65 protein-coding genes, 7 tRNA genes, 2 pseudogenes and 1 riboswitch (1 of these 75 cut by a window edge) are annotated in these 56,113 nt (G+C 37.2%); of the genes and pseudogenes, 22 read left to right on the top strand and 52 right to left on the bottom strand.

Annotation, left to right across the window (positions count from 1 at the left end):
- Nucleotides 1-181 precede the first annotated feature (181 nt).
- Nucleotides 182-388 (top strand): hypothetical protein, encoded by a 207-nt coding sequence (locus M5A78_RS06665; protein ID WP_248734513.1) that lies wholly within the window; start codon nucleotides 182-184, stop codon nucleotides 386-388.
- A gap of 110 nt (nucleotides 389-498) precedes the next feature.
- On the opposite strand, the gene M5A78_RS06670 is transcribed toward M5A78_RS06665, so the two are convergent.
- Nucleotides 499-1,014 carry a GNAT family N-acetyltransferase gene (locus M5A78_RS06670; protein WP_248734514.1) on the bottom strand — a complete coding sequence of 172 codons (516 nt, stop codon included), beginning with the start codon at nucleotides 1,012-1,014 and terminating at the stop codon, nucleotides 499-501.
- 249 nt (nucleotides 1,015-1,263) lie between these two features.
- On the opposite strand from M5A78_RS06670, the gene M5A78_RS24680 reads away from it, so the two are divergent.
- The gene (locus M5A78_RS24680; RefSeq protein WP_264760438.1) at nucleotides 1,264-1,389 is read left to right on the top strand and encodes a hypothetical protein; all 126 of its coding nucleotides are present in this window, start codon (nucleotides 1,264-1,266) and stop codon (nucleotides 1,387-1,389) included.
- Between the two features lie 318 nt (nucleotides 1,390-1,707).
- On the top strand, nucleotides 1,708-1,776 hold the full coding sequence (locus M5A78_RS06675) for an SEC-C metal-binding domain-containing protein (protein WP_406603675.1): 69 nt from the start codon (nucleotides 1,708-1,710) through the stop codon (nucleotides 1,774-1,776).
- Between the two features lie 31 nt (nucleotides 1,777-1,807).
- On the opposite strand, the gene M5A78_RS06680 is transcribed toward M5A78_RS06675, so the two are convergent.
- From M5A78_RS06680 to M5A78_RS06710, 7 genes are all read right to left on the bottom strand, one after another.
- Nucleotides 1,808-2,836 carry a hypothetical protein gene (locus M5A78_RS06680; RefSeq protein WP_248734515.1) on the bottom strand — a complete coding sequence of 343 codons (1,029 nt, stop codon included), beginning with the start codon at nucleotides 2,834-2,836 and terminating at the stop codon, nucleotides 1,808-1,810.
- A 216-nt stretch (nucleotides 2,837-3,052) separates the two neighbouring features.
- A complete protein-coding gene (locus M5A78_RS06685) occupies nucleotides 3,053-3,202 on the bottom strand; it encodes a hypothetical protein (RefSeq protein WP_248734516.1) in 150 nt (49 codons plus the stop codon).
- A gap of 270 nt (nucleotides 3,203-3,472) precedes the next feature.
- Nucleotides 3,473-4,651 (bottom strand): DNA-processing protein DprA, encoded by a 1,179-nt coding sequence (locus tag M5A78_RS06690; protein WP_248734517.1) that lies wholly within the window; start codon nucleotides 4,649-4,651, stop codon nucleotides 3,473-3,475.
- Between the two features lie 5 nt (nucleotides 4,652-4,656).
- A complete protein-coding gene (locus M5A78_RS06695; RefSeq protein WP_248734518.1) occupies nucleotides 4,657-6,711 on the bottom strand; it encodes a RecQ family ATP-dependent DNA helicase in 2,055 nt (684 codons plus the stop codon).
- A gap of 142 nt (nucleotides 6,712-6,853) precedes the next feature.
- On the bottom strand, nucleotides 6,854-8,866 hold the full coding sequence (locus tag M5A78_RS06700; protein WP_248734519.1) for a coiled-coil domain-containing protein: 2,013 nt from the start codon (nucleotides 8,864-8,866) through the stop codon (nucleotides 6,854-6,856).
- A 1-nt stretch (nucleotide 8,867) separates the two neighbouring features.
- Complete coding sequence (locus M5A78_RS06705; RefSeq protein WP_248734520.1) at nucleotides 8,868-9,341, bottom strand: hypothetical protein; 474 nt, start codon at nucleotides 9,339-9,341, stop codon at nucleotides 8,868-8,870.
- Between the two features lie 2 nt (nucleotides 9,342-9,343).
- The gene (locus M5A78_RS06710) at nucleotides 9,344-10,288 is read right to left on the bottom strand and encodes a hypothetical protein (RefSeq protein WP_248734521.1); all 945 of its coding nucleotides are present in this window, start codon (nucleotides 10,286-10,288) and stop codon (nucleotides 9,344-9,346) included.
- Nucleotides 10,289-10,497: 209 nt separating this feature from the next.
- On the opposite strand from M5A78_RS06710, the gene M5A78_RS24685 reads away from it, so the two are divergent.
- Both M5A78_RS24685 and M5A78_RS06715 read left to right on the top strand, forming a co-directional pair.
- Nucleotides 10,498-10,626 (top strand): hypothetical protein, encoded by a 129-nt coding sequence (locus tag M5A78_RS24685; protein WP_264760439.1) that lies wholly within the window; start codon nucleotides 10,498-10,500, stop codon nucleotides 10,624-10,626.
- Complete coding sequence (locus M5A78_RS06715) at nucleotides 10,616-10,966, top strand: tyrosine-type recombinase/integrase (RefSeq protein WP_248734522.1); 351 nt, start codon at nucleotides 10,616-10,618, stop codon at nucleotides 10,964-10,966. Before M5A78_RS24685 ends, M5A78_RS06715 begins: the two co-directional genes overlap by 11 nt.
- Nucleotides 10,967-11,016: 50 nt before the next feature.
- Here the strand turns inward: M5A78_RS06715 and M5A78_RS06720 are convergent.
- The 7 genes from M5A78_RS06720 to M5A78_RS06750 all read right to left on the bottom strand — a co-directional run bounded on the left by M5A78_RS06720 (nucleotide 11,017) and on the right by M5A78_RS06750 (nucleotide 11,876).
- A tRNA-Leu gene (locus M5A78_RS06720) sits at nucleotides 11,017-11,098 on the bottom strand.
- Nucleotides 11,099-11,313: 215 nt separating this feature from the next.
- A tRNA-Trp gene (locus M5A78_RS06725) sits at nucleotides 11,314-11,384 on the bottom strand.
- A gap of 4 nt (nucleotides 11,385-11,388) precedes the next feature.
- A tRNA-Tyr gene (locus tag M5A78_RS06730) sits at nucleotides 11,389-11,473 on the bottom strand.
- Between the two features lie 22 nt (nucleotides 11,474-11,495).
- Nucleotides 11,496-11,585: transfer RNA gene (locus M5A78_RS06735), tRNA-Ser, on the bottom strand.
- Between the two features lie 30 nt (nucleotides 11,586-11,615).
- Nucleotides 11,616-11,692: transfer RNA gene (locus tag M5A78_RS06740), tRNA-Met, on the bottom strand.
- A gap of 10 nt (nucleotides 11,693-11,702) precedes the next feature.
- A tRNA-Pro gene (locus M5A78_RS06745) sits at nucleotides 11,703-11,779 on the bottom strand.
- Nucleotides 11,780-11,790: 11 nt separating this feature from the next.
- A tRNA-Leu gene (locus tag M5A78_RS06750) sits at nucleotides 11,791-11,876 on the bottom strand.
- A 361-nt stretch (nucleotides 11,877-12,237) separates the two neighbouring features.
- On the opposite strand from M5A78_RS06750, the gene M5A78_RS06755 reads away from it, so the two are divergent.
- Nucleotides 12,238-13,059 carry a YitT family protein gene (locus tag M5A78_RS06755; RefSeq protein ID WP_248734523.1) on the top strand — a complete coding sequence of 274 codons (822 nt, stop codon included), beginning with the start codon at nucleotides 12,238-12,240 and terminating at the stop codon, nucleotides 13,057-13,059.
- A gap of 72 nt (nucleotides 13,060-13,131) precedes the next feature.
- On the top strand, nucleotides 13,132-13,269 hold the full coding sequence (locus tag M5A78_RS06760) for a hypothetical protein (protein ID WP_248734524.1): 138 nt from the start codon (nucleotides 13,132-13,134) through the stop codon (nucleotides 13,267-13,269).
- 59 nt (nucleotides 13,270-13,328) lie between these two features.
- On the opposite strand, the gene M5A78_RS06765 is transcribed toward M5A78_RS06760, so the two are convergent.
- From M5A78_RS06765 to M5A78_RS06790, 6 genes are all read right to left on the bottom strand, one after another.
- Entirely contained in the window at nucleotides 13,329-14,099 is a 771-nt protein-coding gene (locus M5A78_RS06765) for a class I SAM-dependent methyltransferase (protein ID WP_248734525.1), read from the bottom strand.
- Nucleotides 14,100-14,211: 112 nt separating this feature from the next.
- Complete coding sequence (locus M5A78_RS06770) at nucleotides 14,212-14,964, bottom strand: exodeoxyribonuclease III (RefSeq protein ID WP_248734526.1); 753 nt, start codon at nucleotides 14,962-14,964, stop codon at nucleotides 14,212-14,214.
- A gap of 107 nt (nucleotides 14,965-15,071) precedes the next feature.
- On the bottom strand, nucleotides 15,072-15,860 hold the full coding sequence (locus tag M5A78_RS06775) for a divergent polysaccharide deacetylase family protein (RefSeq protein WP_248734527.1): 789 nt from the start codon (nucleotides 15,858-15,860) through the stop codon (nucleotides 15,072-15,074).
- Nucleotides 15,861-15,968: 108 nt separating this feature from the next.
- A complete protein-coding gene (locus M5A78_RS06780) occupies nucleotides 15,969-16,409 on the bottom strand; it encodes a peptidylprolyl isomerase (protein WP_248734528.1) in 441 nt (146 codons plus the stop codon).
- A gap of 222 nt (nucleotides 16,410-16,631) precedes the next feature.
- The gene (locus M5A78_RS06785) at nucleotides 16,632-17,084 is read right to left on the bottom strand and encodes a CBO0543 family protein (RefSeq protein ID WP_248734529.1); all 453 of its coding nucleotides are present in this window, start codon (nucleotides 17,082-17,084) and stop codon (nucleotides 16,632-16,634) included.
- Nucleotides 17,011-18,135, bottom strand: a complete 1,125-nt coding sequence (locus tag M5A78_RS06790; protein ID WP_248734666.1) for a DUF2515 domain-containing protein — start codon at nucleotides 18,133-18,135, stop codon at nucleotides 17,011-17,013. Before M5A78_RS06790 ends, M5A78_RS06785 begins: the two co-directional genes overlap by 74 nt.
- An 89-nt stretch (nucleotides 18,136-18,224) precedes the next feature.
- On the opposite strand from M5A78_RS06790, the gene shc reads away from it, so the two are divergent.
- Complete coding sequence (gene shc / locus M5A78_RS06795; RefSeq protein WP_248734530.1) at nucleotides 18,225-20,090, top strand: squalene--hopene cyclase; 1,866 nt, start codon at nucleotides 18,225-18,227, stop codon at nucleotides 20,088-20,090.
- A gap of 38 nt (nucleotides 20,091-20,128) precedes the next feature.
- Here shc and mug read toward each other — a convergent pair whose 3' ends face one another.
- Entirely contained in the window at nucleotides 20,129-20,635 is a 507-nt protein-coding gene (gene mug / locus M5A78_RS06800) for a G/U mismatch-specific DNA glycosylase (protein WP_248734531.1), read from the bottom strand.
- A gap of 139 nt (nucleotides 20,636-20,774) precedes the next feature.
- On the opposite strand from mug, the gene M5A78_RS06805 reads away from it, so the two are divergent.
- Genes M5A78_RS06805 through M5A78_RS06820 form a run of 4 tightly spaced genes read left to right on the top strand, consistent with a single transcriptional unit; the run spans nucleotide 20,775 to nucleotide 23,124 of the window.
- Complete coding sequence (locus M5A78_RS06805; RefSeq protein WP_248734532.1) at nucleotides 20,775-21,380, top strand: copper amine oxidase N-terminal domain-containing protein; 606 nt, start codon at nucleotides 20,775-20,777, stop codon at nucleotides 21,378-21,380.
- Nucleotides 21,381-21,391: 11 nt separating this feature from the next.
- Entirely contained in the window at nucleotides 21,392-21,643 is a 252-nt protein-coding gene (locus M5A78_RS06810; protein WP_248734533.1) for a hypothetical protein, read from the top strand.
- Nucleotides 21,618-22,541 (top strand): FAD:protein FMN transferase, encoded by a 924-nt coding sequence (locus M5A78_RS06815; protein WP_248734534.1) that lies wholly within the window; start codon nucleotides 21,618-21,620, stop codon nucleotides 22,539-22,541. Before M5A78_RS06810 ends, M5A78_RS06815 begins: the two co-directional genes overlap by 26 nt.
- Nucleotides 22,542-22,554: 13 nt before the next feature.
- Nucleotides 22,555-23,124 carry a ferric reductase-like transmembrane domain-containing protein gene (locus tag M5A78_RS06820; RefSeq protein ID WP_248734535.1) on the top strand — a complete coding sequence of 190 codons (570 nt, stop codon included), beginning with the start codon at nucleotides 22,555-22,557 and terminating at the stop codon, nucleotides 23,122-23,124.
- A gap of 32 nt (nucleotides 23,125-23,156) precedes the next feature.
- On the opposite strand, the gene M5A78_RS06825 is transcribed toward M5A78_RS06820, so the two are convergent.
- The 16 genes from M5A78_RS06825 to M5A78_RS06895 form a co-directional block, all read right to left on the bottom strand.
- A complete protein-coding gene (locus M5A78_RS06825; protein ID WP_248734536.1) occupies nucleotides 23,157-24,374 on the bottom strand; it encodes a sensor histidine kinase in 1,218 nt (405 codons plus the stop codon).
- A complete protein-coding gene (locus M5A78_RS06830) occupies nucleotides 24,367-25,044 on the bottom strand; it encodes a response regulator transcription factor (RefSeq protein WP_248734537.1) in 678 nt (225 codons plus the stop codon). The genes M5A78_RS06825 and M5A78_RS06830 overlap by 8 nt, the downstream gene beginning before the upstream one ends.
- A 336-nt stretch (nucleotides 25,045-25,380) precedes the next feature.
- A complete protein-coding gene (abc-f, locus tag M5A78_RS06835) occupies nucleotides 25,381-27,252 on the bottom strand; it encodes a ribosomal protection-like ABC-F family protein (RefSeq protein WP_248734538.1) in 1,872 nt (623 codons plus the stop codon).
- Nucleotides 27,253-27,412: 160 nt separating this feature from the next.
- A complete protein-coding gene (locus tag M5A78_RS24690) occupies nucleotides 27,413-27,547 on the bottom strand; it encodes an RAxF-45 family protein (protein WP_264760440.1) in 135 nt (44 codons plus the stop codon).
- Between the two features lie 160 nt (nucleotides 27,548-27,707).
- A complete protein-coding gene (locus M5A78_RS06840) occupies nucleotides 27,708-28,121 on the bottom strand; it encodes a hypothetical protein (protein ID WP_248734539.1) in 414 nt (137 codons plus the stop codon).
- A gap of 48 nt (nucleotides 28,122-28,169) precedes the next feature.
- Nucleotides 28,170-29,621 (bottom strand): S1C family serine protease, encoded by a 1,452-nt coding sequence (locus M5A78_RS06845; RefSeq protein ID WP_248734540.1) that lies wholly within the window; start codon nucleotides 29,619-29,621, stop codon nucleotides 28,170-28,172.
- A gap of 171 nt (nucleotides 29,622-29,792) precedes the next feature.
- Complete coding sequence (locus M5A78_RS06850) at nucleotides 29,793-31,217, bottom strand: sensor histidine kinase (protein ID WP_319942260.1); 1,425 nt, start codon at nucleotides 31,215-31,217, stop codon at nucleotides 29,793-29,795.
- A complete protein-coding gene (locus M5A78_RS06855; protein ID WP_248734541.1) occupies nucleotides 31,189-31,890 on the bottom strand; it encodes a response regulator transcription factor in 702 nt (233 codons plus the stop codon). The genes M5A78_RS06850 and M5A78_RS06855 overlap by 29 nt, the downstream gene beginning before the upstream one ends.
- Nucleotides 31,891-32,103: 213 nt before the next feature.
- Nucleotides 32,104-33,078, bottom strand: coding sequence for a quinone oxidoreductase family protein (locus M5A78_RS06860; RefSeq protein WP_248734542.1), 975 nt, complete (start codon nucleotides 33,076-33,078; stop codon nucleotides 32,104-32,106).
- 126 nt (nucleotides 33,079-33,204) lie between these two features.
- Nucleotides 33,205-33,942 carry a 2-phosphosulfolactate phosphatase gene (locus M5A78_RS06865; RefSeq protein WP_248734543.1) on the bottom strand — a complete coding sequence of 246 codons (738 nt, stop codon included), beginning with the start codon at nucleotides 33,940-33,942 and terminating at the stop codon, nucleotides 33,205-33,207.
- A 15-nt stretch (nucleotides 33,943-33,957) separates the two neighbouring features.
- Entirely contained in the window at nucleotides 33,958-35,034 is a 1,077-nt protein-coding gene (locus M5A78_RS06870; RefSeq protein WP_248734544.1) for a phosphotransferase family protein, read from the bottom strand.
- A gap of 154 nt (nucleotides 35,035-35,188) precedes the next feature.
- Nucleotides 35,189-35,755, bottom strand: coding sequence for a TetR/AcrR family transcriptional regulator (locus tag M5A78_RS06875; protein WP_248734545.1), 567 nt, complete (start codon nucleotides 35,753-35,755; stop codon nucleotides 35,189-35,191).
- A gap of 111 nt (nucleotides 35,756-35,866) precedes the next feature.
- Entirely contained in the window at nucleotides 35,867-36,619 is a 753-nt protein-coding gene (locus M5A78_RS06880) for an SDR family NAD(P)-dependent oxidoreductase (protein ID WP_248734546.1), read from the bottom strand.
- Nucleotides 36,620-36,916: 297 nt separating this feature from the next.
- Nucleotides 36,917-37,111, bottom strand: coding sequence for a hypothetical protein (locus M5A78_RS06885; protein ID WP_248734547.1), 195 nt, complete (start codon nucleotides 37,109-37,111; stop codon nucleotides 36,917-36,919).
- Nucleotides 37,112-37,244: 133 nt separating this feature from the next.
- Nucleotides 37,245-38,213 carry an alpha/beta hydrolase gene (locus tag M5A78_RS06890; protein ID WP_248734548.1) on the bottom strand — a complete coding sequence of 323 codons (969 nt, stop codon included), beginning with the start codon at nucleotides 38,211-38,213 and terminating at the stop codon, nucleotides 37,245-37,247.
- 14 nt (nucleotides 38,214-38,227) lie between these two features.
- The gene (locus M5A78_RS06895; RefSeq protein ID WP_248734549.1) at nucleotides 38,228-38,773 is read right to left on the bottom strand and encodes a helix-turn-helix domain-containing protein; all 546 of its coding nucleotides are present in this window, start codon (nucleotides 38,771-38,773) and stop codon (nucleotides 38,228-38,230) included.
- A gap of 166 nt (nucleotides 38,774-38,939) precedes the next feature.
- On the opposite strand from M5A78_RS06895, the gene M5A78_RS06900 reads away from it, so the two are divergent.
- Entirely contained in the window at nucleotides 38,940-39,818 is an 879-nt protein-coding gene (locus tag M5A78_RS06900) for a VanW family protein (RefSeq protein ID WP_248734550.1), read from the top strand.
- Between the two features lie 56 nt (nucleotides 39,819-39,874).
- Here the strand turns inward: M5A78_RS06900 and M5A78_RS06905 are convergent, their stop codons facing one another.
- A complete protein-coding gene (locus M5A78_RS06905) occupies nucleotides 39,875-40,150 on the bottom strand; it encodes a hypothetical protein (RefSeq protein WP_248734551.1) in 276 nt (91 codons plus the stop codon).
- Between the two features lie 105 nt (nucleotides 40,151-40,255).
- The gene (locus M5A78_RS24875; protein ID WP_406603673.1) at nucleotides 40,256-40,828 is read right to left on the bottom strand and encodes a YkoP family protein; all 573 of its coding nucleotides are present in this window, start codon (nucleotides 40,826-40,828) and stop codon (nucleotides 40,256-40,258) included.
- 264 nt (nucleotides 40,829-41,092) lie between these two features.
- Here M5A78_RS24875 and M5A78_RS06910 point away from each other — a divergent pair, with 264 nt between their 5' ends.
- Both M5A78_RS06910 and M5A78_RS06915 read left to right on the top strand, forming a co-directional pair.
- On the top strand, nucleotides 41,093-41,806 hold the full coding sequence (locus M5A78_RS06910; protein WP_248734552.1) for a class I SAM-dependent methyltransferase: 714 nt from the start codon (nucleotides 41,093-41,095) through the stop codon (nucleotides 41,804-41,806).
- Between the two features lie 235 nt (nucleotides 41,807-42,041).
- A complete protein-coding gene (locus M5A78_RS06915; protein WP_248734553.1) occupies nucleotides 42,042-42,293 on the top strand; it encodes a sigma-G-dependent sporulation-specific acid-soluble spore protein CsgA in 252 nt (83 codons plus the stop codon).
- Nucleotides 42,294-42,468: 175 nt separating this feature from the next.
- Here M5A78_RS06915 and M5A78_RS06920 read toward each other — a convergent pair whose 3' ends face one another.
- From M5A78_RS06920 to M5A78_RS06935, 4 genes are all read right to left on the bottom strand, one after another.
- Entirely contained in the window at nucleotides 42,469-42,651 is a 183-nt protein-coding gene (locus M5A78_RS06920) for a hypothetical protein (protein ID WP_248734554.1), read from the bottom strand.
- A 12-nt stretch (nucleotides 42,652-42,663) separates the two neighbouring features.
- A complete protein-coding gene (locus M5A78_RS06925) occupies nucleotides 42,664-43,530 on the bottom strand; it encodes an SPFH domain-containing protein (RefSeq protein WP_248734555.1) in 867 nt (288 codons plus the stop codon).
- 120 nt (nucleotides 43,531-43,650) lie between these two features.
- Entirely contained in the window at nucleotides 43,651-44,520 is an 870-nt protein-coding gene (locus M5A78_RS06930) for a YitT family protein (protein WP_406603676.1), read from the bottom strand.
- A gap of 895 nt (nucleotides 44,521-45,415) precedes the next feature.
- Nucleotides 45,416-46,021 (bottom strand): hypothetical protein, encoded by a 606-nt coding sequence (locus M5A78_RS06935; RefSeq protein WP_248734557.1) that lies wholly within the window; start codon nucleotides 46,019-46,021, stop codon nucleotides 45,416-45,418.
- Between the two features lie 275 nt (nucleotides 46,022-46,296).
- Here M5A78_RS06935 and M5A78_RS06940 point away from each other — a divergent pair, with 275 nt between their 5' ends.
- The 3 genes from M5A78_RS06940 to M5A78_RS06950 all read left to right on the top strand — a co-directional run bounded on the left by M5A78_RS06940 (nucleotide 46,297) and on the right by M5A78_RS06950 (nucleotide 47,674).
- Nucleotides 46,297-46,500, top strand: coding sequence for a DUF1657 domain-containing protein (locus tag M5A78_RS06940; RefSeq protein ID WP_248734558.1), 204 nt, complete (start codon nucleotides 46,297-46,299; stop codon nucleotides 46,498-46,500).
- Between the two features lie 87 nt (nucleotides 46,501-46,587).
- A complete protein-coding gene (locus M5A78_RS06945) occupies nucleotides 46,588-46,794 on the top strand; it encodes a DUF1657 domain-containing protein (RefSeq protein ID WP_248734559.1) in 207 nt (68 codons plus the stop codon).
- 19 nt (nucleotides 46,795-46,813) lie between these two features.
- The gene (locus M5A78_RS06950) at nucleotides 46,814-47,674 is read left to right on the top strand and encodes a DUF421 domain-containing protein (protein ID WP_248734560.1); all 861 of its coding nucleotides are present in this window, start codon (nucleotides 46,814-46,816) and stop codon (nucleotides 47,672-47,674) included.
- A gap of 44 nt (nucleotides 47,675-47,718) precedes the next feature.
- Here M5A78_RS06950 and M5A78_RS06955 read toward each other — a convergent pair whose 3' ends face one another.
- The 3 genes from M5A78_RS06955 to M5A78_RS06965 are packed head-to-tail and all read right to left on the bottom strand — an operon-like array spanning nucleotide 47,719 to nucleotide 50,273.
- Nucleotides 47,719-48,705 carry a DMT family transporter gene (locus M5A78_RS06955; protein WP_248734561.1) on the bottom strand — a complete coding sequence of 329 codons (987 nt, stop codon included), beginning with the start codon at nucleotides 48,703-48,705 and terminating at the stop codon, nucleotides 47,719-47,721.
- 15 nt (nucleotides 48,706-48,720) lie between these two features.
- A complete protein-coding gene (locus M5A78_RS06960) occupies nucleotides 48,721-49,023 on the bottom strand; it encodes a DUF2164 domain-containing protein (RefSeq protein ID WP_248734562.1) in 303 nt (100 codons plus the stop codon).
- A gap of 20 nt (nucleotides 49,024-49,043) precedes the next feature.
- Entirely contained in the window at nucleotides 49,044-50,273 is a 1,230-nt protein-coding gene (locus M5A78_RS06965) for an MFS transporter (RefSeq protein ID WP_248734563.1), read from the bottom strand.
- Nucleotides 50,274-50,746: 473 nt separating this feature from the next.
- Here M5A78_RS06965 and M5A78_RS06970 point away from each other — a divergent pair.
- Nucleotides 50,747-50,941 (top strand): annotated as a pseudogene (locus M5A78_RS06970) (IS5/IS1182 family transposase); the annotation flags it as partial.
- 4 nt (nucleotides 50,942-50,945) lie between these two features.
- Nucleotides 50,946-51,143 (top strand): annotated as a pseudogene (locus tag M5A78_RS24880) (transposase); the annotation flags it as partial.
- A 234-nt stretch (nucleotides 51,144-51,377) separates the two neighbouring features.
- On the opposite strand, the gene M5A78_RS06975 reads toward M5A78_RS24880, so the two are convergent.
- Nucleotides 51,378-52,010 (bottom strand): nitroreductase family protein, encoded by a 633-nt coding sequence (locus M5A78_RS06975; RefSeq protein ID WP_248734564.1) that lies wholly within the window; start codon nucleotides 52,008-52,010, stop codon nucleotides 51,378-51,380.
- A 139-nt stretch (nucleotides 52,011-52,149) separates the two neighbouring features.
- Between M5A78_RS06975 and M5A78_RS06980 the strand changes: the two genes are divergently transcribed.
- Nucleotides 52,150-52,494, top strand: coding sequence for a winged helix-turn-helix transcriptional regulator (locus M5A78_RS06980; protein ID WP_248734565.1), 345 nt, complete (start codon nucleotides 52,150-52,152; stop codon nucleotides 52,492-52,494).
- 57 nt (nucleotides 52,495-52,551) lie between these two features.
- On the opposite strand, the gene M5A78_RS06985 is transcribed toward M5A78_RS06980, so the two are convergent.
- Nucleotides 52,552-53,364, bottom strand: a complete 813-nt coding sequence (locus M5A78_RS06985) for a YitT family protein (RefSeq protein WP_248734566.1) — start codon at nucleotides 53,362-53,364, stop codon at nucleotides 52,552-52,554.
- Nucleotides 53,365-53,548: 184 nt separating this feature from the next.
- A riboswitch (Lysine riboswitch) is annotated at nucleotides 53,549-53,740 on the top strand.
- Between the two features lie 99 nt (nucleotides 53,741-53,839).
- Between M5A78_RS06985 and M5A78_RS06990 the strand changes: the two genes are divergently transcribed.
- Entirely contained in the window at nucleotides 53,840-55,321 is a 1,482-nt protein-coding gene (locus M5A78_RS06990) for an amino acid permease (RefSeq protein ID WP_248734567.1), read from the top strand.
- Nucleotides 55,322-55,400: 79 nt separating this feature from the next.
- Here the strand turns inward: M5A78_RS06990 and M5A78_RS06995 are convergent, their stop codons facing one another.
- The 3 genes in view from M5A78_RS06995 to M5A78_RS07005 are tightly spaced (at most 4 nt apart) and all read right to left on the bottom strand, a layout consistent with a single transcriptional unit that may run on beyond the window.
- A complete protein-coding gene (locus tag M5A78_RS06995) occupies nucleotides 55,401-55,670 on the bottom strand; it encodes a hypothetical protein (protein WP_248734568.1) in 270 nt (89 codons plus the stop codon).
- A 4-nt stretch (nucleotides 55,671-55,674) separates the two neighbouring features.
- Nucleotides 55,675-56,058 (bottom strand): SHOCT-like domain-containing protein, encoded by a 384-nt coding sequence (locus tag M5A78_RS07000; RefSeq protein WP_248734569.1) that lies wholly within the window; start codon nucleotides 56,056-56,058, stop codon nucleotides 55,675-55,677.
- A protein-coding gene (locus M5A78_RS07005; protein WP_248734570.1) for a DUF2089 domain-containing protein crosses the window boundary here: on the bottom strand, nucleotides 56,059-56,113 show its 3' portion. It continues 317 nt past the right edge of the window; the window shows 55 of its 372 coding nt (coding positions 318-372); its start codon lies beyond the right edge, outside the window — the gene reads right to left on this strand; the stop codon is at nucleotides 56,059-56,061.

Here is a 56,113-nt window from a genome sequence, read left to right on the forward strand (position 1 = left end):
TTTATAACTTTTAGATCCTGTTACATATTTCATTACAGCATTTAATTTAAATTCATTTGTATACCTTTGAAATTGTTGTCCTTTTTTAGCCATAGAAAAATCCCCTCCAAGTATTAGTGTAACACCCACGCTATACACATGGGTTTTTTACACTGTCTACTTAAAGGGGATAATATCAATTGTGGGCGTTTTAATATTTATTGTTGGTAGATTCATCGAGAAAATGATAATTGATCCAATACAACGCCAAAAATTTGTTATAGGTGAAATTGCAGAAAAACTGGTTATTTACTCCAATGTGTTTGCTAACAATCTTTATACTAGCCCTGCTCGTGATGCCTTTATTGTTGCATCGGATAATGAAGATGCAAAGCGAAAATTTTTTTAGGCTATAGGTATTAGACACCTCAATATATAAGTCGAGTGTTTCTCGGCTTTTTCTTTGTCCGTATAATACTTTTTGCTTTATTTAGTTTCATAATTTAATAAGTTAGCAAATTAACCCCATTCTTCTCTTAAAATTGCCATAATAACTTTATCATGAAATTTTCCATCCCTATAGAACCCTTGTCTCATAACTCCTTCGGTTTTAAAGTTAGCATTAGTATATGCTTTAATTGCTCCTATGTTTTTCTCTGAAACTGTAAGCATAATTCTATTAAGCCCCAATTCTTGAAAACCATTATTAATAATTTCTTTCGTGACAAATGTGCCAATACCTTTTCCATGATAAGATTTGTTACCAATGAAAATAAAATATTCTCCAGATAAATTTGTTTCACTAATTTGTGCTATTCCAGCATATCCAATTAACTTTTTCTCTGTGTCATCTACGATTGCTTTATTGTAAGAAGATTTTTCTAATAAAAGCATATCAAACCAATTTGATATTTCGTTATTATCCTTCATTTTCTGAAATATTGATAAAGAATATCTTATAACCTCTTTATCCTTTATCCATGAAAAGAAATGTTCTTTATCTGATAGCTGTAAATCTCTTAATTTAATTTTCATAAATTATCTTTAGTGAGAGAGTGTATTATAAGTACCAAATCCTCACTAAAATTCACCTCTTTTCTTTTTATACCTTTTTTTGAGTATAATACGTTAATAACTTTATTGATACTGAGGCTATTAGAGCGATTTATAACTTCAGCCAAGGGATTCCAAGAAAAATCAATACACTATGTAGTCAAATCCTATTAGATGCCTTCATACAAGGAATTAAGATTGTGGGAGAATCTCATATCCATCGGGTGATCAATGAACTGTAGAAGAGTAAGTACCGATTATTGTGAACAATTGGAGATTGGAATTGTCGAGATGGGAGCAACTGTTGAACGGTTAAGAACGGAAAGAAATGAGTTAAGGAAATTAAAAATGCATTGAATCAGCTTAATGGTTTTCTTAAAAGAGAGTCGAAGGAATTAATTGAGGGTTTGCCATTTTAAATCTTCGACAACTAAGATGACTTTTATAAAAGCCAGTGGCGTTGAGGGAGGCTGTTATTCGGTTGCCACGTCAACGCCACTGGCCATATAGCCGCCATCGAAGGTGGCTGCGGACAACACTCTACAAACTCTAGATTTTAATTTATTAACACACGCTGACATTCCTTCAGAAAAAGTTGATGAATTGAGTAAATTAGCAGATAAATATGCCGAATCAAGAATCATGAGTTATAAAAGACAGCATGGCATTAAAAAAATGGGTAGGAATGACCCTTGCCCCTGTAGGAGTGGAAAGAAATACAAAAAATGTCATGGGAATATATAAGAGAGCTGCTAAGAGCTCTCTTTTAATATTATCATTTAATTTTACTGAGTAGTTCAAGCTCAAGTTGAATTGCTATTTGGGTAATCTTCTCTGCTTGTCCTTCTATATCTCCTATAAAAGCTTGGCTCCTTGAAACAACAGAATTACGAATTTCACTTTGTATACCATCTAAGAAATTCATCGTTGTTATATTCAAGCCTTCATGATCAAATGAGACAATAGGCATTGGAGTATCATTAACTTCAATCAAACCATGAATTGATGAGTACATGGCGAGATTAATTAAAGCATCGTCGCGACTAACTAACTTTGGTTTTATAATCCCCCCCATATTATTCATAAAGCTTAATTGTAAGAAGCGTAGGAAAAACAAGTCCCAACATGATGTCAATATTGCCCCTAAAGGATCTTTAGAACCAAACTTCAGCAAGCTTTGAACATTGTCTGCCTTATTAGAATTTCCTAAAAAATAATCAACTGCAAGTGAGAACTCAACTGCATGAAATATCTTAATATCTTGATTCATAAAATCTGCAAACTCTCGAAATAATTTAAATTTATCCATCTTGCTTTTTTTAAAATTCAATAGATGTATTTTCAACATGATCACATAACTACCTAACAACATTGGATTAGATTTTAAATGAGGGATCATCGTTTCAGTAAAACTTACTTTTTCCCTCATAACAAAATCATTAAATGGTATACCATTAGATTTGCTATGGTTGATAATTTTATCTCTATCCCATGAATTCATATCGTTTAATGCTTTCTCTAATCTGTTAAACTGCGGACTATTAATAGAAGCCAGTGACCTATCCCAACATGACTCCTGCATCGCAAATCCGGGAACTTTATCTTTATTTATTGTTTCCAGCAAGAAGTCCGTTATAGCCACATTTACATCATTTTTTAATTTTTGTGGATTATAGTAAAACCTCTCCAACATTATAGCTGTTTGTGTATCCAATATTAAAGAAAAGGCCTTATAATCCTCATCTGAAAAAGCTCCGATATAGCAGAAATAATTATTATTATCATAATTAATGTTCTTGCTCATATTCACCCTCCTACTTCACATTTTCATTATTGCTAAAAAGCCTTATCAATTATATCGGCTTCACAATTATTGGATTATAGAGTGGTGGGGATTTTGAAACAATGATATAATTGGTTTTCAAAAAATCAAATCACCCAAGCCAACAAGATAGACCCTCTCGAATTCGCTAAATCTCACGGCTATATTCTGGATAGTAGTAGCCGCGGCGCGTTTCATTCAAAACATAACGGCGGCCTCTGCTTTTTTAAAGACAACAATATGTACTGCTATTTCTCCACCAGTACAAGCAGCGGAACTAAAGACTTTGTCATGCAGTCCTGGAACCTGGATTTCAAAGAAGCTATTACTATATTGCTCAATAGTCATGTATCTTCCTACATTTCCTCATCCGCACCCATTCAAAAGACCACTGGACAGCTCACCCTCCCAGAAAAAGCAACAATTTTCAGACAAGTTGCCTTGTATCTATTCAAACCCGAGGTATCAATCCCGAGATAGTATCGCACTTATACACTCAAAAAAAATAGCCCCCATCTAGCAGTCAGATGGGAGCGAGTGCATGGAATCCGGCAGCGAAATTGCCCACCGCATGGAAAGAATATCTTTCCATTGGACGAAACATTGTTTAAGAAGTTACTAGAATAAAGTGGTTTGTTCGAAAGGAGAATCATTATAAGTTGGTTTTATTTTGTTTCCTCGTTGCATCCATAAATCTAACTGATCGGGAAGTACATTAAATAACTCGCATAACTCCGAGGATGAATAACCTTGTTTTATATGAGCTTTAATAGTAGGCCAAACTAAGTAAAATAAATCCAGATCTTCTTTCTTAATTTGCTTACCTTTATTATTTGATTCACTTGGTGTCTTTTTTAATAATTCAACAATTGATTGATTGCTTTCATTCGAAAAAGGAATTACCAGTTGATTATAGGCATTCATTTCAAGTAATTTTCTATTTCCTTCAGGTACATTTTCACTAGTACGGACTATAATAGGCACCCAAGAATTTTTTAGATTTTCATTAGCACCTTCCCAAGTACCACCTTTAATATTTGAGGAAACTACAACTGTTCCTTTAGAATGTGTATATATATATTTGTTCCGTCCCATAGCATTAAATCCCGTAAATCGCGCAGACGGATGTACGGCAGATAATATCGTAAGTTTACCATCGACAATAGCTTTTCGGACCTCTTTTTTCCTAAGAAGCATTTCTAATTCCGAATGTACAAAAGAAACCACCCTTCCCCCATATGCTAAAGCTTCATTCTGAGATGTGAGATCAATACCTTTAGCTCCACCAGATACTATCGAAGCTCCTTCTTCTACTACTTTACGAACAATACGTTTTGTAAACTCTATACTGCTGGGATCAGCATCCCGAGAACCTACAAATCCAACAGCACTTGAACGCAAAAGCTCCCCATCCCCTGTACCATAAAAAAAAGGAGGTGATTGTTCCTTTAATAACTGTTTAACTCTCTGGGGGAAATTTTTATCCCCACGAGTTGCTATCCATATTCCCATTCCCATTAATTTTTCTATTTCAATGGCCATACTACCAGCATATTTCATTAAACTACAAACTTTGTTAGCCATTGATCTTGAAAGCAATAAATCCCTCATAAGATGTTCTTCATTTTTATCATAGAGGGTAGCAGGTGTAGAATAAGGTGAGTTCCTCAGTAAGGATGCAAATTTATTCCATTCACTATGTGTGAAAGGCTTCTGGTCTTTGTCCTTAGTTTTTCTATATAGAAGATCAGAAGTCATCAACAGAATGGCCAAGCTCTCATCCGAAATTTTTTCCAATGCAGTCACCCACTTTCTGATGTTGAAGATAATGCAAAAGGCAAAATGTGCCCATATCCTGATTCTCGAAGCAAATAACCTGCTACAGTAAAAGTCCATCTCGAATCAACCATGTCATCTATTAATATTACACTATATCCAACATAATTGCTTTTATTCACTTTAATTGAGTCGCGTACATTTTGTTCCTGCAAATGACTATTGTTCATCTTTTTTTGCTCTGGACGTGAGTCGATCTTAGTCAACAAATCAACATAGGGTAACCTTAATTGACTTGCAACTCTGTTTGCAAAATCACTTACTAGATGCGGACGCCGTAATGAAGGGATTGAAGAAATAATAAAGGACTCATCCTGATAATTGTCCGTGATCCAACTTCTCAGAGCGTCAGCAGAAGCAATAACCAACTGCTCAGCAAAGTAATTGTCCTGATATTTACCCTTACGTACTAACCGTCCCCAGCCACTATCACTATAACGGCTTAAAGCAAATCCAGGATCACACTGACGGTTTTCTGGAATTCGGGTTTTCGAAGCCCATTGCTTTCTTGAATCAAAATGAAAATAGCTACGTTGTAGAAAAATTTCAGCTTCAACCATAATTTCTTCTTGAACATCTGCACTTACAAATTCACCAGCACAGTTTGAACATACACCACAGTCTTTTAATGCAGGGTCATCTAACTCACGAATAACAAATCTCATTAGGCATTCCTTAGTGTATATGAAAGACTTCATACGTTCAAGTTCATGCTCTTTGTTAGCAAGAACATTAGAAATACGCGCATCATGCAACTGAATAGGATTAATTGTTCTTGAGTATTCGCTTCTCTTCTTTACCACTAAATTATCAATTTGTAATAACCTTAGACAGTCTTTTATTGTTGATTCGGTTAGGTTTAACTTAGAACAAATCTCATTAACTGTAAGACTATCCTCTGACTCTAATAGATCTATAATTATCGACATATCTTCTGAAGCGGGGAATGCATTACGAATAAAATATTGTTGAATAGACTCATCCTCTTCTCCATGTAGTAAAACTATGTAAGCATGATCCAACTTACGTCCTGCACGGCCAATTTGTTGATAATATGTTAAAAGAGAATTAGGCATTTGAAAGTGAATAACAAATCCAACATCCTCTTTATCAAAGCCCATTCCTAAAGCTATATTTGCAACAAGAACCTTTATATTATTTTGAAGTAAACTCTCTTCCCGACTAATTCTTTCGTCTTTTGATAACCGTCCTGTATAGTAGGTTGCCGATATTCCCTTCTCCGTCAGCCAACGAGCCACGAGTTCACAATCGCTAATTGTAGAACAATATACTATTCCGCTGCCCGGCATCTTATTAATATTACTTGATAGCCATGCTAATCTTTCTGCCTTTTTAGGCATTTCTATTGTTTGAATGTGAAGTGATTCCCTTGCTAAGGACCCACGAATAACTTCCATCGCACCTAATTGCTCTTGTATATCTTCAACAACTCGATTATTTGCTGTTGCTGTAGTTGCCAAAACTGGAACATGAGAAGGTAATCCTCGGACAATTCGTGAGATACGACGATAGTCTGGACGGAAATCGTGACCCCAGTCAGAAACACAATGGGCTTCGTCTATAACGAGCATTCCAATACCACCATAAATTAAAGGCAATGTTCTTTCCATAAAATGCTCATTTGCTAAACGTTCAGGAGAAACAAATAGAACATCTATGTTGCCTTGAGACAAGTCTTGCTCAATTTCTGCTATCTCCTGAGCATTAAGAGAACTGTCAATTGTTGCTGGTCGTAAACCAAGTCGATCAGCTGATTGCATTTGATTCCGCATTAGAGATAAGAGTGGGCTTATCACAATTGTTGGTCCTGCACCTGAATCCCGCAATATTCTTGTTGATAAGAAATACACTAAACTCTTTCCCCAACCTGTTTTTTGGACAACTAGTGTTCGTCCTCCTTGTAATACAGAATTTATTGCTTCCCACTGTCCTTCCTTAAAAGAAGCATTTCTATCAAACATTTTTTTCAAGTAATTATCTGCTGTAGATTTTAAGGTCATTTCAACTCCACCTCTCAATTGTCATAATTACATTAAGATTCATCTTGTCTTGCCACCGTAAAAAACTGGGCAAACCAAATGAGGATGAGCACATACTGCAACAATGGACCACACGTAATCAGAGATAATTCATAAAAATGCTTTAATTAGTTTGTGGCTTAATAATATATTCATCTCCTAAATCAATAATATTGACTTCAATTTTTTGTGTAATACTCTTTATTTCCTCCAAGGTCAGAGAAGAAGCAATTATACTCTGACTTTTGAGTTCGGATAATGAATAAAACAATTTCCCAGTACTGTTTATGTTCATCTGCTGTTGACCAGGTTCATCCATTATTACTAACCGTGGGTGATTCCCTCCATAATGATTTGTTGAGTAGTTTAAAGACAGGGCAAATGCCCATCTTAATCTAATAAAATCACTAGCCGAAGAATCAAATTTAATATCAAATCCACGTACTACAGGAGTAAATTTATCAAGTGAAATTGAAATATCATTTAAAGGAGTGCTGCTATAACCAAACTGTTCCAAGTAATATCGAAACCTTTTTTCGAATGTCTCTAGCTTGGTTTTATCAAGCTGAGAAAAAAACTCCTCTGGTATCTTTTTGGTACTTTTCAAGTACTGCTCCCATTGTTTTTTTAGGAGGTCGAGTTTTTTTCCAAATTCCTCAAAACTATTCTCGGCCTCCTGAAGCTCCTTTATCTTCCATTTTAAATTCAATGTTTCTTCAATGTCTAAATTAGACAGCATTCGTGGATCTTCTCTCAACTCTAATTTCAAGCTTCTTAACCTTCTTCTCTCTTCTTCTAACGCTTCTGTAACGGCCCTTAATCTTTTGTTTTTTTCAGCTACTACATTTGCAGATTGACTTAGGGCGAATTTCAAAGTAGCAAGTTGATCTTTTATATACTTGATATTTTCTTCAAGTGTCATAGGTTGAAATTCTATATCTTGAGGAAGCAAGGTTTCATGTATTTTTTGATTGCATGTAGGACAAATACCTTGTGCCACATACAAACTTTTATCTGATCCAAGATCAAGTAGTCTCTTAACATCTTGATTACTCTTTAAGTCTTGTTGCAACTGACTACGATTTGCATCTAAAGTATTTTGATTAATAATACTTGCATTAATATCTTGCCTAACTGAATTGGCCTCACTTTGAAGAGCCAAAACTTTATTTTCAATATTATTAATTCTTGCTTCGTGTTCCTTCTCGACATCTTTAATACTTCTTACTACCGTTGATCTCTCGTTAAATTCATACAGGATATTAGAAATTCTTTCCTTTAAACTAATTAACTTTTGATTTTTATCATACACATAAATTTCGTGATTAGATAAAAGCTCAGGTTTGTCAGATAATCCTTCAATTGTGGCTCCGATTATATTTGCTTTTTCTCTGATAGCATTTATAAGACTGGACCATTCTTGTGAAATTAACGCTTTTTCTATTCGAAGTTCCTCTTTTTGTTTGCTATTATTTAAAATATCAAGTCCAAGAATATATTCAATTGCTCTGGTTGGTAACTCTCTAATACCATAATTTGAAGTTGGTTGAGCATAAAATGAACTCCATCCTTTAATCTGCTCGATAAAAAATAAGGGAAATAAGGTTTGAATATATAATAGTCGCTCTTTATCCTCAAATGATGGAACTAGTGGTAGATCCCAACCTACAAATTCTGCTAAAAATGAATGAAAACCAGCATCATTTTGTGCTGAACCAGGAAGATGAACATAAAAATCTTGTTTCTTGAACTTTTTGTCTTCTGTTAGAGATGGTCCATATTCCACTTCAATTAGTTTTTCTTCTCTTGTAGAACTGGTAATCCACCTTCTTATGGAAATAGTATTTCCATTATTGTTTGATATCTGTATTTCTACGTTTGATTCTAAGACTTTATAAGAGTTACCTTGGTATGTTAGTTCTTCTCGCAATACAGGCTTCATTGTTTTACCATTTGTTCCACCCAGTAATTCTTCGACGCCTAAAGCATATAAAATAGAGTTAGTAAATGAACTTTTACCTGTAGAATTTTTAGCTCTTACGATATTGAGACCATTAGTAAAAGTAGAAAACGTTTCAAAGAGACCATGGTCAGTGACAACATTTAGTTTTAAAGCATTTATTTTTATTTGTGCCATATTATATTAGCCTCTCTTTAAATAGAATCGAAATAACTTTATCCGTTACTTTCAAACCAATTTTCGTTAATAGTTCCTTTTCTGCATTGAAAATATCAGTTTCTTTGATAATAGCTTGTGCAAACTCTTCCCCTTTAGATAATAACGTAAACTTCCCGGTAGATTCGCTAAATGAGATTAATTTGTCAGCAACTGCAAATTGTAATGCTCTGTTAACGCTAGGATCCATACTTATAAGTGGGGGAGTTATTAACGGATCTTGAATAATTAACAGTAATATCCTATCTCTCTCTCTTGATTTAAAAGCCCAGTTAAACAATTGAAACTTCAATAAATTAGCGCTTTTCCCCCTAGAAGCCATAGATAGAATTAAAACTATTTGTGCAATTTTAGTAAGAGGCCTATATTCTGGAGAGACAGGTATTTTTCTACGGGTAAAGGTTATCTTTTTCGCATGTTCATAAGGTAAGTCCATTACTAAGCCCCTTCCTCAAAGTCAAGTGGGCAACGAACTAACCAGTCTGCTTCAGCTTCTTTGATAACATCCTCCTGTAAAACAAATGAGATCATTCTACCAAAGGCTTCACTTTCTAAAGCAGATTTATATTTAGTTTGTATAACCCTATTAAATTCTTTAGGTTGAAGATTGGTTAGAAGTAATTCCTGTTCTATATGGGTTTCAATCCCGCTCTTTACTCGTACTAGTTTCTCTAGCAAAATTGGATGGTTATCTCTTAATTCATCCAGTACATTCTGGCCCTTGATCAAATTTCTTATAATAATATCTACATACTTGTTAGTATTAGCTTCAGCATTGCTGTTGCCATTGAATAGTTTTGATATCTTCCTAAACAATATTTGAACAGATTCAGCTTCGCATTCCTTCCAATTAATTATCTCTTCTAAACTTGGCGTAGCTACATTAACATCTATCTTTTCTTCAAGAATAGCTTTGACATATAGCATTTCTTCGACAAAAAATCCCTCATCTTGAACTAACACATCAAATTCATCATCTAAAAGTTCTTTCATTTCTAAATTATTTTTATACTCGATTGCTTTTTCTTGGCAATGAGATATCAGCTCTTTATTCCTAACAATAGGAGTTAAAAATATCCACTTCTTAATCTTCACACTCCCTATATATCTAATTAATTCTTTTTTGTTTTTTGATAATTTCCCTAAATCAGTAGTGACTTTATCACGTTGTAATTCATATAATTTCTTACTTTCGTATTCTTCGTCTGGGCAATAACATTGAAATACAATTCCGGTTCTTGTAAAGCCTTCAATTCCTAAATCTCCTTGAGTATGCGCAATCATTTCCTGATAACCTTCAGATTCATATCTTTTCTTTAAAAAAAGCTGACATGCTTCTTCCCAGCTATCTCCATTATATTGACTAAAACGAGTCTTTATCATATGTACACCTCCTGTATTTTAACTATATTTAGTTATTTATAACATAACAAAATATAGACCTATGAACTACATATATCTACATAATTCTACTATAATATGCCTAAAACCTCCCAAACATACGTTTCATTTCCTAAGACGTACGATCTACTAATTATGGCTTCTTTTAATACTGCTATAACAATATGGAATCCTAGAGTGGGGGTATAAAGTTGAGTAAGTATTTACTTTTTAACAAAGAACAAATAACTAATGCCAACAACATCAACCTAATCGAATTCGTCAAGTCCAATGGCTACATCCTTGAAAATGGTGGTCGCCGCGCGCTTCATGCGCCATAAAACACAGCAAGAGGTTAACCAAGTATTATGCAAGTGTTCCTATTGTACAGACTATCTGGACTACCTGAATGTCGATGCCATGGGAAACAGAATAAAACCTAACTATATCACGCAGCAATTCCCCCAACTCTTAGAGAAAAATAACTTACGACGAATTCGGTATCATGATCTTCTCCATAGCTGCGCTAGCCTTCTCTTGGCTAACGGGGGCAGTATGAAAGAAGTCCAAGAAAGGTTGGGACACAGTGATTACTCTACGACGGCTAATACGTATGCCCACCTGGAGTACAGTTCCAAAATATCATCCGCACAGGCAATGAATGAATGCCTGAAAATCTAAATTAAAAAAAGCTCATCAGGATATTCCCAATGAACTTAAAGTTATGATTTTGGTACCGGCGAGATGACTCGAACCTCCACGGTTTCCCATTCGATTTTGAGTCGAACGCGTCTGCCATTCCGCCACGCCGGCACATTATAAAGGTTTTGTCGCACCTCCGGAAAAGGGAGAGAACATACAAGAATCGGGTCTTACAAACTCTGTCATACCAAGGCTTTAGCGGTTATTTCTCTGACTTACGTACTCGATTTTGAGTCGTGCGCGTCTGCCAATTCCGCCACATCGGCAAAAAATAGAATAAATAAATCTATTATCTAAAACAGAAGTTGTCATTAAGGACGAATTAACAGGGGCAGTAGGAATCGAACCCACACTGAAGGTTTTGGAGACCTTAGTTCTACCTTTAAACTATGCCCCTAAAGTGGTGGAGGGGGACGGATTCGAACCGCCGAACCCGGAGGGAGCGGATTTACAGTCCGCCGCGTTTAGCCACTTCGCTACCCCTCCACATATGAACATAAAAAAATGAAGGAGGAAGAGGGATTCGAACCCCCGCGCGGTTTAACCCGCCTGTCGGTTTTCAAGACCGATCCCTTCAGCCAAACTTGGGTATTCCTCCATTATAAAAAAAGAATTACATAAATGAATTTGGTAGCGGCGGAGGGGATCGAACCCCCGACCTTACGGGTATGAACCGTACGCTCTAGCCAGCTGAGCTACACCGCCAAAATATTAATGGTCGGGAAGACAGGATTCGAACCTGCGACCCCTTGGTCCCAAACCAAGTGCTCTACCAAGCTGAGCTACTTCCCGAAATTGAACGATGCCGAGGACCGGAATCGAACCGGTACGGTAGTTACCTAGAGCAGGATTTTAAATCCTGTGCGTCTGCCAATTCCGCCACATCCGCATAATAGGTTAATAATACATTCATGACTCCAAACCATATATTACATGATTAATATTAATCGAAAGTTTTGTTTAGAAAAATAGAGCCTGGGAATGGTTCTGACCTTGTTATTTCATCTAATTTCACCATTTCGCAACAGCGACAATACATATAATACTATCCAATACTCGTTTCGTCAACCATTAATTTTCATTCTATTAAAGCCCTTTCATCCTTTCTTTTTTCACTATAAAAAACAAACTACCTTTTATTCTTTTGTCACAATTTCTTCTCTGGTCAATAGGATATTTAACTTATAAACTACAACATAGATATGTTACGATTCATCAAAACAAATGATACATAATGAGGTGCATTAAAAGTGAAACACACTTTAGTCCAAACCATAGCGGTAACTTTTTTCACAATAATCATGGCCTATGCATTAAATACCTTTCTTATTCCCCATAAAGTTTTAACAGGTGGAATTGCTGGTATCGCAATCATAATCAATAATTACCTCCCGCTAAATACAGGTTGGATAATCCTTGCTATTAATCTTCCTTTATTTGTTTTGGGCTATTTTCATTTAGGAAAAAAATTCATGTTCCTAACTGTTTATTCCGTCATTCTATTATCTGTATCAATGAAGTTGATTCCTATCCATGCTTTTAGCGACGACATCTTGTTATCGAGCGTATTTGGAGGAGTATTGTTCGGTTTAAGTGTTGGTGCAAATATTCGTGTAGGTGCTTCAGCTGGCGGGGTTGATATCATTAGTTTAATCTTAGCCAAAAAGAGGGATATTTCAGTTGGCTTTATCATAACATGTTTGAATTATGCTATTGTCATTATTTCAGCACTTGTATTTGGTGTTGACAAAACGCTTTATACACTGTTTGCGATCTTTGCATCTGGAAGAGCTGTTGATGCTGTTCATACGAATCATACAAAACTAACGGTCACGATTGTCACCGAGAAATGGAAGGAATTGAGTAATGCGTTACTTCAATTACATCCACGTGGGATTACGATGACCGATGCAGAGGGCGTTTATTCCCATCATCCCAAAAAAGTGTTAACCACAGTCATAACTAAATATGAATTAGCGGAGACAAAAGAAACGATTAAAAAAAATGACCCCTCCGCATTTGTTCATATTACAAGAGCCATCGAAGTGATGGGGAAATTTCGAAGAGATTAAGAATAGGTTTAGATCCATTCTTTATGGGGAAAAATACTTTAGTAAATTTTTCTTAAAGGAGATGCTACTACTGTGAATTTTTATCAGCCAAAAAAAGAGGATGACCAAGGATTTGTTTATCCTATCGAACACGATCCATTAGAGAATTCAGGTCAAAATGAGAAAATACCTGAGTTTGATGAAATTGGAACCGCGCTTAACGACATATAGTAGGTTTTTAACAAATCCTTTACAAAGAGAGATTGCTCTCTTTTTGTAAAGGATTTTTTTTATCTTTTTAATGCTTTTAGAACGATTGCTTCCCCTTGAAAGGAAACAACTTGATTATTTTCAATAACAATCCTAAATTTATCTTTCACTTTTTGGGATGCACTGAGTATATACTCAGATAATTTTTCCTTTTCGCTTTGAGGTAAATTCATTCGATTGCACCATGGTTCAAAATGAAAGGTTTTTTCAAATCGATGCCATTCGCTTATTTCAAAACCAGCCGATTCAAGCATACGAAGCCATTCTGTTTTTCTCCAGGCCCGAAAATGACTGTAATCACGCCATTTCTCAATCGTGTTATAAAACAGATCAAAATCATCGTCTTCAGGGACAACATTGTCATCAAGCAAAAATTGCCCATTTGCTTTAAGAACACGATATGCTTCCTCGACAAACCTGTTTACATTCGGAAAATGGTGCGGGGCAATCCTACAGGTCACAATCTCAAATGCTTCAGTTGCAAAAGGAAGGTTTTCAGCGTCTGCTTGTATAAAATCAACATTTTGATAACCATTTCCTCTGATGAAATTTTCTGCTGCTCGTAACATTTCAGCTGTCAAATCCACTGCGGTTACTTTTTTTACAACAGAAGCAAAGGCGTTTGCAGTATGCCCACCGCCTGTCGCTATGTCAAGCAGCTCTTCCTCCCCGCTTATCGTCACTATCTGCAATAACTTTTGTAAGTCCTTTCCTTCTTTATGAATGGTGCTGCTGACATAGGAAGCAGCACTTTTTCCAAATTGCTGTTGAACATCATTTTTAATATCCATGATTCATCCACTCCCTGAAATTTCCTTTTCTATTTAACAATAAAACAGAAACGAAATAAAGAAAATTACAGGTTTTTTATAATTTAACATAAGAAAAAGTTATCGGTACAGATTATTGGATTTCAAGAACTACGGGACAGTGATCACTACCCATTACATCGCAATGAATGTCGGCATTTTTCAGTCGTTCTCGCATCGTTTCAGATACAATAAAATAATCAATCCGCCAGCCAATATTTCTCTCACGTACCTTATTCATGTATGACCACCACGTATATGCACCCTCTTGAGTTGGATGAAAATGGCGATAGCTATCCACGAAACCTGCTGAAAGTAAGGCGGTCATTTTTCCTCGCTCTTCTTCGGTAAAACCAGAGTTACCTAAATTGGATTTGGCATTTCTCAAGTCGATTTCTTGGTGGGCGACATTTAAGTCGCCGCAAAGAATGACGGGCTTAACTCCAGCTAATGCTTGCAAATGTTGCAGAATTCGCTCTTCCCATTCAATACGATAGCCGATTCTCGCTAAATCTCGCTGCGAGTTCGGTGTATAAACATTGACAAGGAAAAATTCAGCAAATTCTAGGGTAAGGATTCTTCCTTCCCCCTCGCTTTCTTCAGTTCCTACCCCATATCTGACAGAAAGTGGTTCAAATTTGGTGAAAACAGCCGTACCGGAATACCCTTTTTTAATGGCATAATTCCAGTATTGGTGATATCCTGCTAAATCCAGGCTAATTTGCCCTTCTTGTAATTTTGTTTCCTGAATACAGAAAATGTCTGCATCTACTTCATTAAAATAATCTAAAAATCCCTTTTTAACGCACGCCCTGAGGCCATTAACATTCCAAGAAACCAATTTCATTTTTTCAATTCCTTCTCCCTTAGTGACTCTTTGTATATTATTTTGATAGAAAACATTTTACCAGAAAAAATAAATTCAGCAAAAAAAGGCAGCTTGCAGCCGCCTTTTTATTTTGGAAAAAAAAACTTTTCAGTTAATTCACCTGAAAATAGTTCTGAGACTGGAACAATTTTGATTTTCCGCTTTTCAAATTCTTTCATCGACTGAAAAATACCCACCGAACAAACTTTACCGGTCACTCCTACATGGCCAATAGCAATTCCTTTGCCTTTTATTTCTGTTACTCGTGCCAGGCGGATCATTTGTTTTCTTACATTGGTAGAGGATGAGATATCATCAAGGAATACATCTCTTTTTAAAAGAGGGACCCCTAGTTCTTTAGCAATTTGCGGGAATTTTGTTCCTGGGCTTGTGCCACTATCAATAATAAAAAGATTTTTCTCCTTTACTACCTCGACAATTGCCCGAACAATTTCTTCGTTTTCCACCGCTAATGAGCCCATATGGTTATTTAGACCGACTGCGTATGGAACACTCTTAATCGCCTCTCTTACACGTTGTTTTACTTCTCTCTGAGAAAGATCAACTGTTATTGGCTTCGGCCCTAGCCAAGATCTTTTCCCACGTTTTGGCTCCATCGGTAAATGCACCATAACTTCAAAACCATTTTTATGAGCCCATTCTGCATGTTCTCTTGAGTTTTCAGTAAATGGCATGACAGCAGCAGTAATCGGTATGTCACCTTCTAAAAAGTCCCTTACTCCGCCTGTACCTCCGCCAAAATCATCAATGATTATGGCTGCCTTAAGTTCTTTTGTTTCATTTTTTTCAGATGCAGCATTTACGTCAAACGATAAAAATAACAACGGCATTAACAATAAAGTAAACTTTTTCATATAGACCTCCAAAAGCAAGCTTTTGAAGTTAATTTACCCCGATAAAGAAGCTAAAATTCTTAAAAAAATACCAAAAAAAGAGAGCTGTTTTAGCTCTCTCGTTCTTACTTATTCAGCATCATATACCTTAACTTCTTGCATTTTGTCGCCATTTCTCATTGCTTTTGCTGCTTCTAGACCAGAAGTAACTTGACCAAACACTGTATGAACACCGTTTAGATGCGGCTGTGATTCATGGACGATGAAGAATTGACTTCCACCTGTGTCTTTCCCTGCGTGAGCCATTGATAATGCACCAGGAATATGTTTGTGTGGGTTTCCTTCTGTCTCACATTTAATTGTGTAGCCAGGACCACCAGTTCCACGGCCTTCTGGGCAACCCCCTTGACTTACAAAACCAGGAATAACACGGTGGAAAGTTAATCCATTGTAGAAGCCTTTGTTAATTAATGTTTCAAAATTCTCTACTGTACCAGGTGCTTCATTTGAAAATAAATCAAACTCAATCTTTTCTCCGTTTTCCATTAATATGTATCCTTTTTTCGCCATTTTCAACACTCCTTATGTAAAAAATCATTTTAATCATACACTTTTCATTAAAGAAAAGAAAGTTTTGGCACTTTTGACCATTATATTTCCACTATGGTTGTGGTAAAATATTAATTAGGGAACCCCCTTCCGAACATTCGCTTGTTGCGGGACACTTAACCACTGTACGGACGGAAGGGGCCCCAACAAAAAGCCGAGACATTCGTCCCGGCTTTTTGTTATTTATCTAGTCTGCTTTTCCAGCCATTGATAAAAAGCAGAAATAATCGTTAAAAACAGTAAATACCCAAAAAACGTGTAAAGATGATTCCACTGTTCATTATGCACAAAAAAGCCAAGCACTTCCGCAAATTTTTCAAAAATGGGCATTAATAAGCTAACAAAAAAGATAATCCCCGCCCTTCCCCATTTATTCACTTTGGAAATGCAAGAAATAAATATCATGACAAAAACAGGAAGGCCAATTAAAGTAAAGGCAATATTAATGGAAAAAATCCTTGGCAGCAGCCTTACTGGAAACTCATACATCTGTTTCCCAACAAAAAATAGGTCTAAATACGTTCCAAGTAAGGACGCAAGCATCATACAAGCAAAATAGTTTTTATTCCAAAAAGTTAATCGTCTTTTTTGCGAGGGCTGCAACCTCGAGTCGTTCAAGAGTTTTACAGTATTCATTCCTTATCTCCCCATCAATCATTTCGTTGTCCTCCACTAAATAATCCATCACTCGCCAGTCTTCAAACCAGTCCCCTTTTTCCGCCTCCGGCTGGCTGACATTTTTCCAGGCATTTTCAAGGGATGGGCTGTAGAATTTTCTTGCCCCTTTACGGAGCTGACAGGACTTTAATCGAATCGGATAAGTAAACCCTGGAATTCCTTCTTTAATATTATTAAAGATATGGGGCCAGTAGTCTTTTCTTGACCCGGTATGTGGATGATTTTTTGCCCAGTCCACGATAATCCTTAGAAAATCTTTATTTTTAAAAAGGACAGAATATAACCTTTTCCCGAGTAAAATTCGCTCATTAACGGATTCAAACTGATGAAGTGTCTGCCCAGCTAGTTCACCATCATCATATGGAAAAAGAATATGGTTAAACGATAAAAGGTCCTGCAGAAAAAATTCAAATTTGTTCAACACTTCTTTTTGATATACCGGATTCTGAACCACTCTTTTTTCCAAATAGCTTTGCTCATTGATAACTAGTGCAATACAAAGGATATATCGCTCTTGATACCTCCAAAAATGATTCCAAATCGTCTCCATGAAGGTAGAAACATTTAAATATGATAATAGGTAGAAGAAAGGCTTATTTTGTTTCAAGCTTTCCTTGTAAAGCAAGAATTGCGGATAAACATCTTGAAAAATTAGCCAGTTGCCACGCTCTAAAAATTGAAAGAATGAATTCCGCTCCTTTTTTGACAGTAAGCGCGTAAGGAAGTCGCCCTTTAAATCCGTCATGTTCCACCCGCCGTTACGGGAAACCATATGCCCTAAAAACGCCCATTGAATTTCAGGATACTGCAGGTAAAAATCCAAATAGGCCTTCGTCCTTGTGACATTGTTTACATTATTCTCCTTCGTCTCAGTTCTAACTTTTTCTAATAAATTCCGATCCCCCAAGGTTAAATGAGGGAAGGTAACTGCTGGGTTTTTGCTTTTTTTCTTTAATTCATCTTGTAAGGCCTCAAAAGGAGTTATTTCGCGACTTCTCGTAAAAAAAATGACAGATTACCTCCCTTACGAATGCTCCCAACCTAAAGGGAATATGTATTAGTTGTGAATACTTTTTGGGAGAGGAATGATAACCAGGGATGTTCGATACAAGAAAAGGCATGGATTGGTTGATTGACGTGCTTAGAAATGACCAATCTCCCGACGGCTCGTGGGGCTATCCATTTGATACAGGCATTTCAACAGATGCTTATATGATTATTTTATTACGAACATTAGAGATTAATGATGAGGAATTAATTCAAGGACTTACAAAGAGAATATTAAGTAAACAAGGAACAAACGGTGCGTGGAAGCTTTATTTTGATGAAGGCGAAGGGAATATAACGGCTACCGTGGAGGCATATTACGCGCTTCTTTATTCCGGCTATTACCAAAGGGACAACAAACACCTAAGGAAAGCAAAAAATTATATATTAGCAAACGGAGGGTTAAAAGAGACTGGCACGTATACAAAAATCATGCTGGCTTTAACTGGACAGTATAAATGGCCGTCATTTTCCCCGCTTCCCATTGAGGTCATTCTTTTACCAGAGATTTTCCCAATCAATTTTTATTCCTTCTCTGTTTTTGGGAGAGCAAATTTAACTCCCATAATGATTCTAGCTGATAAAAAATTAACAATCAGGACTGCAAAAAGTCCGGACCTGTCCGAATTGCATTTACATCGGAATGAAGAGGACCCCTGGGTTCGTTCAGCTGAATTACGCTCGTTGTTATCTTTTATCGAAGAAGGTGTGAAAAGTTTAATTGGCATTCCTAAAGAACTTCGCCATTTAGCATTAGAACGAGCCAAAAAGTATATGTTGGATCATATTGAACCGGATGGAACCTTTTACAGTTATTACAGCTGCACCTTTTTGATGATTTTCGCCCTGCTCTCATTAGGATATAAGAAAACAGACCCTGTTATCATAAAAGCAATTGAGGGAATAAAGTCGATGAAATGTGAAATCAATGGCTTTCCTCATATGCAATATACAACAGCCAATGTCTGGAATACGTCCTTGATTGGCTTTGCCCTGCAATCGGCGGGAATTTCGTCAAATAACCCGATGGTAGTAAATGCCAATCGTTACCTCCTAAACCGGCAGCAACATAAATTCGGAGATTGGGTGATTCATAACCCTAATAGCATGCCGGGCGGCTGGGGGTTTTCCAACGTGAATACCATCCTACCTGACGTTGACGATACCACCACCTCCTTAAGATCGATTTCAAGAATCGTTCCAAGTGAGCTTGCTGCTTGGGAACGTGGTATTAGCTGGACGTTATCGATGCAAAACGATGACGGCGGTTGGCCGGCGTTTGAAAAAGAGGCTAATTCAAAGTTAGTTGAATTTTTACCACTTGAAAAAGGTGAATTTTTGCTGGTAGACCCTTCTTGCGCCGATATTACCGGAAGAACATTAGAGTTTTTCGGAAATTATACCAATTTACCAAAAGATCACCCCTCGATTAAAAATGGTGTCAAATGGCTGATGAAGGATCAAGAAAAGGATGGTTCCTGGTATGGTCGCTGGGGTATTTGTTATCTATACGGTACATGGGGGGCAATGACTGGATTGTTAGCAGTTGGGGTTTCCAATAGCCATCCCAGCATTCAAAAGGCTGTTGGCTGGTTACGGGAAATTCAAAACGAGGATGGGGGCTGGGGAGAATCATGTCATAGTGATAGTAAAAAAAGGTATATTCCATTACGTGCAAGCACTTTAACACATACATCGTGGGCACTTGATGCCTTAATTACCACGTCAGATAAACCAACAGCCGAAATTCGTAAGGGTATCCAATATTTATTAGATTCACTTGATAAAGAGGATTGGACTGCTGCCTACCCTAAAGGGCAAGGAATGGGCGGCGCTTTTTATATTCATTATCACGGCTATCGTTATATTTTCCCACTGCTCACCCTTTCACATTATCGAAAAAAATTTGAAATTTAAGGAAAAACATCGACGGTTAAGTGGTTCCGTCGATGTTTTTATTTTGATAATAAAGCTGTTAATTGTTTGTATATATCCACCATTTCTTCCAACCTCATTCTTACTAGCCCGCTTGTGGACGGGGCAACAAAGTCAATGATCCCTGGAACCACTGATTCCACCTGTACTCCCCATGCTACAGTTTTTCTACCGCTATATTGTTGATAAACACCTTTTCCGACAAAACAAACGACTTTTGGTTTCAGAAACGCAATCTTCCTTATTAATAGTTTTCTCCCTTCTTCGTATTCTTCCTTGGTAATTTCATCTGCCGCTTTTGTTGGCCGTGAAACAATGTTTGTAATCCCCATACCCAAATCAAGGAGCTGAAAATCTTCTGTAGGGGCATATTTACGAGGTGTTAATCCAGCTTCATGAAGAATTCGCCAAAACCGATTATTGGGATTGGCAAAATGGTGTCCTGTTTCACTAGAGCGAATACTTGGATTAAAACCAACAAATAAAATCTGTAAACCTTCTTTTACGTGATCACGGACTGGATTCATACTCTTCCTCTTTTCTGTGCATTTCTACCTTATTCCACAACATGGGCTCACTATTTTTTCATTTTACCATATCCTTTTCAGTTTCTTTTCAGAGTGTTGGGCTAAACTTCCTTTTAAGAGAGGCAAGGAGGAAATAGATGTGAACAGTAGGTGGAAAAAATTAATGTCAATGCTTGCAGTCATGTTGGTGTCATTATCACTTGGAACTAGCGTTATCGCTGACGACCACGACGATGATGATGATGACGACAAACATGAATACTTTCAAAAAGATCATGATGCGGATAATCGCACTAAACAACAGCGGCAAAATAATTTTACTCAACAAAAGGAATATTGGAGCATTTGGTCACGGGAACCACGGAATGATCCTAATAATGCTATGCCAATTGCTAGTCCAGAAGAACTCATTGTTATCGTAAATGGGAATGAGACAAGTATCTACTGCATTCCCCAAGATGGTCAGTTACTTGTGTCCGGAGATGCTATTGCCGAAATTATGGGGGCTCAAGCAAAGTTCTATCCCCAAAGCAAAATAGCTGTATTAAACAAAGGAAATCTCGAATTAATTGTCAAAGCAGGTTCGAACGCCGTGTTTGAAAACAAGGTTAAAACACCAATGCCTACAATCGCCACTTGCTATGAAAATTCAGTGTACATGCCTGTTTCGGTTGCAGCAAACGCGCTTGGTTACCGTGTTACCTGGGATATAACTAAAAATGCCATGGTTTTACAATCAATTTAAAGGATGTGTTGATGTTGGCAAAATCAAAAAAGGCAAAATGGACAATTGGTCTTACAGGAACTGCACTTTCCGCATTTGTGATTAGCCAAATTGGAGGAAATCAACCGAGTCAGAGTTTACAAAATTCTGAAATAGTAATTACAAAATCAATGAGTAAGCAGGAAAAGGAATTCGTGCAGCTTGATTGGTCCAATTATGAAATCAATGGAGTTGTCGTTTCGGGAGGTGTCGAGCAAAGTGACCGCCAATCACGAAGGTCCTGATGGATTTGACAATTTGACCATTGAGGCAATGAATACAACCTTTTACTTTGCTGTGTCCAATTGCATGATTTCGAATTGGAAGGAAGTTGTTTCGGGTTGGGTGCAATATGTTGAAAAGGAATGGTCCCGTTTTCTCCCAGATAATGAGTTAGACAAGATTAATCGGTTAGAAATAGGCGCAAAAATGCTCCTGACACACCCACTTTTCGATGTCCTACAAAGCGCCGAAGTTTATCGTAGAAGAACAAATGGGTTGTTTTCACCGTATTTATTGCCACAAATGCAGTATCACGGTTATGTACACTCTTTTCCGTTCCATTCCAGTGATCCTGAAACTTATGTGATGCCTTCCGTGTATGACCAAGAAATCTGTCCTTTCGCATTTGACCTGAGCACTAGAACAGTTACGCGTACAGCTGAAGGGAAAATTGACCTCGGTGGAATCGGCAAAAGCTATACGGTACAGGCGACGGCACAGTGGTTAAAGAACATTGGAGAGGCAGAATCTGGAATCGTTGATGGCGGTGGTGACATAACTGTCTGGTCAAACGGGCAAAAAGAATGGAAAATCGGGATTTCCCACCCTTATCAACCTAATGTGGAAATCGCCCAATTTCGGATAACAAACGGAAGTATCGCTACTTCTAATGTCGTCTATCGCAGTTGGCGCCAAGGAAATATGATAAAACATCATCTATTGAATGGAAAAACAGGGTTACCTGTTGAAACCAGTATCATTCAAGCTACGGTCATTACCGATACCTGTGTTGATGCAGAAGTAATGGCAAAGCTGTGCTTTATGGAGGATGTTGAAAAATTAACAGATCTATTGATAAATATCAAGCCCAATAGTTCCTTTCTACTTGTTACTGAAAAAGGAACGGTCATCAGAAGTTGAAAGGAGGGAAACGATGAATATTAATGACTATTTTTCCGTCTGGAACCTTATTCGTACTTCTGGCTTTTTAGGGTTTTACTTTATGACACTTTCGCTATCGCTCGGGCTATTCAGTTCCCTTTCGGTGTTGAAGAAGAAGAAAGCCTTTTTCGTCTCTCTTCATCAAACGAGCGGCTGGTTCGGTTTGCTTACAATCATTTTTCATATCGTCTTAATCTGGCAGGATCAATACGTTCCCTATTCACTTGGTGAGCTATTTATCCCCTTTTATGCTGAAAATGAACCAGTTTATTCTGCGCTTGGTACGCTCTCGTTTTACTTATTTTTCATGGTAATTAGCTCTTCCGATTTTTTTATCAAGAAGTTAGGTTTGAAAATTTGGAAAAAAATCCACCTAGCTGTGATTCCTGCCTGGGTATTTATGATGATTCATGGACTGGCAATTGGAACCGATTCCACGGAACCTTGGTCATTATTTTTATACGCCAGCGGAAGTTCTCTCATTATTGTACTCGGGTTCATCAAATATTTGGAATCAGGCATGGTCCGGCAATCACCAGACCGCCAAAAGCCGAGCAAATAGAAACGACAGCGTCTTAGCTGCCGTTTTATTTTTTATTTGAAAATAACCGTAAAAACGCTCCCCTTTCCAATCGTACTGCTGACAAATATTTCACCCCCATGCGCTGTAACAATAGCGTTTGCTATAGAAAGTCCTAACCCGGACCCCCCTTTTTCCCTCGTAACATCTGCACGGTAAAAACGATCAAAAATAAACGGAAGGTCCTCTTTAGCGATACCGCATCCTGTATCTTCGATGGTGATGACTTTTTCACTAGCTTTTACCGTTAAGGTTACGGTTACCTTCCCCTCCTTTGTATAGCGTAATGCATTATCTAAGAGGATATAGAGTAATTGCTGAATCCTTGTTTCATCACAGACAAGATATATTCCAGACTGAACTTTTTGCTCAAATTGAGTATTATTCAATACTTTTCTGAAAAATCTTTTACAAACAGAGGTCAAAAGTAAGGAAAGATTAACCTCTTTCTTCACTAGAATTAATTGGTTCTTATCACTTCTTGCCAGAATTAGTAAATCATTTACCAGCTTGTTCATGAGATGTGCTTCTATTTTCACATCCTGAAGGACTTCTTGTCCAAATCGACTTAAATTCGACTTTTCTTCTCTCATCAATAAATCTACTGAACTATAAAAAATACTTAATGGGGTCCTTAATTCATGGGATGCATCGGAAACAAATTTTTCTTGCTGATTAAAAGCAGTTTTAATCGGCTTCATTGCCTGCCCTGCAAAATAATATCCTAAAAACGCGTAAATTAGGCTAAAAAATAATGTAAGAGCAAAGAGGGTCCAAGTGATATTTTCAATAAGATGCTTTTCTCCTGTAATATCCATGCCCAGAATAACAAACCCGTGTGTATCAAGAGGTTTTTTAATAATAAGAAAATGCTGTTGTCCCCAGTCAATCCTTTTTGTAAATATACTTGCTTTCGAATCGGAATTTCCTTCTATAATTTCGAAAAAAGATTGTACAGTTTCTTTCCCGTAAACCAACTCACCTTTTTGATTGTAAACATAGTAAAATATCGATCGATTTGGGTCATACTCAAGAAGATGATGCTTTTTTTCAAAAAGATCCTCGATAAAATCGCCTTTTTCTTTATCATAATATACTCTTATTTCCTCTACCTCCTTATCGTTGATCTCATGTGATATAAGGAAATAAAGTACTCCGATGAATGAAAGCAGTAAACAAAGTAACGATAAGGTAAAAATAAAGGTTAATTTCGCTTTCAACTGGTTAAACATGGAGTGGTCTCACTTTATAACCGATTCCTCTAACATTTTGTATTAAGGATGGAGTCCCTGGTACATCAACTTTTTTTCGAACTAATTTTACTAAAGCATCTAAAGCGTTATCGGAGACTTCAGTTTCATAGCCCCAAAGTTTATCAAATAGGACTTCTCTTGTGATGACTTGTTTGTGGTTCCGCATTAATATTTCAAGCAGCTGGTATTCTTTTTTTGTTAATTCAATAATGGAATCATTTCGTTTTAATTCATGGCTGTTTAGGTTGAGGGTAAAATCGTCGATGGTAACGGAATCTTCTAGAGGTTTTTCTTTCCTGCGGCTGATTGCCCTTATTCGTGCTAATAATTCATTAAATTCGAACGGTTTTACGATATAATCATCCGCTCCGGAATCCAGACCAGTGATAATATCTTCATTCGCATCCTTTGCGGTCACAAATAATATTCCGCTTTTAATTCCTTTTTCTCGAAGTCTTTTACAAACGGATAACCCGTTTTCCCCCGGTAGCATCCAGTCTAAGATGATGACATCATAATTTGAACAGCGGGCATTGTTGTAAGCTTCCATTCCATTAATAACCCAATCAACAAGATGAAATTCCTTTTGCAGCAGGTGGGTCATCAGCTTCCCAAGCCGAACATCATCCTCAGCCAATAAAATATTCACCGTCGCCACTCCATTTCAAGAAAATTCCTTTTACCATAATCATAACAAGCTTTTCTGAAAAGGGAATGAAATTAGCGTGAACTTTTCCAAGATTTGTTTGCGAGTTCATTCGATGGGAGGAAATATAGAGAAAAAAAATAGGGCCCCTACTGACGGCTCCACAGTCATTAGAATGTATTATATACATTTGCACATGTTTCAGATGTTGGTTCATAAAAACAATGAAATATCATATTCGTGAGGTCGGGAGTATTGACATTCATTTAATAAATAACGAAATTCAGTGATTTAGCAGAAAAACTCCTCGATTATGCCTTGAGGAGCTTTCGTCTATTTTTATCCGATTTCATCTAACTGTAGATAAAGGCTTTCACGTTCGTTCTCACGCAACTCTAATTCATTATAAATTCTTTGGAGCATTTCTAGTTCACTTTCAGCCTCTAGCTTTTGTTTGAGTTTGTGAATTGCTAATTCAATTTGCTCTATCTTTTGTTCAATATCATTCGTACCTACTTGCTCTTTTGCCTTCTTCACTTTTGGCGTGCTTATATTATTCGGCAAGGACTTTTCAACTGGTTTTATCTCTTTTAAAATCAACTTTTCTTTTGCCCAATCATAGTTACCATCGTAAAAGTGAACAGTCCCATCTTGCACCCAATAAATTTTATTAAATAATTTATTAAGAAAATAACGGTCATGGGATACAGCTAAAATCGTGCCATTAAACTGTTCAAGTGCTTCTTCTAACACTTCACAGGAATCAATATCTAAATGATTGGTTGGCTCATCCAAAATAAGCAGATTGATATCCTGGTACATGAGCTGAGCAAGGCGGAGACGCATTCTCTCCCCGCCGCTTAGCTGATTGACCTTGCGGAAAACCGCTGGCCCGTAAAACAGAAACCTTGCTAAAATATGACGAGCCTCTCCCTCATTCACCGTAACCTCAGAACGGAATACGTCAATGACCTGCTCATCACCAATATTCTGAAATACATGTTGTGACAGGTAGCCTATTTTAACGTTACTACCAATCTTAACAATTCCACTGTCCACTTTACATTCCTTTAAAACTATTTTTAATAAAGTTGATTTACCCGTCCCGTTTTCGCCAACAATTGCTGTGCGATCCTTATATTGAACGAGCATATTCACTTGTTCAAAAAGGGTGCGGCTGCCATAGCTTTTTGAAACGTCTTCTAGGATGATAACGTCTTTACCGCTGCGGTCAATTGCTTCAAAGTCAATCCCCATTTTCTTAGCATCCATTTTCGGTCGATCAAGCTTTTCCATCCGATCTAGAGCCCTTTGCATATTGGTTGCACGCTTATGGAGCGCAGCACTTGGTGGATTCGAACGATTTGCCCAATCTCGCAGCCGCTTAATGGCTTCCTTCATTTTCTTTATTTTCCGCTGCTGTTCTTGATATTGTTGGAATTCTTTTAACAGACGTTCTTCTTTCTCTGTAACATAACCGCTAAAATTCCGATGGAACAGATTTATTTCCCCATCTTCCATTTCAAGTACCTTATTAACAACTTCGTCTAAAAAGTAACGATCATGGGAAATTAGAATAATCGTTCCCTTATATTCTTTCAAGAAGGAGCCTAACCATTCAATCGCCATCAGGTCAAGATGATTAGTCGGTTCATCCAGCAATAGAAGTTCTGGATTTTTTAATAAACTTAATCCAAGTCCAACCTTTGTTTTTTCACCACCGCTTAGAGTTGAAAAAGCTTTATCAAGCAGGTCGGTAATTTGCAAGCCATTTGATATTCGGTCCATTTGGGCTTCCATTTCGTAGCCACCGCTTAAGATAAAATCATCCTGAAGTCTGCCGTACTGATCCATTAATCTTTGAAGATTTTCTGGAGCAATTTGTGTGCCCATTTCCATTTCCAACTGTTGAAGCTTCGCTTCTGTTTCCGTTAATTGTTCAAATGCCGTTTTTAGAACTTCCTTTACTGACAGGTCTTTAAAGTCAGGAATCTGGGCAAGGCAACCAATTTTCAGCCCCTTTTTCCAGTGAATAATCCCTTCATCTACTGGTTCTTGATTTGCCAGCAGCCTTAATAAAGTGGTCTTTCCGCTGCCGTTCCGGCCTACTAAGCCAATTCGGCTTCCTTCATGTATTTCAAATGATAAATCCTTAAAAATCAAATTTCCACCAAACGATTTCGCTATTTGATTAACACTGCAAACAATCATGTTCATTCTCCTTTTTTGTTAAAAATTCGATGAACACTCTCTCAAAAATAAATTAGCCTTAGGCATCTATGACAACCCGCGGCTAATAAAAAGGCATGAAAAAAGAGTGCGGGCGATGCACTCTCTCATTTGACCAATTTATTGTGGGTTTAGAGATGTGTTATCGTTCAAAATCAATATGAAGTTTCGAAAAAAGGACAGACTCCCCCCCTTTGAAACTTACCAAATGAAAAATTGCACGATAAATAGTAAGGGCTTCAAGCCACTGTAAGCGTGCAAAAATTGAACGTTTCATCTCTTCCCCACCTCCGTTTCCAAACAAGTTATTCCTATTGTAAAGTTTCACGGTACTGATTGCAAGCCCGTTTATTCTGATTTGTCTAAAGGTTGGCAATTTAAATCTGCGAGAATGAGCAGTCATTCCCCCAACTTTTCACTTTATTCCGCTAACAACTTTAATGAAGGTACTTTTTTCGGGCCCCAAACCTTCTTCGGTAAACAAACTTCCTAATGTCATCATCCTTTAAATTCCCGTCGTAGAATAAGAACAATAAGGATCGAACCTCTGGATATCGCTCCATGACGAAAAGGGCGAACTCCTTTCGTTCGCCCTTTACTATATTTTTAAACTCTAGATCATTGATAATTTCTTGAAGCAGTTTCTGATAATAGACCTTCGTATCTTCCCACTTTTCCATACGATTCTCTAAAATATCACGAGCATAAACCGGTAATTTATCGATTACAAGTTCAATATAGCCTTCAGACCACATAACCATTTTATCCTTTTCGGCGAGCTCAAAGACCATATTCATCAGTTCTATATCATCAGCTTCTCCGCTTGCTGCATACCTACCAACCTTGTTCATCTTCTTGTCACCTCAAGACCAATTGGGATGGTCTTATTATCTCTGGAATCATGCCCCTTTATTAGCTGATAATTTCGCCTTCAACGTAATCTGCTTGCCGTCACGGTAAACCTCAAATTTAATTTCATCACCGGTCTTAACTTTTGAATATAAATATTTTCTTAATTCCGAGGAATTAGCTATTTTCGTACCATTCATCGAAACAATTATATCCTTCGGCTGAAATCCAGCAGAGGATGCTGTAGAATTAGGATCAATATTCATCACCAATACGCCCTGTTTAACGTTGTTTGGAAGGTTTTGCCAATATACTTGTGGTACCTGGTCTAAATCGGCAAGGCCCACACCAAGGTACGGTCTATCGACTTTTCCGGCTTTAATTAATTGATTCACAATTGGAATGAGATCATTACTTGGAATAGCAAAGCCTAAACCTTCGACACCACTCTCAGAGATCTTTAAGCTATTGATACCAATTACCTGACCCTGTTGATTGATTAATGCCCCACCGCTGTTTCCAGGATTAATGGCTGCATCGGTCTGAATAACATTTGTATCCCAGTTACCTGCCGATGTCGAAACGGAAATGCTTCTGTTAATGGCGCTGACAATCCCCTGTGTAACCGTTCTTGATAAATCAAGTCCAAGCGGATTCCCAATCGCATAAACCTGATCACCAGGTCGAAGGGTAGACGAATCCCCGAAGTCAGCCGTTGCTGTGACGTATTTTGCATCAATCTTTAATACAGCAAGATCCGTTAGGGCATCAGTTCCAACTACTTCAGCGGACGTTTTTTGGCCATCATATAAAGAAATCTCAAGCTTCGAAGCGCCCTCGACTACGTGATTATTGGTAACAATGTAGGCAATGTTGTTATTTTTTTGAAAAATAACCCCTGAGCCTGAACCTGATTGCACACTTTGTTGATTACTAGAATTTCCCCAAAGATCATTGGTTTGCTGTTGCTGATAATTAACCACACCCACAATTGTTTTTGATACTTTTTCAACGGTATCAGCAATGGAACCTGAAGATGCCATTGTTGGCTGCGCTACTACTTTCTTTACCGATGCCCCAGTACCACTAGTCACTTGATTCTCTGCATTCGGATAAAAGCTTTTTATGTAATCCGTATGCGGGAGAATCGTTAACGTTAATACAGACCCAATCACCCCTGCAGCAAGGGTGGATGCAAACCCTTTTACATTCCGTTTCTTATACTTCTTTTGCTCAACTTGGTTCGTTATCCGAGTTTGTTCCATAATCGGTGGAATGGCTTCTTCTGCTTGTCCTTCAAATTCTGTTGACTTTCCACTTTCGTCCGCATGGATGGATTCATGAGGCTCAATTGGGAACTCAGCATCCACTGCATTCATATTTTCCTCCATATTGCCGAAATCGCTTATATCCTTATGTGACTCTTCTTCACTAGTATTTTCAGTCATCTCAGATGAATTTGTTAGATCCTTATCGAATTCATTTTCATTTTTAAATTCCATCTCATTCGCTCTCCTTTAAGCATTGTTTAATGTCTTTTTTATCTATCTTTACTTTAACCGACAAATTTTAAGAAATTATTAACAAACTATAACGAGTTTTGGAATTTATTACGAAATTAAATGGAATAAACACGAAAAAAGCCGCAGTTTCAACCCGCGGCTTTAAAGAAATTATTCATACTTGAATCGGATGACAAATTTCGTTCCTTTTCCTTTTTCACTATTAACTTCAATTTCGCCATTATGAAGGAGAACTAATTGCCTAACAATAGACAGGCCTAGACCAAATGCACCATAGGGGTTACTTGTCCTTGAAATATCGGCCTTATAGAAACGACGCCAAATATTTTCGATTTCATTTGAATCGATACCAGCACCAGTATCTTCTATCTCGATAATCGTATTGTTCTGCTCTGTTCTTCCCCGCAGCCAGATTGTCCCATCTGATGTAAATTGAATACTATTTTTAGTGATATTAATTAAAATTTGAATTAAGCGATCATAATCAGCATTCACCATCACATCAGGTGCTGCTTCCACCAGGATATGATTATTTTTTTCTTCTGCTTGGAGCAATAATTGCTCCTGAATGATTTCCAGCACTTCCAACAGCTGAATATCTTCTTTAAATAACTGGATTTGATTCGAGCGAATTTTTTCATAATCTAGATTTTCATTGACGAGGCGAATCAGTCTTTTTGCTTCATGACTTACTAAATTGATCCCTCTCTCTTTATCTTCTTCGGGAATCATGTTATTTTTTAACCCTTCAACCACTCCGCTAATTGTCGTTAACGGTGTCCGCATTTCATGGGAAACATCAGCCATAAACTGGCGTCTCCGATTTTCGAGACTCTCAATTTCCTCCATCGAGGCATTGATTTTATCGACCATGTGGTTAAAATCGTTGGCTAATTCACCGATTTCATCAAAATTAGCGGAATTTACCTTAACATGATAATTTCCCTCAGATACAAGTGACGCGGCATCACGAAGCCGTTTAATCCGATGGACATGAATTCTAGACAAATACCAGCTTTGTAAAAAGGCAACACCGAAAGCAATCAAGATGGTATACAGTAAAAATTTATTTATTTGTTCGATCATTTTACTCGAACCGCTGATTGGCGAAGTTAAAAGTACACCGCCATAAAACCTGCCTTTATCTACGACGGGTTTTACTACAAATGTAACACCTTCCTGCCCAAACCTTTTATAATCAATGGGGATAATCAGTGTTTCTCCTTTTGTAACTAAATCCCATTGTTTAGGAGACAATTGCTTAATATCCGGTCCTTTTTTGTTGAGCATATACACGCCATCCTGATCGAACAAAGTAAAGCTCATTTTTCTCGCTGTTAACACATTGCTGTATTGGTTTATGATCTGGTCAGCGTCAAGAGGAGTCTCCTTCATATCTGAAATAATAGCCTCACCAAATGAAATCAGTTCCTCTGCTTTGTTTTCATAAATCAAATTTTCAACATAATGGGTAAAGATGATGCTTAACAATAAAAATGCAATTATGATGACGCTAATATGACTAAAAAACTGTTGGTAAATATACTTAAACTTCATCTGCTTTGATTGTGTCATCGAACTTATAACCTACTCCCCATACTGTATGGAAGAATGGCTGAGAAGTGGTTTCAACCTTTTTCCGGAGCCTTTTGATGTGGACATCAACGGTTCGCTCGTCACCGTAAAATTGATATCCCCACACCCGTTCAAGCAGCTGCTCTCTCGAAAATACCTGCTTCGGATGCTCTACCATATAAAACAGTAAATCAAACTCTTTTGGCGTAAGATTTGTAATGGGCGTTCCGTCAACAAACACTTCTCTCGTGATTTTATTGACCTTAAAATGGTCAGTTTTTAGGAAATTGTCTTGCTCCTGTGGCATTTGTGTCTGGACTCTTCGTGTTACCGCTTTAATTCTCGCCATTAGTGTCAATGGGCTAAACGGCTTCGTCACATAATCATCCGCGCCCATCTCAAGCCCGAGCACCTGATCGGATTCACTGTCCTTGGCTGTTAACATAATAATTGGAACGGTAAACTTTTCTTCTCTTATTTTCCGACAGATTGAAACCCCGTCCATTCCCGGGAGCATCCAATCAATGATGAGACCATCCCATGTCCCAGTTTTAAAACAGTTGTAGCCCTCTAAGCCATCATTTACAAAAACACCCTCAATTCCTTCCTTGGCAAAAAACATCTCAATCATCGAGCAAACACTTTTATTATCTTCAATCACTAATATTTTCAAAACTCTTCAACTCCCAACTTAAAAAAACTTACCTCTTTAGTTTAATCGAATTTTTTTGTATATCAAACCATCTGCCTAAATCTTCTCTACTATTTAACAGTTTGTTCATAGATTATTAAAAATTAACGCAAAAAAGCCTTGAATTTCTTCAAGACCCTTGTTAACAACTATAAAACCTTTGATTGCTTCGGACCCCTTTTTCATGAAAAAAAATTACGGCTCTAAAATCAACTTGCCCTGTGTCTTACGTGATTGCATTAGAGTATGAACATTTGCCGCATCCTTTAATGGAAACACACCACCAATTGTAAGTTTCAGTTTTCCTGCTTCTAAATAAGTAAGTAAGTTTACTAAACTTGGCTGCAGCAGTTCTGGTTTTCTCATAATTTGCGGCAGGAAAAAACCAATAACCGATTGATTTCTGCCCATCAGTGTTGACGGATAAAAACGAGCTTGCTCCCCACTTGCGACACCGAAAATAACAAGTCTGCCAAACGTTGCCAGGCATTTTAATGTTTTATGAAAAATTTCCCCGCCTGCCATTTCGAGAGCAATATTCACCCCTCTGCCACCTGTTGCCTCAAGAACTTGCTGATCCCAGTTAGGTTCGGTATAGTTCACGAGTACGTCGGCTCCCATTTCACGAGCCAATGCCAATTTTTCAGCTGAACTTGCAGTAGCAATCACCTTACCCGCACCAAAAAGCTTGGCAAGCTGCACTGCGATGGTTCCGACTCCACCTGCAGCCGCATGAACGAGGACGCTATCGCCATGTTCCAAACGGCCCATTGTTTTTAATATATGGTAGGCACTTAAGCCTTGAAGTGGCAAGGCTGCAGCATGCTGAAAGTCTAATGTCTCAGGTATTGGAATAAGCGAGCGCTCATCAGCAACGGCATATTCCGAGTAACCTCCCGATTCAATCAAAGTGACTACCCTCATTCCCGGTCTAACATTTGTTACTTGATCACCCATTTCTACCACTACTCCAGCAATTTCAGCCCCGGGAATGAACGGAAGCGGTGTGGTTACGACATAATGACCTTCTCTTCGTGCTGTATCCGCATAATTGACACCAATTGCCTTAATTTCAATTAATACTTCATGTCCATTGGGAATCGGTTTTTTCATTTCAATCAAATGTAATACTTCTGGACCACCGTATTCTTTTAATTGTATAGCTTTCATGACTATCGCCTCCTAAATTCCTTTAATTGCTGGTTTCCTCCCATTTATTCCCATCTTCCTTCCAGCTAATTATTTGATCATTCAACTATTGCTTTAGAAAAGGAATGATACTCTCTTAAAGCTGACTTAGACAGAGCAGGTTGTTTCAATTACAACTTTTCCATCCTTTAGAATAGGTACTATCGATGTGATTCCTTTTGAGGCCGCCACCTTAACGTCAGCATGGTGATTATGTTTACCTAACAATTTACCAACATAAGAACTTAGCAAAACTTCGTAGGCATCTTCGTGTCCTCGGTAAAAATAAACGGCTGCTTTGGCTGCATCCGTTAATTCGTATTGGCATAAATTCAATAAACAATCAATTAAATGACCGGCACCATAAAAATCCTCTAAGCTTATTTCACCAGAATTCCCTGAGCAAATAATAAGAATCGTTTGTTTTTCTCTCATTTTTTGCAGGGAAGCGGCAACGGCAGGATTATTTAACAAAGATGCGACATAGACCTTATTTGCTGAAGACGAGTTTCTTAAAGCAACCGTTCCGTTCGTTGTCGATAAAATAAGTGATTTTCCATTGATAGTTTCTCCAATCAATATAGGACTAGGATAGTCAAACCCGTTGATCGGATAAGCATCCAATTCTCCAGCAAGTATGTACTGCCCTTGCTGAAATTCCTTAACAACCTCCATAGCTTCTCGGCTATGTAATACTGGAATGACTTCTTTTGCACCATCCTTTAAAGCTGAAACAATCGTTGTTGTTGCCAGAAGAACATCAAGTACGACTGCGAGTTTTTTTCCATCCGCGATTTTCTCTTCTTTGATATCTTCTTTCCTCATTAGAAGGTGAATTTTTGTCATTCTCATCCAGCTCCCTTATAGCTTTTCATCAGCAACATTTGCTGCATGCAGAATTAGATTTTTAACAAAATAATTAAAATTGGCAAAACGAGCATCATGTGTTTGCCCTTTTTTATAGCGATAATAGATTTGTTGGCCAATCACGGCGAGCTTAAAGTAAGCAAACGTTAAATAAAAATTGAAATTTGCGATATCTCGGCCGCTCTTTTTCGAATATAGTTCGATAAATTGTCTTCTCGTTAAAAATCCTTTATGAACAGCTGTCACTGGCGCCTTGCCTAATCCCATTTTCAAAAGGTCAGAATCATCTGGCTGATTCCAATAACTCATTGCTACTCCAAGATCAGCAAGCGGGTCTCCTACGGTGGTCATTTCCCAATCGAATAAACCTACCATTTCCGTTAAATTATCGTTAAACATCGCATTATTAAACTTAAAGTCGTAATGAATGATGGCTGCATCGTGGTTTTTGGGGATATGGTCTATCAGCCATTTTTCCAAGGAATCGACGACAGCAATTTCATCGGTTTTCGCCCGTTCATACCGGCCAACCCAACCATGGACCTGTCGTTCCATAAAGCCCTCTGGCTTGCTTATTTCAGCCAACTCAGTCTGTTTGTAATCGATGTCATGTAATTCCACAAGCTTATCAACCATTATTTCCGAGAGGTCCCGGCAAAGGTCTTTAGTTACTGAAATCCCTTCTGGGAAGGACGTATCGACGACAATTCCATTCTTTCTTTCCATAAGGAAAAACGGGCTGCCAACAATGTCAAGATTGTTTGAAAAAAGGTAAGGCTTTGGGGCGGCAGGAAAAATAGGGTGCAGTTCTGATAGGATTTTAAATTCACGCTTCATATCATGGGCCTTTGGTGCGACAGGTCCTAGCGGCGGTCGCCGTAACACTGCCTCCCAATCTCCCATCTTCAATTGGTAGGTTAAATTCGAATGACCAGCAGAAAATTGCAAGATTTCAAGAGGACCTGCTGGTAATGATACGATGTTCTCATGCAAAAATTTTTCTAAAATCGATAAATTCAATTCTTCTCCTATTCGGACAGGAATCGTATCTTTACTCATTTGATGAGGCATATTAATCCTCCTTTTAATATTGAAAATTCAGATTTATGATGTTGTAGTTTAAATACTCAGAAATTGAATAATAGCTCAATACTAACCGGTTGGTATTTTCGTTTTTTTAAAAGAGAGGGGATTTAATCATAAATAGCCCTCTCTCACTTTTTCTTCACTTTACTTGAATTCCCTTTAAAATCATTTCGACAAAAATCTCAGCTACCTCCATATCAGAGCAGCTCCCACTTGGATTAAACCACTTGTAACTCCAATTGGTTATCCCCAGGATTCCAAATGTAATGATCGGGGCATTTAAATCCGGTCGAAATTCACCTTTTTCCATTCCAGCTTTGATTAATCCTTCAATGTTTAGCCTAAACTGGTCACGCTTTGGGTCAATTATGGCAAGGCGTTCTGGACTTAAATTTTTCAATTCTCTAAAAAATATTTTCGCTGCAGACCCTCGTTGTTTAATATCTGAGAGCAGCATATAAACTATCTCAAATAACTTTTCTTTACAGGTTTTCATTGCGTCATTAAATATCCGATTTTGTTGAAGCAGCAATTCATCAATATAACCAAGATGGATATCCATTAATAATTCTTCTTTACTCGAGAAGTAGTAGTAAAATGTACCCTTTGTCACACTAAGGGAATCAACAATATCTTGAATTGATGTTTCACTAAATCCTTTTTTTTCAAATAAGCGGATGCTTTGTTCCGTTATTTTTTCTTTCACCGTTATGTCCTCACAATCTGTAAAAAGTCTATTAAAAATTATATAATATTCTATTTCTCTCCTTTATACACATTCCATTGAAACTTTAAGAAATTCCCCATTGACTAATCGTTAAAAAGTCAGACCTCCTCCATCAACTGAAAGAGTTGCGCCGGTAATAAATGAGGCTTCATCCGATGCTAAAAATAGAACTGCATTGGCAACTTCATTAGGAGTACCAATTCTGCCCAGAGCATTGGCTCGTGAAATAATCGGCCACTTTCGCTCATTCTGCTTCCATAAATCAATAATTTTTGTATCTATGACTCCTGGAGCGATGGCATTGACCCGGATATTGTATTTTCCGTACTCAAGGGCCGCGTTTTGAGTCAGCACAACCACTCCCGCCTTTGAAGCATTGTAGGCAGACACATATTTTTGCCCTTTAAGTCCGAGCAAACTTGAAGTATTAATAATCGCACCGCCGCCTGCTTTCACTAGCTCAGGAATAGAATATTTGATTCCAAGAAATACACCCTTTAAATTAATATCTATTACCCGGTCCCATTCCTCTTCTGCCAAATCAACACTTCTAACCTCTGAATTACTTATCCCCGCATTGTTGAACATGATATTTAAGGTCCCAAATGTATTGGTGGTAACATGGATTAAATTTTTCATTTGTCCTGATTCAGAAACATCTGTTTTAACAAAAATAGCCCTGCCTCCGAGAACTTCTATTAAACTTAGCGTTTCCTCTCCTGCATTGGAGTCAACGTCAGCAACTACGACACTCGCGCCTTCTTCTGCAAATCGAATTGCGGTCGCGCGTCCAATCCCGCTCCCTCCGCCAGTAACGATTGCTGTCTTTCCAACTAATCTCATAATCTATCCCACCCTTACCATCTCGCTCTTCAATCCTGGACTAACTCCCTGACTTACTTAATGTTATCCAAAGAAGTCAGTTCTGAACACGCTTACAATATATGCGCCATTGGAGGCAGCTTCATACACTCCCTTCTCATACTAACCAGTTGGTATGTTATAGATAAATTATACATTCTAAATTTAAATATTCAAACTTTTTTCTAAATATTCTAATAAAGATCAACATGTTTTTTTTTATGTAAAAAATAAAACAGGCCAAGAAACGAATGGTTCTCTCTCGACCTTGTCGACCTATTAATATCTCCGATTCGATTTCTTTTGTTTATTCATTACTTCATATGACTTTTCGATGATATCCGTTAAGACATCACCTTTATAGATCCTACCAAGCTTTATCCCTTGTTGATAATACTCGACAATTTCATCCAGTTTCGCCGAGGTTTCCTTGGTAATTCTGACATTTAATTGAATTCTTTCGGTTTCAGTCATGGAGATACTCCTATTCTTCTATTAGCTAATTGCTAGCAGATATCTATTTACTGCTAATATACTATAATTCTTCAAGTTTTTCATTACATTCAAAAAAAAGAGCTGTCATATTGACAGCCCAGTCCTAATTAAACTAAATAATATCCGATTGGTGCGAAGCATTGATTATAAAATGATTTTGCAGCCAAGCCTCAAGGGATTTAATAAGTTCAGGATGTAACGGCAGATTTCCTTCCGCTTTGATATCTTTTTTAGCCGTAAACATGGTTGACGTTTTCGTAATATACTTACAGGAATGCCCCATGTTATCCACAATATGATATTGTGCATCCCCTTTTACATAATGCGATAAATCTTTTAGCACTTCAGCATTTGCCTGAATATCTCTCTCCCCAGTAATCGCCAGGACAGGGCAAGTAACTTTCACCAAATCTTCTCTCACATTATAAGTAAAATGCTCGCGCATCCACTTGGCATTTGTTTTAACAAAACTTACTTTCATTACATCGCTTGTCGAGTTAAGAACCTTATCTAAATATTTTTGTGCCTGTTTTTCAACTTTGTTTTGTAATCCCATTAAGCGAAGTAAAAATCCTTGAAATCCTTTTGCATTGATGATGTCATGGGTAGCAATGTCCCTTTGTCTTTTTAACGCTTCGCTCAATGTCTCTACAGCACCTGCTAGTAAAATCAAGCCACCTAGCTCTTCACGAGAGGCAACTGCCGTACCAAGCATACTTCCTTCACTATGTCCCAGAACTACGACTTTGTTAGCGTCCACTTCGGGGAGATCTTTTAAGAACCGTACTGCTGCTCTAGCATCCTCTACTAAGTCCCACAACCCGGTTGTTAAATAATCACCTTCACTTTCGGCAACACCTCGTTTATCGTAGCGCAGGTTAATAAAACCAATGGAAGTTAAAAAATCGGCTAATTGTCGATAGAGCTTTAAATCCACCTTCTTATTCACTTTTCCATTACGATCTAATTTGCCGGTTCCCGGAATGATTAATACGGCTGGGTTCTTTTCGACGCTAGTTTCAGGGATACTTAATGTCCCCTTTAATGCTACTTTACTTTGTATCGTAACGTCTTTCTCCATATGATCAAGGCCCCCTATTGTTCTTTCGATTGTTCTGGAATGATAATCGTTGCAAGCGTTCTTCTTCTTCTGTCCCTTTGTGGCTTGTTCAGGGTAACCTTCGTATAAACCGCGGTCAAATCCTTAATAAACTCAGCGAATTCCTCATCACTTAAGTATAGGGACGCCTGCCGGAAGGATACCCCGTCTCTTCTTAAATCAATTATTTCTTGGTTTAGATACCTATCATATTCACCCATTAAATTGGCCATGAATTTAATAAACAAACCCATATGTTCATCCTTAGAGAGTTTATTTATTTCTTCAGGACCAATTAAATCTTTGTTTGGATTATGAATAGAATACACTTTTTCGATCGTGCCCCGATTTGGTATTTCGTCCACGATATGAATGACTTCTGCCTCTACAAGTTTTTTTATGTGCCGGTACAAGGACGCCTGAGGGATATCTGCGAGCAATTCTTTTAATTGCTGGGCTGTTAGTTGTTGATTAATTAAGTATTGTATAATTCTCATCCGCACTGGGTGCAAAATAACCTCAACCGTAGTTTCATTCATCATCAAAAATAGCTCCTTAATTTTATTATCATTATTAATAATGATAATAAAATGGTTTTTATTTTTTGTAAAGCGTTAGTTGGAAAATTTTTAAAATATTTCTTACACCTTTTGGATTACATAAAATGGCAAAATACTACCAATATTATAATGAGGAGGCTTGCAGATTATGATTTTAGCTTTGATATTGGGTGTTTTTCTGGGGATTCAACAAGTTAATTCTCCAGATAGTTTAACCATAAAAAAAGATGGCAGCTATGTGTCAAGCATCCATCGATTAGATTTTTCCTTTCCTTATACGGATTTACCAATCATTGATTCCAATCGATACAATCAATTTTTGGACAATTTAGACAAACAGTTTTCTGTAGAACCTGAAAATGCCCGTTTAAACCAAAATGGAAGTATTATCTCCGAGCGTGTAGGTTATCGCATCCATCGCGATTCCTTTACGGAAAAATTCTTAGTTTATTTTTTTTCACAAAAACAGTCCAGTATAGAATTACCCATGCTCAGAGTCCCGCCAAAAGTGGATAGTGAATTACTTGAGGAGATCCGTTACAAGCGGATTGGCCGCTATGTTACTTCTTATAATTCACATAATAAAAACCGTTCCACCAATATACAGTTAGCAGCAAACGCAATCAATAATTATGTTGTTTTTCCTGGGGAGACGTTTTCATTCAATAAAGTTGTGGGTAAACGCACAAAAACACGGGGTTACCTGCGAGCTAAAGTTATCGTAAGAGGAGAGTTTGCCGAAGATATTGGTGGTGGAATCTGCCAAGTATCCTCAACACTCTTTAATGCTGTGGATAATGCTGGACTCGAGGTAACGGAGCGCTTTTCACACAGTAGAGCGGTTCCTTATATTCCACCAGGACGTGATGCCACAGTTAGTTGGTATGGACCAGATTTTGCATTTAAGAATAAGTATAATCAACCTGTGTTAATTCAAGCGAAAACACTGGGTCATTTGTTAATCATAAAACTCTATTCTTCAGATAGTATCCAATATATACCACGTAAAGTTCCTGGTGCAACTTAACTTATTAAAAAAGTCCGCACAAAGGCGGACTTTTTAGTCTATCGAAAGGCATCTTTTTATTTAATTTTATTATTATTTAAAGCACTTTCTAATAGCTCTTCTGAAAACTCTGTTAAGGCAGTGTCATCCATCCTGTTAAAGTTCATCTTAGGGGAAAAATTTTTTACAACATTTTGAAAAGGAAGTGTGAAGTCTTTACGCTTCCCTCTTGTTACCCCAAAAACAGTAGCCGCACTTATTCCAAGGCCTAAGAGGGATGCCCACATTGCTCTATTACTCTTACGTTTAGGCTTAAACACCTTGAAAAACGACTGCTTTCTATTGCTCCTCATCGACAGCACTCCTTCTAAGTTTATGGAAAGCGAAAAATCCCTTTCCATTTGTTTAATTTGTTCATTTCCATTGAAAATTATTATGAGGAACCTGTAGCTGCTTTGTTATTTACTAGCAGGATTTTGCCAATAAATATCATAAAGTTTTCTCTTTGATAAAAATAAATAAGTAAGTTGATTTTTATGAAAATTTTTGAAGGAAGAACTGGAAAGCAGGAATATAGGCAGTTGACCAATTTTTTTAAAATAGATATATAATCGGTTTGAAGGTGGATAGCATTCGAACCCTAACGACCTAACTCCTTTATTAATAGTTGTAATTCCAATTACCCCCTTAATTTTTACCTCTTGAGGATGTCCTTTTAAATAGACGGCCAGCAATGGCATCGAACCTAGAACCAACTTATAAATCAGTCTTGCACGAATTAGATCATTCTTAATTTTTAGATGTTCATTTATTAACCTGACATTGTGGAGGTGAATTTTTAATAAAAAGTCATTTCTGTTAATGCATGTGCCATCAGAGAGAGTAAAATTATCCCCTTTATATTTAGTAATCCGAACACGAAATATCGATTGTCCTTTACTTCCATTGTTAATGTAATGCAAACGAGAACATAAAAAAAATAAGGGATCGACTACCTTCCAAATCCATAGAATTGTATGACGTAAAATCAAGGATCCACCGCCTTAACTGCCTTTATCAATCGGATGATAAAGGCGTTTCATTTTTAATTTGGTAATGTAAGGATATGAAGAAAATAATAAAAAAAGCAGGTTTTATCCCAAAAATTTATATTGATTATTTTTAGTTTACATAACTTTATTATAGTTATCTTGATTTGAATTGTACTTTAACACCACACGAAATAAAGCTCAAAAGAAATGAACTTTTCTACGCTTCTTATCATACTATGCAAAAAAGATAGTTAGGTGGAGTCTATGGGAGGATTAACATATATTGATTTCTTAGCCAAGTTTGGTGTTGGCGGAGCCCATCCAGGTGGAATCCCATTAACCAAAAACATACTTGCCAGAGAAAATATTACTAAGGACTCGTTAATTTTAGATGCAGGCTGTGGAACTGGACAAACTACTGCTTATTTGTACCAGCAGTATAACGCAAAAGTATTCGGTTTAGAAATCAATCCGATAATGGTTGATAAGGCAAAGAGCCGCTTTGAAAGCTTACAGCTTCCGATTCAATTATTTCAAGGGTCAATCGAAAAGATTCCATTCGCAGATAATCACTTCGATTTTATCTTGTCTGAATCAGTATTAGCTTTTGTAGATAAACCAAAGGCATTAAAGGAATTTTTTAGAGTGCTAAAACCAGGTGGTCGTCTTATTGCCAACGAAATGACGATTAATAAGAGGTTAAGTCAGAAGGAAGAAAAAGAAATTAAGAACTTTTACGCATTAGATTCCTTATTATTAGAGGAGGATTGGAATCACTTATTAGAAGTTACCGGGTTTCAAAATATTGTACTGAAGTCCCAAAGCCAAAGCATGAGTCAAGGAAACCACGCACAGGAGTTTAATTTTTCTAATATCTTCGAACCCGAGCTTTTTGATATTCTTAATCAGCATGGAAATATGGTCCTAAAGTATCAGGATTATTTAAGCTATCGAATAATTACCTGTTCAAAGGTGTAATGGATGATAGGTACGGGTACGGTTTCTCGGGTATAAGACGATTTCCAGTCTGAATTCTTCCATTTATCAGCTTCTTGTTCTTCTTTTGCTAAGCAAGTATGACTTCATACTTGCTTTTTTGTCTAGTATTTCCTATCTTTCCCCTTTCGCCTAGTTTAACCATCTAAACATATTGCTTGAGCGCATATAAAAAAAATTCCGTTAAAAAATATAGCTGAAAGGTTGGGTGATGAAAATGGATAAAACGTTAGGATACCTTAGGGAAATTTTATCAAATTATACTGATGAACATTCAGATGGCAGGCGATTATTTTATAAATTGTCGGATGGCCATTATACATCCGAGGGATCTTTTGTCCGAGATTTGAACCAAAGAGAAATTCATTTTTTAAATAAAATCCTCCCAAACGAAATTAGATATGCAAAAGAAGAACAAGACGAAAAAAGAGCCTATGAATTGAATGAAGTATACGAGCTTTTATTTTGAGGTTGAAAAAGATGGCAGAGATTCTGCCATCTTTTTAGGAAATATTTCATTTTTTGCAAAACTTATTTCCAAGGCAAGCGCAAGGTACGACAAAAGATGATGAAGAATCAACCATTTTTTCGCTATGAAACGACATAAAATACGTTAAATTAAATTGCCCAATTTCAACAAACGGTTAATTTTCGTCACTAGTTTCACCTTGAGTTTGTTTTTTTAGTCTTCCTGCCTCTTTAAGTGCTTTTTTAATTATCAATTCGATTTGCGCATTGATGCTACGAAATTCATCATTTGCCCATTTTTCTACTGCATCGTAGGATTGCTGGTCAATACGCAATAAAAATCGCTTTTTTTCAGCCATCAAACCACAACCTTAGTAAATTGTTCCTGTATTAATCACTGGTTGGCTACCCTTTTCAGAAACTAATGCAACCATTAAATTATTGACCATTTGAGCTTTCTTTTCTTCATCCAATTCGACAATCCCTTCCGTACTTAACTGATCAATGGCTGATTTCACCATAGAAACAGCCCCTTCAACAATTACCTTCCGTGCTGCCAACACCGCCTTCGCCTGTTGTCTCTGAAGCATCGCATGAGCAATTTCACTTGAATAGGCTAGGTGCATTATCCTTGCTTCGATAATTTCCACACCGGCCAAACCCAGTCTTGTTTGCAAATCCTTCGTTAACTCATCTCCTACCTCATCTGAATGCTGCCTTAATGAAATTTCATAGTCATTGTTAAAGTTATCATAGGGGTACTGACTGGCAATATGTCGCAATCCTGTTTCACTTTGTGTATGGACAAACTCTTTATAATCTTCCACCCCGAAAACCGCTTTGGCAGTATCAGACACTTTATAAACCACAACAGCTGCAATTTCAATCGGATTTCCTTCTAAGTCATTTACCTTTAACTTATCACTATTAAAATTAATAACCCGAAGTGAGACCGTTTTTCTAATAGTTAAAGGTAATGTCAACCAAAAGCCTTCATGCTTAATTACACCTAGATAACTGCCGAATAATGTAAATACTTTTGCTTGATTAGGCTGAATAATTGTTAAACCTGAAAGGAGCAGAATTGTGATTAAAGCACACAAAATTGCTGATAATAACCAAATAAAGTTTTCACTTAGTACAAATTGATTAAAACTGATGACAGTCATTGCCGCACATAAAAGTAATAGCAATAACCCCAAGAAACCATTTATCTTGCCTATATTTTTCTCGTTCAAACCAACCACTCTCCATTTAGTTATTTTTTCCATCTCTCATCATTATGATATCACTTTAATATCAAAAAAAACAACCCTAAATCCGGCAAAATAAAAAAAGCCAGCAAAATTTTGCCAGCTTTAATGAATGTCTCTTTTCTTAAATCTTCCTCCACGAACTTCTGCGATATCCGCAACCGCTAAAAAGGCACTATCGTCATTTTCGGTAACGATTTCCTTCAATTTTGCTTCTTCAAGACGATTGATAACGCAAAATATTACTTTTTTATTATCACCTGAATAGGCTCCTTCGCCATTAATATACGTTACGCCTCGACCAAGACGATTCATAATGGCATCGCCAATTTGTTTGGCATTGTCACTAATAATCCAAACTGATTTGGATTCATCAAGGCCTGTAATGGTGATATCAATCGTTTTGTAAGCGACAAAATAGGCAATTAACGAATACATCGCCCGGTCCCATGTAAAAACAAAACCGGCACACCCTAGAATAAAGAGATTAAAAAACATGATGATTTCCCCAACGGAAAAAGGAAGTTTATTATTAAAAAGAATGGCAAGAATTTCAGTTCCATCTAAGGAGCCGCCATATCGAATGACCATTCCGACACCAATTCCGAGGACAATTCCACCGAATACGGTTGCAAGGAGTATATCTTGAGTAAAGGCTGGAACTGGATGGAGTAAAGTAGTACCGATCGAAAGAACGATAATACCATAAAGGGTAGATAGAGCGAATGTTTTTCCGATTTGCTTGTAACCAATGAAGAAAAAAGGAATATTAAGGATAAAAAGGAAAATTCCTAGTTTCCATCCCGTAATATAGGAAAGCATGATGGAAATACCGGTAATCCCGCCATCAATAACATTATTGGGAACGAGAAATATTTCGAGTCCCACTGCCATTAGCATGGCACCTATTGTTATTAATAGTACCCGTTGAAAAATCTTTCGTTTCGTCAATCTGCGATGCTGAATTTTTGCCATGATTGCTTCCTGCTGTTCGATCAGAGTTAATTCTTGTGTTCCTGTCATTATCTGGCCCCTTTCAATATAAACTTCTAATTACATTATAACGAACCTCGGACTTGATTAATAATATTATGCTTTTTTTAATTGCTTAGAAAGAGAAACTGCCCTGTTGTCAGGAAACTGTTTGTATTATTATCTTCTTTTGAATAGCAAGGAAGAATGAACTTCATTAAAAAAATAAAAAGAAGCTACCTCTTTTCTGAAGTAACTCCTTAGTGGTAATAACATCTTAGGGGACCCAACCATGACATCAGCCAATTTAATAATCAAAATCCGTTTCCTTTTTAGTCAAATAACAATCTAAAAGGGAAACCTTGAAAAATCCACTGATGTGTGTTTGTTCCGTTTAAGGAATTAATTCACATGTGATTTAATGGAATTCAAATTCCTAAAAGAAACAAATCTTTGATTTGAAACCAATTGAGACTCTTACTCCATCATTTGGATTTGCAGCTTCTTGGCAATGTAGCTATTTGGGTTAGGGTTTTGATTGATTACATCGAAACAAAATTATTCTTGTATCAGATGTAATAATCTATAAATCCTCAACTTATTCCTTTGATAGTGAATACTCTTGAAAACACAACTACCACTATGAGAGGATTTTGTTTTGGATTTATGCCTTTCCAATGTAGCTGTTACATCGCTCCACCTACCGAATGATTGTAAAGGAATAACCTTACTACTCGTTCACTAACGGAACGAACACTTATGGTTGAGCCTCCTAAGATGTTAACTTGAATATTATCTTTTATAACCTTATTGTAACACGGAATATTTCGAATTTACCCAAAACTTGTTACAAAACTGTGAATTTTGAAGATGGATCATAAAAAATCGCCATTGGCTGTTAATCCACAATTGGATTATTATAATTGTCCTTCACAGGAATATGGTTTTCTTTTATTTTATCCTCAATTTTCCATCTATGATCCCTCAGGTAATCATTATACAGAAGGGTTACTTTACCGCCATCCCCTTTCTCAAATTTATATTGAAATAAACCAGTGGTGCCTTGGTGGTTTCGATAAACGACATGAACTTTTGTTATTTCATCCCATTTATATTCAGTTTCCTTTAAGCTTGTCAAAGCATTATAATGGATACCTTCTTCATCCAAATAATAGTAATTCGTTAAGCTCAAGGCAAATGCTGGAATACTTGCAATCAATAATATCCCTGTTATCCATTTTAAAGCACGCCCTTCCCAGCGCTCTCTAAAAATTAAATAAAAAGTAAATACAACTGCGATAAACAACATTCCACACATAAACGTTATATAAGCGGATAATGGAGTCGAAAAAAACCATTGGGACCTTGAATAGTAAACCAGACTCTGAAAGGATGCCACCACTACAAAAGGAACAAACAAACTGCTTATGTATAAAATTATGGTATAGGCAACTAATTTGACATGATGATCATCAGCTACTTCTTTTCTTTTAAATAAGATCAAAAATTATCTCTCCTTTATGTATGATACATCTTCTTATGATTTCTATTTTACCTTATAATTGCCAATATTTAAATTATTCTACGAAAATTCGAAGTAAAAGTTCCACTTCCTATTAGATCCCTCAACAGTTTTTATTTCACGGCTGCTAATTTCTCGGGAGTTTCCAACTGATTGGAAAAAGTTTTTACACGAAACTTATTTAAAATACATATGCATTCATTATTTTGGCATACTACTTTTGTATTGAAATCTTAATAAGAAAGAAGGAGTTTTAGATGACTGTAGGAACACAAGTAAAACAAGCATTAGCTGGCTTAAAAAGTGCCCAGGCAAGTTTTGAAACCTTTGCACTCGCAACTGATAATCAAAATGCCAAACAAATTTATCAGCAGGCAGCACAACAAACTCAAACAGTTCTTGACAGCGTTGAGCCACGTCTACAAGAAATTTTAGCTGAAGAACCACAATACAACCAATAATGGTTAGAATAGGTTGGCGATTCTGCCAACCCATTTTTCATTTCATCAACAAATTTCCGTATCACTTAATGAAAGGAAGTCTGCCATGTGACAGTCGCTTCAAATGTAATGCAATGTCTTTCTACAATAAAAGGAATTGAAGCACAGTTATCCTCCCTCGCCTTAAATTCTCTTGAGGAGGAAGCAAAGGCCGTATTCCATGAAACAGCATTAACGATTGCTAATGTTAAAAAAGACCTACAATACCGTGTTTTAGAACTTGAACGTCAGGAACCGCAGTATAAAGGTTCATAATGATTTGAGGTGAAAAATAATGCCAGGTTGGGTTTTTATTATTACTCGGTCGTTGATTTTTTTGCTGCTCTTATTTATTACAACAAAAATACTTGGAAAGAAACAAATCTCAGAACTCTCTTTCTTTGAGTACGTTGCAGGAATTACAATTGGAAGTATTGCCGGTGAAGTAGTTACAGGACTTGAGTCTAACTTGTATCATGGTGCCCTGGCTATTATCGTATTTGGATTTATTACTTTTTTGGTGAACTTTTTATCAATAAAAAGCAAAAAATTCAGTGATTTCGTTGAAGGAAAAGGCACTGTCGTTATAAAAGATGGGAAAATATTAGAGAACAATTTAAAAAAGGAAAAATATACGATTGACGAACTTTCGGCTCTGCTTCGCGCAAAGGATATTTTCCAATTCACAGACGTTGAATTTGCTGTTTTGGAACCGCGAGGAAATCTAAGTGCCTTATTAAAAAAGGAAAACCGGCCGCTTACACCAAAAGATTTGCAAATGAAAATGGGGAAAGAGAGAGAGCCTCAAACCGTTATTATGGATGGAAATATCATGGATGAACCATTAAGGTGTGCTGGAAAAGGAAGAGGCTGGCTCTATACTGAGTTAGAAAAATTAGGAGTTACCCTTGATAATGTTTTTCTTGGGCAAGTAGATTCATATGGGGGAGTAACCGTTGATCTTTATGATGATAAAATCCAAGTACCTGAAGCAGCTCAACGCCCTCTCTTAATGGCGACACTAAAAAAAACCCAAGCTGATTTAGAAATATTTTCACTTGAAACCGAATGTGATAAATCAAAAGCGATGTATATGAAAAATGCTGTAATTTTACAGGAAGCCATTGAAAAATTAACCCCCTTTCTTATTGGATAAAGTAAAAATCCTTATCAACGAAGATTGATAAGGATTCAATATTTTTATGAGCTTATTCTGTTGTTAGTTATTGATATGGAAATCGTGGCTGGAGCACTTTTGTGTGAAATATAGCTATGCAACACCATACCAACCATTACTAATCCCATGCCACTCCACGATAAAGCATTCGGGAATAAGGAATTTAAAAGGAACAATTCACCAATAACCGCAAATAACACTTCCATCGATTGAGTTGCTTCAACTGCAGCTAATTTTTTCATATCCCCTCTTACAAGATCTGTAGCATGAAAGAAGAGTATGGTTGCGATGACACCTGAAGAAATGGCAACCAGACTGGATTGGATGGATTGCCCTATACTAGGTGGTCCCACAGTTAGTAATCCGTATATGGATAAAACAAACCAAAAAGGCAAACTCGCTAACGTCATTCCTAAAACTCGTTGAAAAACATCGAGACGGCCCCCACATAGATCCATCATTTTACGATTTCCCAGCGGATAAGCAAATGATGCTATGATAACAGGAAGCACACCTAGAGAGATGTCAGCAATCGATAAATGATTGGCTTGCTGCCATTGCATCAAGATGATTCCTAGCAGAATGATTGATGACATAGCCATACCTTTAAAAGGAATTTTTCCTTTTAATTGAATGGGCCCCTTTTCAGTCATAACCTTTTCGTAAAAAAGTGGAGCAAGAAGTGATCCGGAGATAATCGTTATTTGCCAAGTGGCGGCGATTAACCACCCAGGTGCATAGGCCGCAGAAAAACATATAGGAGCATAAAACAACCCAAAACCAATTGAGCTCCATACGAGCCACGCTATCGGGCTACTTTTCATTTCAAAAAGCAATGAATTTAAATTTTTTCGTCCGATTACGATGATAAAAAGAAAAGGAACCATAAAGAAATAGCGTAATGATGCACTCCAAATCCAGCTGCCACCCGCTAAATCCATCGATCTGTTTAATATAAAGGTAAAGGCAAAAAAGAAAGCAGCAAAGATGCCTAATATGATCGGTCGCATTGAACAATTCCCTTCTTACTTCAATTTCTTTTCCAATGAAAAAAGATCCTCTTCCATTGCAGCATTTCTTTGCTCCATTATTTTGCGAGCGTCCCTTATCGCTTCATTGTAAAAGTGTGGTCCTAATTGATTTTTAAAAAACTCATATGCATTTTCAGCAGCAATCAAGCCAATCTCCTCATCTCTTTCTTCATAGAAAAAACGTTGAATTTCGGTTATCATACTGTCTTTTTGTTGTTTCGTAAATTGAATAAACAGAACAACCGCTCCTTTTTCATACCGATATAGTGTTATTTTCCTTGAAAAAAGGGAAACCATCAAGTAGTTTCCCTTTAAAATTAATTACTTTTAGAAATTGTTTCCCCAAACAGATACCTTCTGCCCCTAAGTGCGACAAAAAAAGAACAAATAAAAAGGAATGTCGCCACTCTAAATGTCGTTCGCACTCCAAATTCATCAGTAATCCAGCCCATCACGAGCGAGGAAATCCCGAATGTACCAAAAATTAATGTCCCACGGGCTGAATAGACTTTAGCTAGAAGCTGCTCCCTATCGTTTTTTTGAATAATCGTTGTCTCCGCTACATCCCGTGCCATTTGCGGCAGTCCAAACAAAAAGGAGACGAAAAGGGCAAACCACGAATTGGAAGTAGTCCCGAACATAAAGGTAATCGCAATTAAACTAAAGGTTGACAAAAGAATCGTTTTCCCTAAATTTCTTTCTAAAAGGTAGGAAAAACGATAAATCAGCAGTCCAGCTAACAGCATTCCGGCAAAAAAGGAGCCATTAATAAATCCCCACCAGTTCTCCCCTTTATTTAATACTTCTGAGACATAAACAAACAAGATGGCAGCAATCCATACGCCATTAGCAAAAGTTTCAAGGATATTCATAAAACTGATTGTCCGAAGCTGCTTTGAATTCCATAACATCCTCCAGCCCTCTTTTAAAGCATCCATACGAGTTTGGGTTTCTCGACCTGATAAATGAGCAGTCGGTTCAATTAACCCCATTAATACTGTAGAAATAAAGTACAAGCTAAAGGTTAACCAAAGAATTTTTCCTGCCCCTAAGGAGACTAACAGAATGCTGCCGATTGGCCAGGCAATAAGTTGGACAATCTGATCGGAAATAGACAGTAAACTATTGGTTTTTACTAGCTTACTCTCTTCCACCAGACTAGGGACAAGTGCATTTCGAGCTGGCGACGCCCACCCATCTAAAAAAGAAATAAGACAAATAAGCAAATAAACCCAAATCAAACCTCCCGCTTCAATCGTTGCAGAACTTAAGCATAATACGAGTAGCAATAATGACTTACCACTTTGCGAAAAAAACAAGATTGACTTGAGTCTGTATTTATTAATGACCAATGGTGCTAATAAACCGCTAATCAAGGCGGAAAAGGTATTAAAAAAAGGAACTAGTGACATATAGGTAACGGACTCTGTCGCCTCAAAAATCAACTTTATTAAACAGACGATATATAAAATATCCCCTAAGTTGGCAAACATTTGCCCAAACCAAAGAAACCGGAAAGAACTGGGTCTTCCGACAATATTGAACATAAAACACCCTCACTTTTTATTCAATTTTTTTGTATAAAAGTAAAGGTTTTTACATCGGTTTATCTCCAGTTCACTTTGTTTTATTCATTTAGTATAGCAAGTTTTTCAATATTTTGTTAATTATTTTTATAAATATATTACTGCCTTCAAAACTAATTAAACAAAAATAACCCCAAAAGATTGGGGTTAGGCTGCCGAAAAACCTTCGACAGTCTTTATTTTTTTATGTAGCTTTAACATTTCACCGCGTTAATTCATTATAAATTTAATGCAACATGTCTGTTGATTTGCGCTCCAGGCGCTTCGCTTTCCGCGGGCGTGCCGGGGAGCCTCCTCGTCGCTAGCGCGCCTGCGGGGTATCCCCTGCCCCGTACTCCCGCAGGAGTCTCGCTCCTTCCGCTCCAATCAACAGGTGCAAATTCAATAATGTCCTCACACAACCAAAAAAAATAAAAAAATAAGTGGTGAAATCTATGTTTAAACCAAGAGAATCTTCCCAAAGTGAATATGAATTTGTTTCTATTGATGAATTAGTTCCAGACGAGCACCTCCTTCGTTTGATTGATAAATATATTGATTTTTCGTTTCTTCTTGAAAAAGTTCTCCCTTATTATAGTGATGATAACGGCCGCCCATCTGATCCCCTAATTTTGTTTAAAATGATCTTTTTTGCTTTATAAATTTAGAATGGAAAAAATTGAGTGAAGCTTCGTAGACTCAAAAGATCTGTATGGGCTTCGCTACTGCCGGTTACGGGGATTAAAGAATGCAATTGAACAGGCTCTCCTTACTGCAACTTGCCAAAATATAAAAAAGATTGCGACACACTTAGCCAGGTTAGAAAAAGTGTGTTGCAATTCTTTAGGTTGATTTGCCACCCTGTTGATTGGAGCGGAGGGTACTCGACTCCTGGGGGATAGAGAGGTCACGGGAGACCCCGCAGGGTCCAAAGGAGCCGAGGAGGCTCCCGAACCTCCCCGCGGAAAGCGAGTGCCCAGAGCGGAAATCAACAGGCCAGTTAGCAGGCCAATTCATCATTAAAAAATTGCCGAGAAATATACCCTTTCTCGACAATCTAACCCCAAAAGATTGGGGTTATTTTTGTTAGATATAATCAATCAAAACATCTTCTAATGGTAATCTAGTCGTATTGAAAGCAGGTTCAGCCGCCTTCCCCAAGGAAATTAACACAATAGGGAAAAGGCGATCTGGAACATCAAATTTCTGGATAAATTGTTCCTTATTAAAACCGCCCATTGGAACTGTGTCATAACCCCTATCCTTTGCAATCAACATCAATTGCATGGAAATAAGCCCTGCATCAAAAGAAGCAATATTTTTCCTGATTTCTTCCGGTGCATATGGATACGTCCTATTGGTACTCTCAATTAAACGCTGCATATTTGCTTCGTCCATAAATCCTGCTTCATGAGCACCGCGATATATTTTCTCTACATTTTTATACATTTCTTTATCTCCAAGAACTGCAATCACAGCAGATGCTGTTTCAACCTGTTCTTGATTGTTTGCAATCGCTCTCAGTTCTTTTTTTACATCTTGGTCTTGGATTACAATAAAGCGCCAAGGCTGGAGATTGCTAGATGATGGAGCTTTTGTTGCTTCTTTAAGAATTTCTTTAATTTCATCTTGTGAAATTTTATAAGTTGAATCATATTTTCTGACGGAGTGACGTTCATTAATCACTTCAGATAAACTTTTAGATAATACCGTTTGCATGGTGACTGCCTCCTAGGATTTATTAACTTACTAAAAGTAAGAACAAAGCAATCTTACTATTAGTAAGTCCATTTGGTCAAGTATTTTGGATATGTTATTATTAGATTAGAAAAGAATAGTTTAAAAGAGGTAATTGCATATGACCGACAATTGTTTATCTAAAGATAAAAGAGAAATACAACAAATATGCACCAATTTTCACAGTGCCATCGAATTTATCGGTAAGAGATGGATGGGAGCTGTTATTTATTCTCTGCTTGATGGTCCGAAACGATACCATGAAATCGTTTCCTCTATTCCGGGAATTTCAGATCGGCTATTAACAGAACGTTTGCGTGACTTAGAACGTGAGGGGTTGATTGTCAAAAATATTTTGAATACTTGTCCTAAAAAAGTCGTATATGAATTAACTCCTGTTGGTAAAGAACTAAAAGAAGTTATCCGTGTCTTGATGGAATGGGTTAAGAACAGGAAAAATTCATAAGCTAGACAACAATTTGAAAAAGGCCTGCACTTTTTATTTGTGCAAGCCTTTTTGTTATTAGGGGCTCGGCCTATGAAACAGACCCATAACCTCAATTGTTTCTGTAATATTCACGAATGCAGTTGGATCCACTTCAGATATAAGGTTTTTTACCTCATTCAGTTCATATCTAGAAATTACCGTAATTAAAACATTTCGTTTATCATTTGAATAGCCACCAACACCATCCATAATCGTCAGTCCCCGATACAAGTTGGTCAGTAAATGTTCTCGCATTTCTTGACCCTTTTCTGTAATAATCATAAGAGTTAACTTTGCATGATCGGTATAAATGGCATCCACCACTTTACCGGTGACATAGATAGATACCAATGTATTCAGTGCAGTATCCCAATTAAACAAAAATCCACTTATGACGATGACAACGGCATTCATCCCTGAGAGCAATACACCAATGGGAAAATCCTTTTTTCTTGCAACTATCATTCCAATTATATCGAATCCTCCTGTGGATCCTGAACAACGAAACACGATTCCTACACCAAGCCCTGTTAAAGCCCCGCCAAATATGGAGGAAAGAATCGTATCCTTAGCAATTGGAAATACTGGAACTATATAAAGCCCCAATGAAATGATTAGCACCGAAAAGATGGAATTCATGACGAACTTTTTCCCTAGCATCTTATACCCCAAAATTAATAAAGGAAAGTTCAACAGGAAGTTGGCCAAGCCTGTATTAACGGGGGTAATCATTCCTAAAATCATAGAAATTCCGCTCATACCGCTGCTTAACACCTCATGAGGAATTAAGAAAAGGTTAAATGACATCACAATAATAAGAGAACCTGTAATCATTCCCACTAGCTGCATAATGTTCCCTCCAATACCAGCACTATTTTATTTAATAAATCATAACGATTCTCACATTCATTGTAAAATGATAGTTTTTTCACAATAGTATTTAAAAATCCGGCAATTTTTCTATTGACAATTTCAAAATAATATTTATACTTTAGTAATATATTAAAATTCATATGATAAATCCTCATCAAACCGATGAGGTAGAGGTCGCAGTTTTTATTAGTACATCGGACGAGATGCAAGAGACATCCCTGACTCCGTTGGAAAGGAAAAGCTGCCGAAGCATGATTTTCATCTCATGAAAATCATGCTGGGGCTGTCTCCGAATAGGAACAGAACTGTCACGTATGACCCTACCAGTCTTACGTGTTGAGCTATCTTTCGGAAGGTATGATGCGGGGTATTGACAATGCCATCGATTCTACTTCGATGGCATTTTTTATTCCAAATAACTCCTTCCAAATAAAAAAAAGGAGTCATGACAATGCAAACAGCTAGAGCACTTAAAGATGATGTTAATACTAAAGTCGATACACCTACAGAAGATACAAATCAATTAAGACGTAGCTTGAAATCACGTCACTTAACAATGATTTCTCTCGGCGGAACTATTGGTACTGGTCTATTTCTTGCAAGCGGTGGAGCTATTCATTCTGCAGGTCCCGGGGGCGCTATTCTTTCTTATCTAATTATTGGTGTAATGGTTTACTTTTTAATGCAAAGCTTAGCAGAAATGGGTGCGTACATGCCGGTTGCTGGAAGCTTTAGCACGTATGCAACAAAATTTGTTGATCCTGCACTCGGCTTTGCACTTGGTTGGAATTATTGGTATAACTGGGCCATTACGATTGCTGCTGAACTCTCAGCGGTGACAATGATTATGAAATTTTGGTTTCCACATACACCCTCCATTCTATGGAGTGCAGTCTTTTTAGTTATTATGTTCCTATTAAATTATTTGTCAGTAAAAGGGTTTGGGGAAGCGGAATATTGGTTCTCCTTAATTAAAGTAGTTACTGTAATTATCTTTATCGTAACCGGAACATTGATGATTTTTGGAATTATGGGCGACGACTTTATTGGCTTTAAAAACTTCACAATCGGGGATGCCCCTTTCCATGGTGGCTTTATGTCGATGCTGGGCATCTTTATGGCTGCAGGCTTCTCCTTCCAAGGGACTGAACTTTTAGGGGTTGCCGCTGGGGAAACAGATGATCCTGCAAAAGCAATTCCCCGTGCAGTAAAACAAGTATTCTGGCGAATTTTATTATTCTATGTATTAGCCATTCTTGTTATTGGACTGCTCATCCCTTATACGAATGGAAATTTAGCCAATGGAGATGTTACAGTCTCACCATTTACTCTTGTTTTTCAAAAAGCAGGGATTGCTTTTGCCGCTTCGGTTATGAATGCCGTTATTTTAACTGCGGTATTATCAGCGGGTAATTCCGGAATGTATGCCTCGACACGGATGCTTTGGGATTTGGCACGAGAAGGTAAAGCACCAAAATTTCTTGGTAAATTAAATAAAAATCGTATTCCAGTAAATGCACTAATTGCAACCACTTTGGTAGGATCACTAGCCTTTCTTGCTTCATTCTTTGGAGACGGTACGGTATACGTTTGGTTATTAAATGCTTCAGGTATGTCTGGCTTTATCGCTTGGCTCGGAATCGCGATTTGTCACTATCGCTTCCGTAAAGCCTTTGTTGCTCAAGGTAAGGATATTAGCCTGTTACCGTTTAAAGCAAAGTTATTCCCATTCGGGCCAATTTTCGCTTTTGCTGTTTGTGGATTTGTTGTTTTAGGTCAAAACTATTCAGCCTTTATTGGTAACCATATTGACTGGAATGGTGTTCTTGTATCCTATATCGGACTGCCATTATTCCTTATTTTATGGCTTGGATATAAATTCACTAAGAAAACAAAGATAATCCGATTAGAAGATTGTGATTTGAATAATTAACAGAACAAAAGCACGCAACCATTTGCGTGCTTTTGCTTTAAGTAAAAAAAAGCATCATTTCTAAATCGGAAATAATACTTCATAACTTAACCGTGACTTCTGTACCGTCCTTTAATTTTGTCTCAACCAATAGCAAACCTTTATTTTCTAATAGTGCCCGAAGCAAAGGTTTTAGGTCTTTTATATCAATTCGGGGTAATACAAATTTTTTCCCTTTCTTTTCAATGGCCGTATTAATAAATTTAATTATCCTTTTCGAAGAAATAACACTGCCAAAAACATTTAAAACTGGATAGGGAATAGGAACGGTAAACTTTTTATCTTTTAGTTTCACATGGACTTTGAGCATAAGTTTATTCAATCACCACAAATACTTTATCTCCATTTGCCGAGGTAATATCAACAATTTGTCCATCTACTTCATTTTCAATAGCCTCAATTAACAAGTCGACATTAATGTCCTTAACATACTTTTCCGCTTCAGGAATTCTTTCAGCGATACCCGTTCCCACTTTTAATACAGCCTTAATTAATTTTATCGGTAAATTCACATTTACATTGTCGCCTTGTTCCGAGGTAACACGGATTTTCAACATTTTATTTAAGTAGGAGGTTTCCTTCTTAAGTGGAATCGGTTGATCTTTCCTCTGCAATACATTGATTAATTCTGTAGCTTTTTCCTTATCCAGCTTGCCTTCTTCAACCATTGTTAACACTCTTGAAATTTCTTCTTTCATTTAAGATTCCCCCTCTTTTAATAATTGAATGGCTTCTTCAGCGGTAATTTCACCT

The organism is Neobacillus rhizosphaerae (assembly GCF_937468385.1).
GTDB lineage: Bacteria > Bacillota > Bacilli > Bacillales > Cytobacillaceae > Neobacillus > Neobacillus rhizosphaerae.

Excerpts from the sequence above, each read along its gene's own strand:
- M5A78_RS06895 (WP_248734549.1), bottom strand. The coding sequence starts at position 38,773 with ATGATGAATGAAACTACGGTTGAGGTTATTTTGCACCCAGTGCGGATG.
- M5A78_RS06910 (WP_248734552.1), top strand. The coding sequence starts at position 41,093 with ATGGGAGGATTAACATATATTGATTTCTTAGCCAAGTTTGGTGTTGGC.
- M5A78_RS06700 (WP_248734519.1), bottom strand. The coding sequence starts at position 8,866 with ATGGCACAAATAAAAATAAATGCTTTAAAACTAAATGTTGTCACTGAC.
- M5A78_RS06870 (WP_248734544.1), bottom strand. The coding sequence starts at position 35,034 with ATGCCTCATCAAATGAGTAAAGATACGATTCCTGTCCGAATAGGAGAA.
- M5A78_RS07000 (WP_248734569.1), bottom strand. The coding sequence starts at position 56,058 with ATGAAAGAAGAAATTTCAAGAGTGTTAACAATGGTTGAAGAAGGCAAG.
- M5A78_RS06975 (WP_248734564.1), bottom strand. The coding sequence starts at position 52,010 with ATGCAAACGGTATTATCTAAAAGTTTATCTGAAGTGATTAATGAACGT.
- M5A78_RS06695 (WP_248734518.1), bottom strand. The coding sequence starts at position 6,711 with ATGACCTTAAAATCTACAGCAGATAATTACTTGAAAAAAATGTTTGAT.
- M5A78_RS06715 (WP_248734522.1), top strand. The coding sequence starts at position 10,616 with ATGCGCCATAAAACACAGCAAGAGGTTAACCAAGTATTATGCAAGTGT.
- mug (WP_248734531.1), bottom strand. The coding sequence starts at position 20,635 with ATGAATCCAGTCCGTGATCACGTAAAAGAAGGTTTACAGATTTTATTT.
- M5A78_RS06840 (WP_248734539.1), bottom strand. The coding sequence starts at position 28,121 with ATGAACAAGGTTGGTAGGTATGCAGCAAGCGGAGAAGCTGATGATATA.
- M5A78_RS06900 (WP_248734550.1), top strand. The coding sequence starts at position 38,940 with ATGATTTTAGCTTTGATATTGGGTGTTTTTCTGGGGATTCAACAAGTT.
- M5A78_RS06985 (WP_248734566.1), bottom strand. The coding sequence starts at position 53,364 with ATGCAGCTAGTGGGAATGATTACAGGTTCTCTTATTATTGTGATGTCA.
- M5A78_RS06980 (WP_248734565.1), top strand. The coding sequence starts at position 52,150 with ATGACCGACAATTGTTTATCTAAAGATAAAAGAGAAATACAACAAATA.
- M5A78_RS06920 (WP_248734554.1), bottom strand. The coding sequence starts at position 42,651 with ATGGCTGAAAAAAAGCGATTTTTATTGCGTATTGACCAGCAATCCTAC.
- M5A78_RS06915 (WP_248734553.1), top strand. The coding sequence starts at position 42,042 with ATGGATAAAACGTTAGGATACCTTAGGGAAATTTTATCAAATTATACT.
- M5A78_RS06705 (WP_248734520.1), bottom strand. The coding sequence starts at position 9,341 with ATGGACTTACCTTATGAACATGCGAAAAAGATAACCTTTACCCGTAGA.
- M5A78_RS06670 (WP_248734514.1), bottom strand. The coding sequence starts at position 1,014 with ATGAAAATTAAATTAAGAGATTTACAGCTATCAGATAAAGAACATTTC.
- M5A78_RS06885 (WP_248734547.1), bottom strand. The coding sequence starts at position 37,111 with ATGACTGAAACCGAAAGAATTCAATTAAATGTCAGAATTACCAAGGAA.
- M5A78_RS06780 (WP_248734528.1), bottom strand. The coding sequence starts at position 16,409 with ATGGCGAAAAAAGGATACATATTAATGGAAAACGGAGAAAAGATTGAG.
- M5A78_RS06685 (WP_248734516.1), bottom strand. The coding sequence starts at position 3,202 with ATGACTATTGAGCAATATAGTAATAGCTTCTTTGAAATCCAGGTTCCA.
- M5A78_RS06930 (WP_406603676.1), bottom strand. The coding sequence starts at position 44,520 with ATGGCAAAAATTCAGCATCGCAGATTGACGAAACGAAAGATTTTTCAA.
- M5A78_RS06785 (WP_248734529.1), bottom strand. The coding sequence starts at position 17,084 with ATGAATACTGTAAAACTCTTGAACGACTCGAGGTTGCAGCCCTCGCAA.
- M5A78_RS06810 (WP_248734533.1), top strand. The coding sequence starts at position 21,392 with ATGTTGGCAAAATCAAAAAAGGCAAAATGGACAATTGGTCTTACAGGA.
- M5A78_RS06955 (WP_248734561.1), bottom strand. The coding sequence starts at position 48,705 with ATGCGACCGATCATATTAGGCATCTTTGCTGCTTTCTTTTTTGCCTTT.
- M5A78_RS06995 (WP_248734568.1), bottom strand. The coding sequence starts at position 55,670 with ATGCTCAAAGTCCATGTGAAACTAAAAGATAAAAAGTTTACCGTTCCT.
- M5A78_RS06880 (WP_248734546.1), bottom strand. The coding sequence starts at position 36,619 with ATGAGATTAGTTGGAAAGACAGCAATCGTTACTGGCGGAGGGAGCGGG.
- M5A78_RS06990 (WP_248734567.1), top strand. The coding sequence starts at position 53,840 with ATGCAAACAGCTAGAGCACTTAAAGATGATGTTAATACTAAAGTCGAT.
- M5A78_RS06960 (WP_248734562.1), bottom strand. The coding sequence starts at position 49,023 with ATGGTTTCCCTTTTTTCAAGGAAAATAACACTATATCGGTATGAAAAA.
- M5A78_RS06770 (WP_248734526.1), bottom strand. The coding sequence starts at position 14,964 with ATGAAATTGGTTTCTTGGAATGTTAATGGCCTCAGGGCGTGCGTTAAA.
- M5A78_RS24690 (WP_264760440.1), bottom strand. The coding sequence starts at position 27,547 with ATGAAACGTTCAATTTTTGCACGCTTACAGTGGCTTGAAGCCCTTACT.
- M5A78_RS06965 (WP_248734563.1), bottom strand. The coding sequence starts at position 50,273 with ATGTTCAATATTGTCGGAAGACCCAGTTCTTTCCGGTTTCTTTGGTTT.
- M5A78_RS06865 (WP_248734543.1), bottom strand. The coding sequence starts at position 33,942 with ATGACAAAAATTCACCTTCTAATGAGGAAAGAAGATATCAAAGAAGAG.
- M5A78_RS06905 (WP_248734551.1), bottom strand. The coding sequence starts at position 40,150 with ATGAGGAGCAATAGAAAGCAGTCGTTTTTCAAGGTGTTTAAGCCTAAA.
- M5A78_RS06850 (WP_319942260.1), bottom strand. The coding sequence starts at position 31,217 with ATGACACAATCAAAGCAGATGAAGTTTAAGTATATTTACCAACAGTTT.
- M5A78_RS06825 (WP_248734536.1), bottom strand. The coding sequence starts at position 24,374 with ATGTTTAACCAGTTGAAAGCGAAATTAACCTTTATTTTTACCTTATCG.
- M5A78_RS06950 (WP_248734560.1), top strand. The coding sequence starts at position 46,814 with ATGCCAGGTTGGGTTTTTATTATTACTCGGTCGTTGATTTTTTTGCTG.
- M5A78_RS24680 (WP_264760438.1), top strand. The coding sequence starts at position 1,264 with ATGAACTGTAGAAGAGTAAGTACCGATTATTGTGAACAATTGGAGATT.
- shc (WP_248734530.1), top strand. The coding sequence starts at position 18,225 with ATGTTCGATACAAGAAAAGGCATGGATTGGTTGATTGACGTGCTTAGA.
- M5A78_RS06680 (WP_248734515.1), bottom strand. The coding sequence starts at position 2,836 with ATGAGCAAGAACATTAATTATGATAATAATAATTATTTCTGCTATATC.
- M5A78_RS06765 (WP_248734525.1), bottom strand. The coding sequence starts at position 14,099 with ATGGATATTAAAAATGATGTTCAACAGCAATTTGGAAAAAGTGCTGCT.
- M5A78_RS06890 (WP_248734548.1), bottom strand. The coding sequence starts at position 38,213 with ATGGAGAAAGACGTTACGATACAAAGTAAAGTAGCATTAAAGGGGACA.
- M5A78_RS06860 (WP_248734542.1), bottom strand. The coding sequence starts at position 33,078 with ATGAAAGCTATACAATTAAAAGAATACGGTGGTCCAGAAGTATTACAT.
- M5A78_RS06775 (WP_248734527.1), bottom strand. The coding sequence starts at position 15,860 with ATGAAAAAGTTTACTTTATTGTTAATGCCGTTGTTATTTTTATCGTTT.
- M5A78_RS06710 (WP_248734521.1), bottom strand. The coding sequence starts at position 10,288 with ATGATAAAGACTCGTTTTAGTCAATATAATGGAGATAGCTGGGAAGAA.
- M5A78_RS06820 (WP_248734535.1), top strand. The coding sequence starts at position 22,555 with ATGAATATTAATGACTATTTTTCCGTCTGGAACCTTATTCGTACTTCT.
- abc-f (WP_248734538.1), bottom strand. The coding sequence starts at position 27,252 with ATGATTGTTTGCAGTGTTAATCAAATAGCGAAATCGTTTGGTGGAAAT.
- M5A78_RS06940 (WP_248734558.1), top strand. The coding sequence starts at position 46,297 with ATGACTGTAGGAACACAAGTAAAACAAGCATTAGCTGGCTTAAAAAGT.
- M5A78_RS06845 (WP_248734540.1), bottom strand. The coding sequence starts at position 29,621 with ATGGAATTTAAAAATGAAAATGAATTCGATAAGGATCTAACAAATTCA.